The following is a 57671-nucleotide window of genomic DNA, read 5'->3' on the forward strand; positions in this document are numbered from 1 at the left end:
TAGTGGTGCGGCTGGGCAAAAAGCGTTCGCCCGTGCGCATCAATGGCGCCCCGGCTGAGGTGGATGGACTGATCCGTTGGGCCGAGGGATTGTGAGGTAGAGGTCCGCAGTATGTTTTACGCATAGTTTTGTGACTCCCCCTGGGACTCGAACACGTAACCCCTTCATCAAGAACCATCTTGTAGTAATAATGTCTTAACAACAAACCTTTTACCTTTTTTGATGTTTTACTACTTTTGACGCGCATTTAACTGCAAAAATCAGGTATGAAATTAGACATTCTCGCCATTGGCGTGCACCCGGACGATGTTGAACTGGGTTGTTCCGGAACGCTCCTCAATGAGATCAGGGTTGGAAAAAAAGTTGGTATTCTTGACCTTACACAGGGGGAGCTAGGCACCCGCGGAACCATCGAAACACGTTACGCCGAAGCTGCTGTCGCTGCCCAGATTTTAGGCGTACAGGTGCGGGAGAACCTCAAAATGCGCGATGGCTTTTTCCGCAATGACGAAGAACATCAGTTGCAATTGATACGAGCTATTCGTAAGTACCAGCCCGAGATCGTGATCGCCAACATCCTCGACGATCGCCATCCCGACCATGGCCGCGCAGGGCATCTCATCGCAGACGCCTGCTTTCTATCCGGATTGGTCAAGATAGAGACGAAAGATGAGCAGGGAAATCCACAGGCGCGCTGGAGACCCAAATACGTACTGCACTACATGCAGGACTGGTTTCATGAACCCGATATTCTCATAGACATCAGTGATGTGTTTGAGCAACGCATGAAATCAATCGAAGCTTATTCAACACAATTCTTCAATGGAGGTCCTGATAACAAAGAGCCTCAGACCTATATCTCCTCTCCCGATTTTCTGGACAGCGTTATCGCGCGTGCGCGTATGTTGGGCAAAAGGATCGGCGTAAAGTATGCAGAAGGATTTATCAGCGAGAAAAAGATCGGAATCAGGAATTTAGATGCGCTGGTACAGGTAGAAACCTAGGCATTTGTCGCCCGATTGTCACATACGTTAGCGTCTCGCCAAATTTTCAAATCCGGCATAGGTATTGCACAAATTGAGCGTTTATTAGGTCGAATAAGCGTACCTTTGCAACCATTTATAACAAATTGAATTTCATGTCAACGCCTAAGTTTGCAAACGTTCCACACTCTTTCCACGCTGAATTGAAAAAGCGTATTGGTAACTACTTCGAAGAGGTGGGCAAATCTCAAACGGGAGACTTTCCGATTTTCTTTAAGGCGGTGATCCTGATGATTGCCTTTATGGCCATTTACGTTCACCTCGTATTTTTTACGCCGAATGTATTTTTCCAGATACTGGAAAGTGTGTTGCTGGGTGGTGTGGTAGCGGCCATCGGGTTTAATGTGATGCACGATGGTGCACACGGAAGTTTCAGCAAATACAAATGGATCAATTCCTTTGCTGCATTTTCACTGAACATCCTTGGTGGCAACAGCTTTATGTGGAACATGAAGCACAATGTTATCCACCACGCTTATACGAACGTGGATGGTATCGATGATGATATCGACATCCAACCCTGGATGCGCATGAGCTCTACCCAGAAGAAATATCGTTTGCACAAATATCAGCATATCTATTTCTGGTTCCTGTACTCGTTGCTCTATGTGTTCTGGATCTTCGTACTGGACTATCAGAAATATTTCAAGAGCAAGATCGGTAACATGCCGCTGAAGAAAATGAAGCTGAGCGATCACCTCGTGTTCTGGGGCTTCAAAATATTCCATCTTTTCCTTTTTGTTGGATTGCCGATCTACATGGTAGGGTTTACTTCCTGGCTCGTTAGTTTCTTAACGATGACACTGGTAGCCGGCCTGGTATTGAGCCTGGTGTTTCAATTGGCGCATACTGTTGAGCATACTGCTTTCCCCGTGCCCAACGTAGAGACCAACAGGCTCGATGACGAGTGGGCTGTTCACCAGATCAAGACCACTGCCAATTTTGCTACCAACAACAAACTGGTAAGCTGGCTGGTAGGTGGATTGAATTTTCAGATCGAGCATCACCTGTTCCCTAAGATCTCTCACATCCATTATCCTGCGATCAGCAAGATCATCCGTCAGGCTTGTCAGGAATACGGCATCAACTACATCGAGTACCCACGTGTACGCTATGCAGTAGCTTCGCACGTAGCCTTCCTGAAGCAGATGGGAAGTGCCGCTTAAGAACGTAAGAGCGCAAATACACAACATACAAAGCCCGGAATGGTCAAGTGCCCTTCCGGGCTTTTGGTTTCCCCGATTCACCACCTTTGCCAGCCCCTCCACCGGCAGCACGCAACTATTAACCCTCATTTTACGTCTTGTTCCCGGCTAAAAAACTATTTTTGCACTTCAATTTTTAAAGGAGCTAAAATGTCAACAGTAAAAGTAGGTTTGGTGCAAATGAGCTGCACTGCCAACAAAGAAGAGAACCTCCAAAAGGCGATCGAAAAAGTGAAAGAGGCAGCAGCCAAAGGCGCGCAGATCGTTTGTCTGCAGGAATTGTTCACATCACTCTATTTCTGCGATGTGGAAGATTACGAGAACTTCAAACTGGCCGAGCCCATTCCCGGGCCTTCTACCGACGCCCTCAGCAAAGTGGCGAAGGAAGCCGGCGTAGTGGTCATCGCTTCTTTGTTCGAAAAGAGAGCACAAGGTCTTTACCACAATACCACCGCTATACTCGATGCCGACGGCTCGTACCTCGGCAAGTACCGCAAAATGCATATTCCCGACGATCCGGCTTACTACGAGAAGTTTTACTTCACGCCCGGCGACCTAGGTTACAAAGTATTTAAAACAAAGTTTGCCACCTTCGGTGTGCTCATCTGCTGGGATCAATGGTATCCCGAAGCGGCGCGCATCACTTCGCTCATGGGTGCTGAGATCCTGTTCTATCCCACCGCCATCGGTTGGGCTACGGCGCAGGATGAAGCCACCAACACCGAGCAATACAATGCCTGGCAAACCATTCAACGCAGTCACTCCGTGGCCAACGGTGTACACGTAGTGAGTGTAAACCGCGTAGGTCTGGAACAGGATGGCGCCATGAAGTTCTGGGGCGGTTCTTTCGTTTCCAATCCCTTTGGTTCGCTGATCTATAAAGCATCACACGACCAGGAAGAAGTAGAAGTGGTTGAGATCGACCTTAAGAAAACCGATCGCTACCGTACGCACTGGCCGTTCATGCGCGACCGTCGTATCGACTCGTACCAGCCAATCACCAGGCGTTATATCGACGAAGAGATCTAACCATATTCATGCTCAATGTTCGCGAGCGGAGCACTGCCATCAGCGCCACCACATCCGGACATTGGGCATTTTACTTTTCTAAAACTATCCGCTTTCATGGAAGCTGTTACGCCCAAAAGTTTAGGTTACTATTTCCCTGCCGAATTTGCGCCGCACGAAGCTACCTGGCTCAGCTGGCCGCACAAGGAAGCCTCCTGGCCCGGCAAGATCGACGCTATCTATCCCTATTATAGTCAGTTCATCAGCGAACTTTCGCTGAGCGAAAAAGTGCGCATCAACGTGGCCAATGAGGCCATGAAGAACTTCGCCCTGAAATATATCCGCGAAGCCGGCGCCGACCTCAGCCAGGTGGAATTCTTTATCCATCCCACCAATGATGCGTGGTGCAGGGATCATGGTCCGGCCTTCCTGATCAACCCTAAAGCTGATATCAAAAAAGTGATCGTCGACTGGGGGTACAATGCCTGGGGCGGTAAATATCCTCCCTTCGACCTCGACGATGTGATCCCTACATTGATCGGTAAGGAATTCAATATTCCCGTATACAATCCCGGTATCGTGATGGAAGGCGGTTCGGTAGAATTCAATGGCAAAGGCACTTTGCTGACATCTACTGCCTGCCTGCTCAACCCTAACCGCAACCCGCACCTGAACCAACAGCAAATAGAGGATTACCTGTACAACTACTACGGAGTAGAGCAGGTACTCTGGGTCGATGAGGGCATTGTGGGTGATGATACCGACGGTCATATCGACGATACCGTTCGCTTCGTGAACGAGGATACAGTGCTTACGGTGATCGAAGAGAACAAACAGGATGAGAACTACGAACTGCTGCAAACCAACCTGCAGCAATTGAAAGCGATGCGCCTGCTGAACGGCAAACAGCTCAACATCATAGAGCTGCCCATGCCCGATGCAGTGGTATATGACGACCAGCGCCTGCCGGCTTCTTATGCTAATTTCTGCATTGCCAATAAATCGGTGATCGTTCCTACCTTCCGTTGCGATAAGGACGACAAGGCCTTACAGATCATTCAGCAATCATTCCCCGACCGCAAAGTGGTGGGTATCGATTCTACAGAGATCATCTGGGGACTCGGCAGCTTCCACTGCCTCAGCCAGCAGGAACCGGCTGTATAGGTAGGCACGCGCCAAGGCACTACGTTGCTGCAGTGTTCGGATAAAAGTGCAGCTGGTGGCAAGTATTATCCGCTGGGAGTTCAGGCAAAAGCCGTGTGTAGTTCACGTGGTATTCTCTTGAATAGCACTGGATACTTACCGGATACCCTACAGAAACATATGTCTATAGAGAGTATGTCCAGAGGGTCTGTGGTATATCTCCAGTATGGTTTCAGGCGGGTACCTATGGATTCCGTACGGAGTAAGTACGGATGATGACGCCAGGAAGGGTTCTATAGGTGCTCTGTAAGTGCTCTGTAGTTGCTCTGTAGGTGCTCTATAGTTTTCGCCATATTATAGTAAATTGTAATGCTTTATGGCCGGATTTTACCGGTCTGGTGGTATAAAAGAAAACGGGCTGACCAATGGGTCAGCCCGTTTTCGTATGAAGTGTTAAGGTGCTTATCCTTTAACAAGCGATTTCGCGGTGAGCTTAGCGATCAGCTTCTTATTCAGCGCTACATAATCATCGTTCTTGGCCTCTGTAGCCAGTTCGATCGATTTGTTGGCAGTAGCGATGGCATCGGCTTTTTTGCCCAGCCTGGCCTCGCAATTGGCCTTCTGATGCAATACCCAGTATGCTTTGGGGTTCAGCTCAGCTGCCTTGTTGAACCACTCGAGTGACTTATTAAGGTCTTTGTTGTTATCGAGGTAATACAGCGCCGCTACGAAGTAAGGCTTTTTGGCTTCTTCTCCGCTGCCATTGATGGTTTGATCGATCTGGGCCATGATCTTGCTGTCGATATCGGTTTGGATGGGCAGCTTAACCACGGTTTTGTCCCACTGGATCTGCAGTTCGCAGCTGCTGGGCTTTACATTCACGAATTGCATGGTGAATGATTCGGCTGCAGCGGGCACCAGTGCAGACTTTACTTTTACACGCACCACATCGCTCTCTTGTTTGTAAGCAGCGGGGGCGGTTACGTCGAGCTGTTTGGTAATGATGAGGGTCCAGGTGGTGGCTTCGGGAATGCTCAGCAGTCCGTATTTACCGGCAGGCACTTTGGTGCCGCCGATGATCACATCATCACCGAAGGTGAGGACGGTAGCCTGGTTGGCACCTGTGCGCCATACTTTGCCATAGGGAACCAGGTCGCCCATGATCTTACGGCCTTTCATGACGGGACGCGAATAGGATAATTCGATATTCGCCAGTCCGAAATCCTGCTTAATGGTTTGTGTGGGTGATGGCGCCGGTGTCTTCAGTGGCTGTGCGTATCCGGCATACGCGGTCAGAAGCGTGAAAGCAACTACGTTGATGGTTTTGCGCATGGCAATTAAATTTTCGCGAAGGTAATCGATAATTGCTGTGCGTAAAGAAGAGTTATACAGGTGGTTAGAAAGTAACGACTACCGAAGTTTTTGCTTTACGTCCCTTGAGGAGTTTCCAGGCCGGGCCTGCTTTGATGAGGCGGATAGCTTCATCGTCATAGGCTGTGCCCAATGATTCTTCTATTTTGAAGTTGGAGAGGGTTCCTTTCTTGCTTACTTCGAACGATACGACCACCTTACCCGCGCCGGGAGCGCCATTAGCGGGGATGCGAACGTTTTGCGCGAGGTATTGCTGGTATTTGATCCAGCCGTATTCGGGCTGGGCATCGCCGGCGAGTTGTGTAGCATTCGCTTCCCGGAGGGCTTTTTGTTTAGCCTCGAAGTTATAGGCGACGTTGTTGTCGGCTTCTGTGCTTACGTTGGCCGCGCGGGTATTGAGCAAGGGATTGGGCGCTTTATTGCCCAATTGGTTCAGGGCAATATTGTTGTCGAAGCTGTTGTTGGAAAGCTGCACATTTTGGGTATAGTAACCCGAAAGGCCCACCGCTACGTTCACTACGGAGTCGTTGGCCGGAATCTTGAAATATCCTTTGTGGTCGGTGAAATAATCCTGCCGGCCATCTACCCGCACCAGGGCATTGGAAATAGGATTTTGTGATTGGTCGGTTACGCGGCCGCTGATATAACCGCTCAGCAGCGCATCCGGATTCTTTTTGGCCTGGCGTGCGCTGAGTTCTTTGCGGGATTGGTTCATCGTGAGCTCACGTGGCTTGGTAAGATAGCCGGCGGCGCTGGTATCGCGCGTTGTTTTACCAATAACGATCTGCTCGTAATCGACCGGTTTATTGGCTGCGAGGGGATTCTTCTTCGATCTTTGTTCATATACCCTGCTAAAATTAGTGGTGCTGTCAAAGGTATCGGTGATGCGCAGGTTGTTGGCGACTTCCTGCTTTTTCAGTTCTGTCGTGGCGACGGCGTCTTTCTTCAGGGTTGTAACGGGTGGTTCTATGACTTTTAAGTCGCCCTCTGCGCCATTTGCCAAAACCAGGCCCTCTTCCTGTTTGGCTGCTGCATCAGAACTTGGCTTAGGAAGTGGCCTATAGTACCTATCGCCTGAATATGATGATTGACTTAAATTCGCTGAATAACCATAACTATCCTGTTTGCCGGCAATAAATGCCGATTTGGTAGAATCCCCGCGCGTTAATGCATTGGCATCAAACTTCAATGGGGTAGAATCCGCAGGTGCTGCTGATGCATCCGCTGATGGGGCCGGCTGGGGCGTCACGACAGCATTCGCCTCCGGCATCTTTTTTTGTGTGGTGATGGCCAGTTGATCCTTTGACTCCGCGCTGTTAAGCTGGTTCAAAGAAAGATAAGCGACGACGGCCCCAATGATGACAACCGCAGCGGCGGCAGCGGCCTGCCACCAACGGAAGGCGATAACCGGCGCGGCATTGCGCCTGTCTTTGGGGGTAACCCGATCGTACAGTTGCTGGCGCAGATCGGCCAGGTTGGCTTCGACTGCCTTTTTATCGGCAGCCTGAGGTTGTTGCATGCCCTCGATGGCGTCGGCCAGAAAAGGATCATCCAGGGCAGCCATCTCCAGGGCGTGCATCTCGGCAGGCAGCATTTTGCCCTCGAGATATCGCTGGATATCTGCTGCTGAATAATGCTTTATATGGTCGGTATCAGGCATGTATCTCTTTAACTTTTAATATTGATCAATTTTTCTGCTTCTTCCTCTTTTCCCATACAAACCCGGAGGTTTCGACGGCCGTTCTGGATATAACTGCGCACCCTGTTCCACTCGAGGCCCGTGATCTCTGCAATATCCTTATAACACTTGTTTTCAAGATAAAACAACTTCACGGCATCCCGTTGTTCTGTTGGAAGGGCCTCCAGGCATTTTTCCATTTTCCGGAGGTTTTCCTCCTTGGGACTTATACCCTCTGGATGCAATTCTTCCCCCGATTGCATATCGTCGGGATTAAATTCTGTGGTTTTTACGTTTTTTTGCTTGCGAAGTACCTGCAGGCAATAGTTTTTGGCCAATGAGTACAACCAGCTCCTGAAATTCTCCACCTGGTGTTTGGGCAACTTCTGTACCAGCTCTTCAAATACCTGCATTACAGCATCTTTGGCAGATTCGCTGTCGGGCATATACTTGAGGCATACCCCATACGTGAGGTCCATATAGCGTTGATAAAGCATGCCCAGCACTTCCAGATCGCCGGAAGACTGAAATTGCTTTACCAGGTCGATATCTGGCAAACCATTGTCTGTTATGTTCTTAAGAAATCCCACGTGCCCTTAAAATTAGCAAAAGATACCATAATGGGATATGTAAATATCTGGTTCCCCAATATTTCGGTGCAGGGGCGGCTGAGCACCGCTTAATATATAAGTGATGGAATGCTATCGCATTGTAAACTATAGTTGACTGACGGCCGATTGCAGCGTTAAAGAACATTAACAATTTTTATTGAACAATCTTTTATGTAATTCCGCCGGTAGGTACATCCTACTGGTGTCAGCGGGCAGCGTATCGCGCTTCGATCTAACTGCCCCGCCATTTTCCTTCACCTAAATTTTGTGGCCATGACACAACGTTCCAAACCAATTGCCGCTTTATTCTTTTGCGGCGTCTCTGCTATTGTAATATTAGCAGCTTTTGTGCCCCGTGCTGACAGCCCGGCTCCTAAAAAAGCGATTGAATGCGCCCAACCCGAAAAAGCCTGTGTGTTCCTGACCCTCACGGGGCTGGCGCCATTCGATACCAGTACCGTAACGGTGAACAATAAGCTGGTCGAAGCAGCCCTGCGTAATGGGCTGAACTGGGTTTTGCAGGCACAGCAGCCCAATGGTGGCTGGGGAGCGGGTTCGCACCAACACCAGGATGTACGAGATCCGCAGGCCGTGCAAGCCGATCCGGCTACGACTGCGCTGGTGGGGATGGCGCTGCTCCGTACCTCTGATAAACCCTTCGTAGGTAACAACGCAGAAAAACTGCGGAAAGCGGTTGCTTATTTACTGAAAGCGGTGGAGAATACGCCCGAGCAGTCGGTCAATATTACGACCCTCACCAATACACAACCGCAAACCAAGCTGGGTAAAAATATCGATGTGATCCTTACTGCTCAATTCTTCAGCAATGCACTGCGTTATCTCAACAACAGCACCGATATGAAGGCCGAGGTGGAAAAGGCCCTGCAGAAATGCGTAGCCAACATTCAAAAGGCGCAGGATAAAGATGGCGGCTGGAAAGATGGCGGCTGGGCGCCGGTGTTGCAATCTGCGCTGGCCAATAACGCACTCGAAGGCGCAAAAGATGCGGGTGCAAAAGTGGATGATAAAGTAATAGAGCGTTCGCGGGATTATCAGAAACAGAATTATGATGTGAAGACCAATTCGGCTGTTACCGGCAAAGCGGCGGGTGTGCTGTTGTATTCGGTAAGCAGTTCGGCCCGGGCCAGCGCGAAAGAGGCGGGCGAGGCAAAGCAGGCAATCGATCAGGCAAAAAAAGCAGGAAAGCTTGATAAAAATGCTGCAGTAGATGAAGCCAACCTGGAAGTGATCGGATACAGCAAAACAGAAGCGCAGAAATATGCCACCGCTTATAAGATCAAGAATGCTGCTGCGCAACGGGCGCAGGACAAAGATGTGGAAACAGGCTTTGGTAATAATGGCGGAGAGGAGTTTTTGAGTTACCTCATGACCGGCGAGTCACTGATCATTGGCGGCAATGAGTGGAAGAGCTGGTACGAGAAGATGAGTGGCCGCCTGGTACAGATCCAGAATGGCGATGGCAGCTGGAATGGGCATCATTGCATTACGAGCCCGGTGTTTTGTACGGCTACCTGTCTGCTGATCCTTTCGGTGGATAAGGATATTGATTTTCTGATCAAGACGAAATAGGGAGTGCGGGCGGCGGGTGAAGGATCTGCCGTGTTCGTGGTCGTGAGGCCGGTGCAGCTCATGACCGAAAAAAAATGTCTGTTTTGCTTATGTAATCGGGCCGGTGCCCGCATCTAATTAATAAATAGCCTGTTTATGGCCGAACGATTGCACCTCAACATCCCCGAGCCCTGCCACGAGAACTGGCAACAGATGACTCCCAACGAGCAAGGCAGGCATTGCCTCAGCTGCCAGAAAACAGTGGTTGATTTTACGCTGATGAGTGACCAGGAAGTCTTGCGATATATTTCCACCGCTTCTACTTCGGTGTGCGGACGGTTTCACGATGATCAATTGAACAAAACCTATACAGAACAACGCATTAAACCATCTTTTACCTGGCGGTATATCTGGCAGGTGGTGGTGAGTGGGTTCTTGTTGCTCGGTCATTCTGTATCGGCCCAAACGCGTAATGTAAAGGGGAAGGTTGCTACTGTAAAGCAGGAGAAGCCGGATACCAACCTCGCAACGAAGGGTGAAATAGTAGATGCGGTCTCCAGGGATACAATATCCTACCGCCTTACTGGCACAGTAGGTATGGTCGCGGTCTACCGGCCACACAAAAGGGTAGTATCGAAAATAGCTGGTGTGGTATTGGATGAAAATACAGGCCGTCAGATTAGTGATGCCACCATCCAAATCAAGGGAACCAATACGGGGGTGCTTACTGATGAGTACGGCGTGTTTATTGTTGATGTCAAAAGTGGAGAGCGGAAAGTTGTCATGGTTGTTAGCGCTATTGGATATACTACAAAGGAAGTAACGGTATCTTTAAAAAGGGTGGAAAGCCTGAAGGTAGTTTTGGAGCAATCAACTACTATACTTACTGGCGAAGTAGTATGTGTGCGTAAGCCATCGAAGCGCGAACAAGTGAAGCAGGTCATCAGCGATTGGGCGTCGGTCTTTACCCGGGAGGTTAAAGTATATCCCAACCCGGTGGTGCCTGGCAGTAATGTCAATATCAGTGTCAGTTTCAAGAAGACGGGCGATTACAAGCTGGAGTTGATGGATGCCGGTGGCCGTATCGTACATGTGCAGGGCCTGCAGGTGGTAGACAAAGAACAGGTAGTGGCCATGCCCACCCAATCGACCTGGACGAGTGGAGTTTATTGGCTGCGTATTGCAGGCGCCAATAATAAAAAGGTTTATCAAACCAAGGTAGTGCTACAATAACCCGATTGGACCAGTGGGCTTCTCCCAATAATTTAAACCAACTGTATATGTCTACACCTTTACGCCTTACCATTCCCGAGCCTTGTCACGAGAACTGGCAACAGATGACGCCCAACGAGCAGGGCAGGCATTGCCTCAGCTGCCAGAAAACGGTGGTTGATTTTACCTTGATGAGCGACCAGGAAGTGTTGCAGTACATATCGACAGCTTCATCATCTGTTTGTGGTCGATTCAACAATGACCAACTGAACAAAACCTACCAGGAAAGAAAGATCAAGCCATCGTTTACCGTAAGGTATGCCTGGCATATCCTGGTGAGTGCTTTCCTATGGGTGGGGCAATCGGTGGCCGCGCAGACCAATTCGGTAACGCAGGGTGATGTAGACTATATGAAGATAGAGAAGCCGAAAACAGAGAAGCCTAAAAAGAAACGAACCCGGAAGATCAACACGGAAATTAAATTGGCTGATTTTGCAAAGCTCTTTGGTGGAAGTACGACCATGGAAAAGGTCGAGGGATTCCAAACGCTTGGGTATACTGTAATCCATGATGACGGAATTCCATGGAGGCAGCCTGTTAGTTTTTCACCGTTAAAAACCTTTGGCCTGGTGCTGAACGAAAAAACGGGAAAGCCGCTCGATAGTGTATCGGTACGGATCCTGGGCAGTAAGGTAGACCTGCCGGTAGATAAGGAGGGGAATTTTGAATTTGTTTTCACCGGTGAGGGTGCTACTGTAACCCTGGAAATCGATGCCAAGGGGTTTGAAAAACGTGTAATGGATATCCCAGCTTACAGTGTACGAAGAGTGGAGATATTGATAAAACCTGCTGAAACCCATGAGCGCGGTGCGGAGAGTAAGGAGCTTGCAGCAAATGGTCCTGTTACCGAGGAATTGGGTATGGTAGGCATGGTGGTACCTGTGATCGTAAAAGGAGAACCTATACTCCGTAAAGAAGTAACCGAACCAACACTAGGGACACCTGTAATATGGAAAGAAGACGAAAAAGAAAAATCCGTAGCGGTTGCCACTCCCGCCACAGAAATCCGTGGTTTGATAAAGGACGATCAGACGCAATTTCCTGTAGGTTTTGCTACCGTGCGGGTAAAAGGAAGTGAATTATCGGTGGCTGCGGATGAGCAGGGGCAATTTGAATGGCCATCAGTGAAGAATGGCCAGGAGCTCGTGTTAGTGATCAGTGCAGTTGGTTATGAGACCCGGGAGGTGACGATTACGAAAGAAAGCAAGGGCTTGCAGGAGATAACATTGACGCCCGAAGCTGATGAGTTGAAAGCGGTAGAGGTAAGGGGATATTCAGGCCGAAAGGTTTGTACTGATATGGTGGGTTCTGTAGTGATGGTAACGAAGGTCCCACTTAAAGAACAGGTATTACGTACCGTAAAAGACACCCTGCAATCCTGGCTGCCCATGAAGCGCGAGATCACGGCTTACCCCAACCCGGCCGTGAAGGGTAATCAGGTGAACCTGCGGCTGGATCTGCCCAAGACCGGCGCATACAGGCTCGAGCTCCTGGATGCAAGCGGGCGTATAGTTCATGCCCAGCAAATACAGGTAGCGCAGCCCTCGCAAGTGGCCAGCATACCGACGCAAAGCATATGGAGTGCCGGTATTTATTGGTTAAGGTTATCGAATGCTGCCGACAAAAAGATTTACCAAACCAAAGTGATGTTGCGGTAGGATAGGGGTTTGGTAAAGGATACACTCAATAGTAGTTGCACCAACTGTTTTGTACGGTTGGTGTTTTTTTGTTGGGTGCCTGAACTGCGATGGGTATCTATTATTTTCTTTTTTCGAGTTTATCGACCCGGTCCTCGAGGCGCTGCAAGCGGCCGTAGTACTGGTCGTGAATGTTGGGCATTTAGCGGAGAGGTACCACTCTGCATACCAGATCGTATTGATCTCTTCGCTGGTAAGATTAAAGTTGCCGTAGGATGCTTTATCGGGGTTGTCGGACATCAGGACCAAAAAACCCTGCTTAAGTCTGTTCTTAATTCGCTTAAGATAAGTTTTACCTTCTGTTGAACTAACTACGTAAATGCGTTCGTCTTGCATGTCGACCCACTCGCTTTTTTCCAGCAGGCGAATAATCATCAGTCCGCCATCCTGTAGGGTCGGACTCATACTTTCTCCTTTAATATTTACACATAAGTAGGTGGCTTTCTTTCTAAGCAGATTGGAGGGCAGGTGCACAGCCGCGGCATTGGATATAAAGTCGTTGTTGTAGTATCCGCCACCGGCTGCCACCTGGATATCGGTAACCGGGATGGATATGTCTTCGTACCGAAGGGAACTGTTGGCGGCTTTGCCGGTTTTGGCTGCAGGAGATCTTTGTGTAGCCATGGAGGCAGGTTTGATCATTTCACCGCGGCCGGTTATTAACCAGTCGATATTGAGGTCTGCAAACTTGTTTGCAATGTCTGCCACTATATCAAATGACGGCTTTGCATTTTCAATCCTGAACAGCCGGGATATTTTTTCCGGACTATTATAGCCCAGCGTTTCTGCCAGCTGACTATAGTTGAGATCTTTCAAATCCAGTAATTGTTTTATGCGCGTAACGATGGCTTCCAAGTGTATTACTTTTCAGTAAAAATAATGCAAAATGGTTTGTGGTGTGCAAACTTGTTTGTATTATTGTATTGCGATTCACAAATACTACACAGGTTCCCAAAGACACAATTCCCTCCACGCCATCAGGCTCTATTGAATGCTTTTTATCAGGCAGGTTTTAATCAAATGGTTTTATAATTAAATCTTATCCAGAATGAGTAACACGTACACGGGAGTTATCGATCCCGCAGTGATTCCTGCTGCCCAGGCGGCACAAATGTTTCCCAACGACAGGCAGGGTACGTTGGTTGAGTTGGCATCTTTGCCTGCCGGCGCTTCGGTAGATGGTATATTTTATCTTAACGGAACAGCAGGCACCTATCTTAAGCGGGTCATGGATGGTCCTGTAAGGGCTGTACACTGCGGTATCTACGGCGACGGTACCGACCAGACCCTCAAGATTAACACCGCCTTTACACACGCGGGCATTACGGAGATCGTATTCGACTATGCGGCAGGTGCAGACATTGTAGTGAATGGCACAGTTACCATTCCGGCGGGTAAGCGAATTGTCTTTCGCAGTGGTAACAAACTGACTGGTTCGGGTACGATCAATGGTGGCATTATCGATGCGGGTTATGATCAGCAGATCTTTGCTACCAGCTTAACGGTAAATCCTTCGGGTATCACTACCGATAAGGTGAGTGCTAAATGGTTTGGTGCCAAAGGCGATAACTCGACAGATGACACAGTAGCCTTGCAAAAAGCTATTGACTGTGTGGTCAGAAATTCCGGATGTGGCGGTCATCTTTTTATTCCTGCAGGCCGGTATAAAACAACCAAAGGGTTGCTGGCTTTTAAGGATATGGATGCCAATGGAGTTCCTGAGAGCGTGAACATCAGGATCTCAGGTACCATCAGTGCCTATATCAGCGATAGTTTCGAGTCGGTGATCGTTTGTTATCATACAGACAATTTTGGTTTGGCGATCCAGCGTGGTAAGGGTTGCATCGTGGAATACCTGACGATTCAGGGGCCCAATGTGCTGAACTATCCATTGGCAACAGCGTGGAATGCATCCACAAGCTACAAGATCAACAGCAGCATCCGGGACAATGCTTATTCTCCCTTTGCCGGTATCGTGTTGGATCCATTTCATTCAAATGTTAACGGTACAGACCGCTATCCGGGGTTTGAAAGTTATTATGCTGCGGTTACGGGCAACGGAGGTTCTACGGACTGTAAGTTCCTCAATTGTTCTGTGAATGGGTTTTATGTAGGGATTATTCTTACGCCAAATTACGGTACCCAAAACAATGAGTCGCACTTGTTCGATGGTATCTGGTTATCGAATTGCCGGGATGGTGTCGTGACCACGAATTCGCAGGAACGCCAAACAAAGTGTACCAATTTCAAGATATGGAATTCCGTGAGAACTTGCTTCAGAACAAACGGATATGGCGCTAATCGTGGCGATGTGCCAGCTATCGACAACCTGAATGTAGCGGGAAATATCTATGAGTTGTTCTATTTCAGCGGCACCGGCGGTTATTTTTCTCACCTCCGGGCAAAAAACATTCATGCCGAATCTTTTCGGAGAATAGGCGTGTTGTTTACTCTTACGGCTGAAATTGCCGATTCGCATTTCAACCTGCTGCCAAGTGCTTATGATCAAACTACACCTGATTGGTTCGTTACCGGATTTCGTATCAAGTTTACCAATTCCGTGATCGTATCTTACGACGGAGGTATACGAATTCCGCTGAATATAGCAGCAGCTGTCTCCAATACGATGGTTGAGTTCGATAATTGTTTGTTGTCGAACCAGGTTGCATCTGTGAGCAACCCTAACTGGACGCTGGATGACCACAATATCACTTACAGGAAATGTTCTACTTATGTTGAAGGTGGAAAAATGAACGATGACAAATTCATCAGTTCACAATTCAGTAACTACCGCTACTTTGGTTATGGCAGTCAGCTGGAATTTGCCGGCTTCGGCAAGGAGATTGTGAGCAGCGCCTATGGAACTTATCCACGTAAATACTGGCATCAGAAAAGAAGGGTATTATCTCCGCTGGTAAGGAGGATCTACATTGGACAGGTAGCCGTTACAGTGGCCGGCAACAAACTTAGTGCTACCGCAACCATTGCCGGATTGCCTAAGCTTTATGAAGGCTTGCTGGTTCATGCAACCGGACTTAATATACCGGTTCCTGAAGCGGCCATTACCATGGATTCGGGTCAGATCATGCGCGTCAAGGATATCAATACTACCACTGGGGTTGTGACCTTCGACCGCCTGATCGATTCTCTTACAACTGGCAGCTACTTTATTTCGGTAGAAGTGATTGCTCCTGTGAGTGTGGTAACCGTTGGTAGCATTTCGGGAAACACTGCAACGAATGTGATTACAGAAGGATCTACTACGACGAATAGCTTAACTGGTCCGGTGTGGGTGGTGGCCGATGGGTTTGCCAATAGCGTTGCTTCCGGTACCAGTTCTACAATCACGTTCAACTATAACGTTCCTTATCCTCAGGATCGTGCAATTATTGCCAGTTATGAGTATGAAGAGAGTGGGCAAAGTTACATGCATCCCCTGGATAGTAGTTTTGTGCCTCTCGGAACAGTATTTACCAAAGGCGCGCTCTATACGAACAGCGATTCGGCTACTGCCAATGTGGCCGGTTGGTTGTGTACCAGAACGGGCGTAAAAGGTTCTTCTATTCCGCCAGAGTTCAAGGTCATCTATGCTACTGATAACAACAATACCTCGGTAACGCTCAATGCGAATGGTTCTGTTGCTATCCCGGCTGGTGAGTTGGTGAGTTATATTGTTGTGAAAACAGCCAATGCTGCAACCAGCTTCAAGATCGGCACTACCGCCGGCGGAGGAGAGATTGAGCCTGGGGTGAACCTTCCGGCAGGGAACGCAAAGACCTGGAATCCCGGTTTGTACTTCTCTGTTGCAGGAACATTGTATTTCACCAACGTGCCTGTTGGTACCGAAATATTGATTAAGAAGGCATAAGGTTATAGCTGGGTCATGTTTTAAAAGCAGGGTGGAAGCGCTGCAGCGTATCGCGCAAAAAATCGCGGTCGAGGTGTGTGTAGATCTCCGTAGTGGTGATGCTTTCATGGCCCAGCATTTCCTGTACCGCCCGCAGGTCGGCCCCGCCCTCCACGAGGTGGGTGGCAAAAGAGTGACGGAAGGTGTGCGGACTGATGTTCTTGGTGATGCCGGCCTTTTTTACCAGGTCTTTCAGCATCAGAAAGATCATGACCCGGGAGAGTTTACTGCCCCGCCGGTTCAGGAACAAAAAATCTTCCTGCCCTTTTTTGATGGGCATGTGTACCCGGATATCGTTGCAGTAAATATGGATGTATTTAATGGCGGCTGTGCCGATGGGTACCAGTCTTTCTTTGTCGCCCTTGCCCACTACACGGATAAAGCCCGCATCGAAATATAGTTGGGAGAGTTTAAGGTTGATCACTTCACTTACGCGTAAGCCGCAACTATACATCGTTTCCAGGATCGCTTTGTTGCGGCCGCCTTCAGGTTTGCTGAGGTCGATCTGGTTGATGATGGTCTCGATCTCCGAAAAGCTCAATACATCGGGCAGTGCCCTTTTCAGTTTGGGAGCTTCGAGCAGTACAGTAGGATCGTTGTTTACAATCTGCTCGATGGAGCAGTACTTATAGAATGCGCGAATGCCGGAGATGATGCGCGCTTGTGAGGTGGGTGTCATGCCCAGTTCGGCCACCCAGTGAACAAACTGTTGCAGATCGGCCAGTTCGAGGGCTGCCGGGTTTTTCTCCAAACCGTTTTGTAGCAGGAATTGAGTGAGCTTCTCGAGGTCGCGGCCATAGGCTTCCACGGAATTATCGGACAATGATTTTTCCAGTTGCAGAAAGGCCTTGAATCCTTTTTTATAAGGTTCCCACATAGGTTATTTGGCATTCACCTTCTCGATCATCTTCTCCACCAGTTTGTAAGTGGCGGGACAGTATTCCACGTTTTGTTTGAATACGTGCATATAATCGACCATGCGGCGTTTGGTGTGGTGCGGAAAGCCACTGCAATCTTTGGGACGCACTTCGTAGATGGAGCATTTATTGTCCTCCAGGTTGAGAAACTGGCAGGGCTGTGATTTGTTGATCCAGTCGCCATTGCGGTCCTTGTACAGCCATTTTTTCTTGAATTCTTCGGCGCCCATGTTGAGGTGCGTAGCGATCCGCTTGATGTCGACCTGGGTAAAGGTGGGGCTCATGGTCTTGCAGCAATTCGCGCAGGCCAGGCAATCCATTTCCTTCCAAACTTCCACATCAGTTTCTACGGCCATTTGATCGAGCTTCCTGGGGGGATTCTTTTCCAGTTTGGTAAGGAATCGCCTGAAGGCAGAGCGATTGAGCAACATGGTCTTTTTATATGTCCGAAGATTGAATGGCATCTGTTGTGTACTGGGTTAGATGTATAAATTAATGCAATATTATCCAATTCTCCACAAAAATGGCGCTGAAAGCCCATTCTGGCGGGGTGGTTTTTAAACATAGTTTCCACGGGGATGATGAATAGGCTTTCAACGGCTCATAAATATACGTCCTCTATGAAGTAATAAGCGGGTGGCTGGGGAGGGTTGAGGACTATAGACAGTACATTGTATTGCACTCTTTTCCAACCTGGATGTTCAAATTGAAAGGCAACGCCGGCCTTTACGATGTTGCGGATCTTTTTGCGTGTAACGCCTTCTTCGGGCAGGCCAAAATCGAGGGATATCCTTGTTTTAACTTCAATAAAATGGAGCACCGCATCGCGGGTGGCAATGAGGTCTATTTCATAGTGCCGGTGCCGCCAGTTGCTATGCAGGATCGTATAGCCCTGTTGTTGCAGGTAATCGGCTGCCAGTGCTTCACCTTTTTTGCCGGTTTCTATGTGTTGGGCCATGACAAGCTTTTTGTATTATTGTGCCCTCAAACAGGAATATGAGCAATAGTACGAATATAAGTAAGCTTCAGGGAAAGGTTCAACCCTATGCATGGGGTGGATCGCAATTTATTCCCGCATTATTACAACAATCGAATCCCGACAACAAACCTTTCGCAGAATACTGGATGGGTGGCCACGATAATGCTCCTTCTACTGTTATAGGCGCTGATGGTCAATCGCAGGCACTGAATGCCCTGGTAGCCGCCAATCCGGCCATCCTGGGCAAAAAAGTGCAGGATGAGTTTGGCCGCCTGCCTTACCTGTTCAAGGTACTCGATGTAAAAGACATGTTGTCTATCCAGGTGCATCCTGAGAAGAAAGCAGCCGTAGCCGCTTTTGCCGAAGAGAACAAGCAAGGGGTGGCGTTAAATGCGCCCAACAGGAATTATAAGGACGATAACCACAAGCCCGAGCTCATGTATGCCCTGAGCGATTTCTGGCTGCTGCATGGCTTCAAACCGGCCGACAAGCTGAAACAGGTTTTGCAGGCTACGCCCGAATTACAATTCCTGCTCCCAATCTTTGGCAACGGCGACTATGCTTCGCTGTATAAAGCCGTGATGGAAATGGATCAGCAAACCGTGAACAATCACCTGCAACCGCTGCTCGACCGCATACTGCCCTTGTATGAAAAGGGTACTTTGAAAAAAGTGCAGGAAGATTTCTGGGCAGCCCGTGCTTTCAATACCTTCTGCGAACCCGGTCGTATCGACCGCGGTATCTTCTCGATCTATCTCTTCAACGTGGTAAACCTGCATCCCGGCGAAGCCATCTTCCAGGATGCCGGCATTTTGCATGCGTACCTTGAAGGGCAGAATATGGAGATCATGGCCAACTCAGACAACGTACTGCGGGGTGGCCTCACCAATAAGCATATCGACGTACAGGAGCTGATGAAGCATGTTCGTTTTGAACCGATCGTACCGCAGGTGATCACCGGCCAACCGGGCACTGCGGTAAACGAAGAGATCTTCCCTACTCCTGTGAACGATTTCGAACTGCACCGTATATCCTTGAAGGCGGGAGGCGCTACCACGGTAACGGCTACCACGGCCGATATCTTCTTTGTATATGAAGGTGCTGCTGAAGCCACTGCGGGAGGCGATAAGGTATCCCTCAACCAGGGAGAAGCCATGCTGGCCACTGCGGGCACCGCTGTGCAAATTTCGAGTAGCCAAGGAGCAGTGATCTTCACGGCAACAGTACCTGCCTAAATCAGGACGGACCCATTGTATGGCGCAAATGCACTCCAGCCGCCTTCAATCGCGCCGGTAGGGGAAGCAGGATAGGGCCAGTAGGGAGCAGGCAGGTGAAGGCGAACGCAGGCGTGCGAAAGGGGGAGCCATATGATTGGCTGAAGTGGTTGGCAGGTGCAAGGTAAAACCCTGTAAACCATAGCCATTTTTGCCCGGCGATCCCAATTACTGGAATTAAGCTATTTTTGCAGCATCAAATTGAACTATGAAACTGAACAGATCAACGATTATTTACCTGGTGGTCATGATTGCGGCAGCTTCGCTGTACCGCGCATTCGACAACCGCATGTGGGGTTTTGCGCCCCAGATCGCGATGGCACTCTTTGGTGGTATGGCCATCCGTAATAACAAGGCCCTGGCCTTTGGAGTACCGTTGTTTTCCCTCTTTATCTCTGATGTATTGTATGAGGTGCTTTATACCAAAGGACTCACCAGCATCCGTGGTTTCTACGACGGACAGATCGTCAACTACCTGGTGATGGCTTCTGTAGTGTTGGTTGGTTTTATCTTCAATAAGGTAAATATCAGGAACGTGTTTATGGGCTCGGTAATCGCTCCTGTTTATTTTTTCCTGGTCTCCAATTTCATGGTATGGCTGGGCGTAGGCGTGGTGCTGTATCCGAAAACATGGGCTGGCCTGGTGCAGTGTTATGAGCAGGCGCTTCCGTTCTTTAAAGGATCGCTGTATGCTACGCTGTTCTTCAGTGCTATCTTCTTTGGTGTTTATTATTTCGTCAACAAGGCATCGAAGCGTCCTGCGCAAATGCCTGTAGCAGCATAACTGGTATTGCATCAACATATCGGACCCGGCCAGCGCTTAGCGGCCGGGTTTTTTGTTGGCGGCCGGGCAGGTGAGCTCTGTTGTTAGGAGATCATCGTAAGGATGTAAGAAAATGCTTGCCGCTTGAGAGGCAGGCCGGCCATCCCGATTTATCCCTCACTTGACTCGTAGCCCTGATCCACCTGAAGGTTTTTGCCATCGGCCGCGGAGGTGGCCAATTCATCGCAGCGGTTATTGTAAGGGTTATCGGCGTGGCCCTTTACCCAAACAAATTTGATATTGTGCTTCTGGGAAAGCTGATGATAACGCTTCCAGAGATCGGGGTTCTTTTTGCCGCCGGCAAAATTGGTGGCCATCCATTTCTTCAACCAACCTTCTTTTACTGCTTTTACCACATACTGACTGTCGCTGTACACTGTGATGGAAAGCCCTTCACGGTTCAAGGCCTCGAGTGCGGCAATCACTGCCAGCAGTTCCATGCGGTTATTGGTGGTGCGGCGAAATCCGCCCGACAGTTCTTTGGTTTTTCCTCCATACATCAGGATGGCGCCATACCCCCCGGGGCCGGGATTGCCGCGGGATGAGCCATCTGTATAAACCACCAATTCTTTGTTACTTGTCAAAACGGTAATGGATTAATTCTTTGAATGGGCGCCCGCTCCGTAATATTCACTTGAAATCAGCTGCTGATGGGCGCCTGTATTACATGGCGGCAATGATCGGCAAAAATGAACAATAAAAAAAATCGTTCCGGTCTTGCGTTCCGGAACGATTGTATCAATGAGGCGGTATAACTTCGGATGCCTTGCTGAATGATGTTCACTGCAGTCCGCCTATGTGTTCAACTTAAACCTGTATCACGCCCGGGTTGAAGGGCGCCATGTAGGGTTGATTGTTGGCTGCTGTCAACCCTTCGGAGATCACCTTTCTCGTTTGCAGGGGATCGATAATACCGTCTACCCACAACCGGGCAGCCGCATAATAGGGGCTGGTTTGCAGATCGTACCGGCCTTTTATTTCCTGCAGCAATTGCTGTTCATCTTCGGGTGATACGGTTTTGCCTTTTGCCTTCATGCCTGCCACTTGAATCTGCAGCAGGGTTTTGGCTGCCTGTTCGCCGCCCATCACGGCAATGCGGGCGCCGGGCCAGGCGTAAATAAAGCGGGGATCGTAGGCTTTGCCGCACATGGCATAATTGCCGGCGCCATAAGAGTTGCCTATTACGATGGTGATCTTGGGTACTACCGAGTTGGCTACGGCATTGACCAGTTTGGCCCCATCCTTAATGATACCGGCCTGTTCGCTGCGTGATCCTACCATAAAACCGGTTACATCCTGCAGGAATACCAGCGGTATCTTTTTCTGGTTGCAGTTCATGATGAAGCGGGCCGCTTTGTCGGCGCTGTCGTTGTAAATAACGCCGCCCATTTGCATCTCGCCTTTCTTACTCTTCACCATTTTACGTTGGTTGGCGACAATGCCCACAGCCCAGCCATCGATGCGGGCATATCCGCATAGGATGGTTTTGCCATACTCCTGTTTAAACTGATCGAACTCCGAATTGTCGACCAGTCTTTCGATGATATCGAGCATATCGTATGCCTTGGTAGGGTCAGACGGCAGGATGCCATAGATCTCGGCAGCTGCTTTCTTAGGCTCAGCTGGTTGAGCACGATCGAACCCGGCTACCTGCCGGTTGCCGCCGAGGCGGGATACGATCCTTTTCACCTGGTCGAGGCATTCCTGTTCGGTGGCGAACTTATAATCTGCAATGCCGCTGATGGCATTGTGTGTTTCGGCGCCACCGAGCGTTTCGCTGTCGACATCTTCACCAATGGCTGCTTTTACGAGGTAGGGGCCGGCAAGAAAGATAGAGCCATTGCCTTCCACCATCAGGGTTTCATCGCTCATGATGGGCAGGTAGGCGCCACCCGCTACGCAGGAGCCCATCACGGCCGCAATTTGGGTGATGCCCATGGCGCTCATGCGCGCATTGTTGCGGAAGATGCGGCCGAAATGTTCCTTATCCGGAAATATCTCGTCCTGCATGGGCAGGAACACGCCGGCACTGTCTACGAGGTAGATGACGGGCAAATGATTTTCCATGGCAATCTCCTGCATGCGCAGGTTCTTCTTGCCCGTTATAGGAAACCAGGCGCCGGCTTTCACGGTTTGGTCATTGGCAACGATCATACATTGCTTGCCGCTTACGTAGCCGATGCCGGCTACCGTACCGCCCGATGGGCAGCCACCCTGCTCGGCATACATTTCCCAGCCGGCGAGGGCGCCGATCTCAGTAAAAGCAGTGTGTTCATCACAGAGATAGTCGATCCGTTCACGGGCAGTCAGTTTGTTCTTTTCCCGTTGCTTTTCGACGGCTTTTTTACCGCCACCCATGGATACCTGCTCCAGCCGTTGTCGCAGCTGGCTCAGGGATAATTTCATGGCATCTTCGTTCTTGTTAAATTCCAGGTTCATGTTACAAGCGTTTTTGTTTTACAGGGCAGGGGAGCAGTTGGTACACTGAGCGCCAAGCGGGCGCTTCCTGGCCAGTATAGTATTGCAAAATAACACATTCACGGTAACCGGCTAAGCGGTTCCCGCCCGTTCTTACCAAAGCTTAACGACCTTGCTGCAGGCGGCGAGGAAGATTTTCCTATTTTTAGAGGGTATGTGGCAAAAAAACAAGACCCTGGTATTGCTCCTGAGCGCGGCTATCCTATTGAAGGTATTCTCTCTTTTTCCCGAAGCGGTAGACCGGTATTATGCGCATGGATTGTATCCGTTTATGGCAGGTGCGCAGCGTATACTATTGGGGTGGATACCCTTTAGCATCGGCGACCTGCTGTATGGCGGGGCGATCGTTTTCCTGCTTTACAAGTTGGTTCAGCTGGTGCGGCGGTTGTATCGCCGGCAGGCCAACCGGCAATACTGGCTCAGCGGGGGCAGGCTGGCCCTCGCGATCATTTTGTGGATCTATGTTTCCTTCAACTTGTTTTGGGGACTTAATTATAACCGGCCCGGCATTGCGGCCGACCTTGGTCTCAAAGCCGATAAATACACGAAGGAAGACCTGTTGGCCGTGATGCATGCGATCGTAGGCCGGTTGCATGATCTCGATTCTACCGGTCGTATTCATCGTGCTGCACTGCACCGGAAGCGGGTATTGTTTGGTACAGCGGTGGATGCCTATGATAGTGTGACGTTGCATCATGCTGCCATCGGCTATCGGTTCCGGTCGGTAAAGCCCTCGCTGTACAGCTACCTGGGCAATTACCTGGGCTATACAGGCTATTACAACCCCTTTACTGGCGAGGCGCAGGTGAATACGACGGTGCCTGTGTTTGTGCAGCCGTTTACGACCTGCCACGAAATAGGCCATCAGTTGGGCTATGCCAAGGAGAGTGAAGCTAATTTTGCGGGCTACCTGGCGGCCAAAACATCACCGGAGGCGTCTTTCCGGTATTCCGTGTACCTCGACCTGTATTCTTATTCCTGGTATTACCTGTACCGGCAGGATTCGGTGCTGGCCAGGCAGCTTTCGAAGACATTGCCGCCGGGCGCCAAAAAGGATTATGCCGAACTGAAGGAGTTTTTACTGAAGCACCGCAATCCGGTGGAAGCGGTGATCGATAAGTTGTATGGGCAGTACCTGAAGGCCAATCAACAGCCTTCAGGCAAATTGAGTTATAATGAGGTGATCGCGTGGTTGATCGCTTACTACAAGCAGTATGGGAAGGAAGCTATTTAGAACTTATTCTTCCACATCATGCTTTCCACGGGCCGGTTGGGCTGGCCGCTGTATTTCGCATTTAGTTTCTGGTTGTATTTTACTTCGATCTCGCCTTCTACCGGGAAATAGATCAGCTGTCCCACAGGCATGCCTGCATATACTTTTACCGGCTGTTTAACCGATATTTCGAGGGTCCAGTTACCGCAGAAGCCCACATCGCCTTTACCGGCTGTTGCGTGGATATCGATACCCAGGCGACCTGTGGAGGATTTACCTTCCAGGAAAGGCACATGAGCGTGGGTTTCAGTGTATTCCATCGTTACGCCCAGGTAAAAAACGTGTGGGTATAACACGAATCCTTCTTCGGGGATCTCGAACGATTCGATGGTATTGTGTTTTTTGGCATCGAGGATATGCTCCCGGTAGGTAGCCAGCACTTTTCCCAGATGTACGTCGTATGAATTACTGCCAAGGCATTCTCGCTGGTAAGGCTCGATCTTGATGGTTCCTTTCTCTATTTCTTCCAATATGCGCTTGTCCGACAGGATCATGTGGTATGCTTATTTTATATTTGAGGCGAAATTAGCTCAGGGAACGAAAGTAATTGCTAAAATTATACAGTGGCGCTCTTTTATCAACATAATATCAACGAGCATACCAGGCTAGGTATCTGGCGTATTGAGGAAACCGAGTCTTTTTTCCTCGAAAAAGTTCCTCTTAAAAAGGATGTTTCGCACCCTTATAAGCGTCTGCAGCACCTGGCGGGGCGGTACCTGTTGCCCACCCTGTACAAGGACTTCCCCCTCGAGGAGATCCTGGTGGCCGATACCCGCAAACCTTTCCTGGAAAATGAGCAATACCATTTTTCCATTTCCCATTGCGGCAATTTTGCAGCGGCTATCGTGAGCGATCGTTACCGGGTAGGGGTGGATATCGAATTTGTGACGCCCCGGCTACGCCGGATCGCGGAAAAATTCCTTCATCCCGAAGAGGCCCTTTTCCTGAAAGATTGGGAAGCTCTTTCCCATATTCACCTGGAGCTGACAACACTTTTATGGAGTGCGAAGGAAGCCATTTACAAATGGCATGGTGAAGGCATGATGGACTTCAAGGAGCATATGCGCCTGTCGGGGACTATTGTTTCGGCCGTGAACGATTGGGTAACCATGCCGTTCGAGTTCCGTAAAAGAAGCGTTGTGCCGATGACCGTGAAAGGCCGCCTCTTCGATCAATTGGGATTGGCGTGGGTAGTGACGGAGGTGTGATCTCCTCTACTCTCCCGCAATAAAGGCCTTGATCTGCCATTTGCCTTTTTGCTTTTCGAGGAGGAGGCGGTAATCGCAGATATCCCACGTGAGGTCGTTGCGCACCCAGCCGCTGATCTTACCGTCGAAGGATTGTATGTATACCCAGTTGTCTTCATTGCCACCCTTTGTTTTTGAAGCAGGATCGGTGGCGATCTTCACCACATCGTAGCTCAGCTGACCCACCGATGCCGCAGTACGATCGGCTTTTTTGCGCACGTGTACATCTGGACCGATGATCGTTACACAACGGCCGCAACCATCGCATACCTTGTTCTTAACGTCTCTAAAAGCTGCATAGGGGTAAATGAACTCCTGGTTGGGCTTGCCAGTAAATACACCACCCAGTGTCATCACTTCCTGCAGGTTCTTCCACAGCTGCGAGGCGGGAAACTGAGGAGCATAGATCTCTTTAAAGCCCTTAACGCCATTGGCGGCGCCATTAGAAGCTACCTTCACGGCAGGACTCAGCAGCTTTACCAGGGCGCCGGCATCTTTGCGCGCTACAACGGCCTTGAGCGTATCGGTAAATACGCGGAGGGAGCTATCCTTTTTAACTTCATTGCGGGGTGGATTGCGGTAATCCTGTGCAATAGAACATAGAGTATTGAGCAGCAGGGCGAGGGCCAGGGTATATTTCATATCAGTATCCTTAAAACGGCGGCAATTTTACAGTTATTCTTCCAATAAATCGGGTTCGTCGAGTAAATTCAATTGAATATTATCGCTGCCGGCAATCCCTTCAATAGAGCCTTTGATGTGGGCCGCATTCAGGAGTACCTTCTCGAGTTGCTTTTCACGTGCTTTCCACAGCTTTTCCATTGCATCCCGTTCCCGCTGGATCGACATCTTCATCGACTGAAAACCTTCGCGGATCGCTTTCCACTGCTCCCCAAATTCATTGCTGGTAAGGTAATCGTACAACAAGTGCATCTTATCGCCCCGGTTCTCCTGCGATTTGGAAGCATTGTAGATCTTGATGATGCCGTCGCGCAGCACGTGCGACAGTGCAATAACCTCGCCAAACGTACAAACCCAAATACCTTCCACCTGTCCGAATTTATTCAGCTGCTCGGGCATGGCCTGGGTTACGATCACCGCCACATCGGCCGTGGTACTCCGCATGTCGGCCTTCAGCTTTTCGATCCAGGCTTTATCAAAGTGTTTGGTGCGCTTGCTTTCATAGATGATCCGGCCGCATTCCTGGCCAAACTGGTTGCGGATGGTCTGGATACAATCTGCCCCGCGGATGCCTTTGCCAACTTCATTGATCATATCGAAGGGGAAGGCGGCGGTCAGCATTTCTTCAAGGGCCAACTCCTGTACTTCGCCCTGTAACTGCATAGAGCCCTGCTCGGCCTTGCGCTTCATTTCTTCAATCAGGCGTTTCTGGTCTTCCAGCTGTTTTTCCAGTTCCTTTTGTTTGAGCTGGTGCTCAAACTCGCGGTTGGCATTCTTTTCTTCTTCCATTTTGCGGATCTCGTCCGACAGCCGGGCACGTTCTTCCTGCAGCTTACGTTGCAGCGACAGCTCCAGCTCGGCCTCCTTGTTTTTGAGATCCTGCTCTTTTTTCAGGAATTCCAGTTCCTTCTGGCGGGCCAGCTTCAGCTTCTCTTCATTGTCTTTATTGTTCTGGGTGAGCAGGCTCAGCTGGTTCTCATAATCGGCGCCAATGGTTTTGCGCAGGTTCACTTCCAGCGTTTGCTGCAGCTTTACTTTCTCCTCCTGTAACTTTTTATTGTATTCACTGGCAGCGGTTTGGGCTTGCTGTTGCAGGTCTTTTTCGCGGCGGGCAAACAGATCGGCCTGTTCGCGTTTTTCCTTCGCCGATTCCTCCATCAACTGCTTTTTGTAGGCCACCATCTGTTCGCGGAGTTCCTTCTTATATTCTTCTGATACAGCATCCTCAATATCAAACTGATGCCCACATTTCGGGCACTTAATATCTGTCGCCATTCCCTGGGTTTTGGCGCAAGTTAATTAAAAAGGGAGTGATGCCATCTGTTGTGGTCTGTTACGGGTATTCACCTGGGTGAAGCGTAGTATTACCTAATCTTGGTAATGAAGACCACTTCAATGTGCAACCGGTTGCAGTATAATCAAATTTACCTATTTTTATAACCAGCTTATTATTCGTGTTATCAACTCCCCTAATCCTTACCTCAGTATCACTGGCTTCAACTTAAGTAACTTCTACTAACCCTTGCTGTTGGCTATACAGCGTTGTACCCATATAGCCTTGTCCGATCCTATCCTTATTTGGTTAATGTCTCTGCTTACGTTTTGCAATGGCTGTTAAAAAAGCTTTCCTTTTTTGGCATTACACCTTATTGTCAACACATAAAACCAAAACATCTTCTATGCAAGGAACTCTCGCAGTAGTAACCTGTTTTGCGGCCAATTTTGCGCCGCGCGGATGGGCATATTGTAATGGGCAGATACTGGCCATTAGCACCAATCAGGCCTTGTTCTCACTATTAGGCACAACGTTTGGCGGCAATGGTCAAACGACGTTTGCGCTCCCCGATCTACGTAACCGCGTGCCTATCGGAACAGGAACAGGACCCGGGTTGGGCAATTATACGCTTGGGCAGGCAGCCGGAAGCAGCACCGTAACGCTCACCATCAACAACCTGCCGGCGCACAACCACACAGGTAATGTCAATGTATCCATTCAATGCGATGCCGCTGCCGGTACAGAGGCCAATCCCGATGGCATGTACCCTGCGGGCACAGCACAGGCTTATGGCACCACGGCTACGCCGGCGATTGCTATGGCGGCTCCTGCTTATACGGTAGCGATCCAGCCCGCAGGAGGCAGTCAGCCCATGCCTACTATGCCTCCTTACCTGGGCATGAACTACATCATTTGTCTTCAGGGGGTATTCCCGTCCAGGAACTAATTCAACATTCCATCATTACAGGATCGCATCCTGCCAAAACCTAAATGACATTATCATGTTTACAGAACCATATATGTCGAATGTAACCATCTTTGCAGGCAATTTTGCGCCGAGAAGTTATATGTTCTGCCAGGGACAGCTTCTTTCCATTGCCGAGTACACTGCTTTGTTCGCCCTGATCGGAACTACTTATGGAGGCGACGGTGTAACTACTTTCGCCCTGCCCAACCTGGCCAGCCGTATCGCTGTACACCCGGGCAATACGATTCAATTGGGCGAAATGGCCGGCACGGAATCTATAACTGTTATCTCCAACCAGATGCCATCCCATAACCACACTGTTACTGTAACAGGAGGAACCATACCAGGTTCGTCAGCTGCAGGCGGTGATTCACCCGCTGGTGCATTGCCTGCCACACCCGCCAACAGTTTGTACGGCACGTCGGCCGATGGATTTGGTATGGCGCCTACGGATGTTACCACGCCTACGCCTCCTGCCGGCGGCAACCAGCCCATTGGTATCCTGCCTCCTTATCTGGCGATGAATTACATCATTGCCATTGAAGGCATCTTTCCATCGCGCAATTAATTAACCACCATTCAATCATTCTACAACTTAGTTATATGGAAGGTACACTCGCATATGTAACGCTATTTGCCGGCAATTTCGCTCCGCGCGGTTGGGCACTTTGCGCGGGCCAGATATTGCCCATCGCCCCAAATACAGCCTTGTTCTCCTTACTTGGTACTACTTATGGGGGCAACGGTCAAACTACCTTTGCGCTGCCCGATCTGCGTGGACGCCAGGTTGTTGGAGCAGGGCAGGGAGCAGGATTGTCGCCCTATGTTATTGGCCAGCTGGCCGGCACAGAGACTGCCACCATGCTGATCACGCAAATGCCTGCACACAGCCACAACGCTCAGGTAAATATTACGCCGGCATCTTCCACCACAGCTGCTTCTAATAATCCCAATACGGGTATTTATGCGCCAGAGGGAGGCAGCAACTCAGCTTACGCTTCCAGCGCCGGAAGTATGATGAAACCCTATCCCCTGGGATTAAACACAGGGAATACCGGCAATAATCAACCGTTCAGTATCAGGAATCCTTATCTGGCACTCAATTACATCATCTGTATGTCGGGGATATTCCCAGCCAGGAACTAGCCACTTCTTCATTCAACCATTCATTATGCCTGTCAAGATCGGATTGCTTTTGCCGCGTTCAACTGACTATCCAGCTATGGGTTTCGACATGCTCGATGGTATACGGGCTGGTTTTGTACACCTTGGTATACAGGATGTGCAGGTCGTTACCGATAATATCGGTTTTGGGGAAGATATCGACGTCAATTATGCCAAAGCAGAAAAGATGCTGTTGCAGGATGATGTGCAGCTGTTGATCGCTTATAGCAATGTAAATAATGCAGAACCGTTGTATCAACTGGCTGCTTCCGTGCAGCGGCCATTTATCTTCCTCGATGCCGGTATGCAGCTTCCGGTGAACGCCATCAACGATTATTGTTATCACATCTCATTTCAAGGGGCACATGCCTGCTATTTATCGGGATTACAATTGGCAGCACAATCGAAAAATGTGTTGCTGGCCACCTCCTTTTATGATGGTGGGTATAGGGGCCCCTGGAGCTATCATGTAAGTATCGCGGCATCGGGATCGGCCGTTTGCGGTAACTATATCAGCAGTCACAAAGTGGCGGAATTTACCATCCACCAATATCTTTCGCTGTTGCAGCAGGGACAGGCCGACAGCGTGGCCGCCTGCTTTAGTACTTACCTGGCCGAACTGTTCTTTCAAGCATTGAAACAAGCCGGCACCAATGCCGTTCCGCTGCCTTTTTATTGTTCTCCATACATGGCCGAAGAGCAGATGCTGGCCAAATGCGCCTTCCCGGGCGGCATTTTCCATGCATATGTGCCCTGGGCATCGTCGCTCAGCAATGAACAACAGGAGGCCTTTACACATGGTATGCGCCAACGCAACAAAACAGCCAACCTGTTTCAGCTGTTTGGCTGGGAAGCTGCCATCCTTAGCGATCAACTCCTGGTGCACGGAAATACTTCGTTAAAAGGGTGGACCTTCCAAAGTCCGCGCGGAGCAGTAACGATACATCCTCAAACGCATCATACCTATGCACCGCTTTATTATGGAAACATCATTGAAGGACAAAATGGCCACTGCAGTTTCCGGGTGATCGACAAACATGCTGTACAGGAAGCCGACCACACCTACTACCGGGCCCACGAAGCGGAACTGATGGTGGCGGGTTGGAAAAACAACTATTTCTGCATATGACACGGATTGCCATATTGTGCAACGACCGGCTTGCCCTGCCTGCCCTTGCAGCCTTGCTCCAGGCGGGCAGGGTAGCGGCTGTTGGCATGGCCGATGGACAACAGGATATACGACCGCTGGTAGAACGCATGAGTAAAGAAGCGGCCGTATCCTGCACGTTCTTTTCCCGCACCGGGTTTCAACAACAATTATTCACCTGGCTGCACCAGCATCATCCGGATGTGGTGCTGGTAAAGACCTTTCCCTGGAAAATACCTGCTGCTGCACTTGGGTTACCACGCTTTGGTTTTATCAATTTTCATTACGCGCCGCTCCCTGCCTGGCGCGGCGCCAACCCCTTGTTCTGGATGATCAGGAACCGGGTGGCCATGGGAGGTATTACCGTGCACCAAATGGATGCAGCATTCGATAACGGACCTGTCATTTTACAGGTGCCGGTTCCTATACAACCACAGGTTACTTACGGTATTCTCAATACGCAATTGGCCTATGCCGGCCTGCAGGTGGCTCAACACCTGTTGCAACTGCTGGATGCCGGTAGCATCCATGCTACGCCGCAGGATGAATCGCAGGCTTGCTGGCATCGAAAGCCTGAACCTGCCGACCTGGTGATCGATTGGAATACCATGAAGGCGGTGGAGGTGATGGCGCTGGTGAAGGCATGCAATCCGTGGAATAAGGGCGCGGCTACCAGCTGGAATGGCTGGACGTTTGGCATCACCGAAGCGTCGGTACATACGGGATCGCCGGGCCCGGCTCCCGGCACCGTTACAGCACTGGATGCTGCCCATGGTTTGCTGATCGCCTGCGCCGATGGGCAACTTATCAGGGCCGAGGTGGTGTATTGCGAAGAAGGATTTTTTACTGGGGCACAATTGGCCCTGTTCGGACTAAAAAAACATGAAAGATTGGGCTCTATACCTGCGGCACCTGTACAGGCTGCGGCGGTGCAGGAAACATCGGGCGTATAGCTTGCAAAACCTGCTATTATTCATAACAACAAACTTTTCTATGAGAAAGTACTTATTGCCTGCATTGACTACGACCTGTATAGCCAGTCGTTTTGCAATGCTTCTGCTATGTTTCATGCTATCCACCAGGGCGTTTACACAAACCTGGAATTATGCCTATGGATTTGGGTCAACACCCGGCGAAACGGCGCGTGGTGTTTGTACAGACAATAGTGGTAACACGTACTATACAGGTACTTTTGGGGGTACGATCAATTTTGATCCGGCCTTGTCCCCGGCAGGAAACCTTATTTCTTATGGTTCTGCAGATATTGTGATCGCCAGTTATACGTCTACAGGCGCTTTTCGGTGGGCTACCCATGCGGGTGGTACAGGCGTTGATGCCGGCTTTGCCATTGCTACCGACGGTACCAATGTTTACGTGACGGGCACATTCACAGGGACGGCCACCTTTGGGGCGCTGACTCCCATTGCCACAACCGGAGGTACGGATGTGTTTGTAACGAAACTTAGTGCTTCCACAGGAACTTTTACATGGGTTACCAAAGTGGGCTCTGCCACTGGTGATGGTGTCAATGCCATATGTCTCGATGGGAGCAACAATCCCGCTATAACAGGTAATTACAGCGGTAGTATGACCTTGGGCGCTACAACGATCAGCCCAACGGGAGGATCGAGCACCGATCTCTATGTAGCCAAATTCAACACCGCCACCGGCGCGCCTATTTGGCTCAGTGGTGGTGGCGCCACCGCGAGTGGCGATAATGGAAACGGTATTAGCTATGCTCCTGCTCCACTCGATGAAATCATCGTAACTGGTAGTTATAATACTACTACTGCTACCTATGGTGCGTTACCTTCAGTAAGCAACCTGGGTACGAACGATATCATCGTACTGGAATTGAATGCGGGTACCGGGGCTTTCTTAAGCGCTGTGCCCGTAAGTACGGCCGGCGATGAAGCGGGCCTGGCCATCACGTACGATGCCTATACCCAGGACGTTATTTTTACGGGTTACTTCGATAATCCAACGATCACCTTCGGCTCCATCAACCTTACCGGCGATACCGACGATGATATTTATATGGCCCGGTACGACCCTGCCACCAACGGCTTTATCTGGGCTGTTAAGCCCAGCGGTGGTTCCGCATTCGACCGGGGTAATGGCATCTGCAGTAATGGTCTTGGCTTGATCGGCGTAACGGGGCAGTTTGAAAATACGCTTACGTTCGGATCGACTACCCTGACCAGTGTTTCCGCCACTTTTGGCGACATCTTTGTGGCTGGTTTAGCAGCCACAGACGGCACCTTCTTATGGGCTGGCCAATCAGGCGGTACCAGTGGTACCGTTGATGACGTAGGCAGAAGTATTTCGGTAGGTGGACCCTTGCAAAAGATGGCGATAGCAGGACAGTTCGCCGGTACAGCCACTTTTGGCCCCTTTACGTTAACTGCATCCGGAACTTCCTCCGACTTATTATTCGCGCAGTTTACAACACCGCTGGCGGCGATAACGACCGTCGTAAATGCCACCTGCGTAAATGGCTGTAATGGTTCTGCGACCGTGCAGGCCTTTGGTGGCACGGCGCCTTATACCTATGCCTGGTCTCCATCGGGTGGAACGGGTACCACCGCTACCGGCCTTTGTGTAGGAACGTACAATGTTACTGTAACAGATGCCGCAAGTGCCAATGTCGTGAAACCTGCAGTGATCGGCCTGCCCACCACGCAACTGGCAACAGCTAATACCAGCAATACTACGGTGGTGGTTTCGGCCAACAATACCAACATCTACGATGCGGCTTGTAACCTGATCGCTAAGGTGGTGCCGTCTGGTGGTTCTGCGGTAGGTGGAGTTGTTTCTACCAAGGTATGGTTTGAACCTACTGTGCAAACAGACGAGTTTGGTGCACCATATGTACAAAGGCACTATGAGATACAACCCGCTACCGCAGCAGCCAGCGCTACTGCGACTATAACGCTTTACTTTACACAAGCCGAATTTAATACGTTCAATGCGTATCCGGGTGTTACCTTACTGCTTCCGACCGGTTCGGGCGATGCAGCCGGAAAGGCCAGGATTCGGTTGAGCCAACTGAAAGGTGTCAGCAGCAACGGAACCGGCTTGCCGGGCACCTATAGCGGAAGTGGTGTGTTGATCGATCCGGTGGATGCCAATATTGTATTTAATGGAACGGCCAACCGGTGGGAAATTACGTTCAGTGTGGTTGGGTTCAGCGGCTTCTTCCTGCAAACCACGCAGTCAGTGTTGCCAGTGGTTTGGCAATCAGTAAATGGTTCGCTCGATGCCCAGGGCAAGGTTAACCTTAACTGGGCAGTACAGGAACAACAAGTGGCTTCCTATAGAATTGAGAAATCGGTCGATGGGCAGGCCTATACCACCATCGGTACTGTCAATTCACAAGGCGATGGTGAGCACGCCTATAGCTACCAGGAAGCTGCTGCGCTCAATGGAAAAGCATCTTATCGCATCAGGCAAATCGATATCGATGGCCGCAGCACCTACAGTAAAGTGATCCTGCTGAGAAGCGATCGCCAGGGACTGGTTACCCTCTATCCGAACCCGGTGAAGGGGGCTACAACATTGAATGTAACGGATAAGGAGTTGATCAATACGACGGCGATCCTGTACGATGGTACGGGCCGCGAAAGGCAGCGGATACTGATCACGCAATCAGTTACTACCATTAAAATGCATCAATACAATAGTGGTGTGTATACACTTCGATTGAAGAACGGACAATCGATCAGAATTTTGAAAGAGTAAAAGGCGAACTATAGGCTACCCGGGATCCGGAAGCAGTCCTCGCACAAAGCCTCCGCTGCACGCAGCGGAGGCCTCTGCAGGGCCACTTCCGGATCCCTTTTTTATTCGCCCTTCTTCATGCTCATGTATTCCGTGGGGGTAATGCCAAATTGCTTGAGGAAGTTGCGTCCGAAATTATTCTGCGAATTATACCCCACCATATCCGATACTTCATATACTTTATGCTGCCCCGTGGCCAATAGTTCGGCGGCCTTTTTAAGGCGGGTAATATTGATGAGCTCGTTGGGCGTAAGGTTGGAGATGGCCTTGATCTTCCGGTATAAGGTGGGCCTGCTCATATTCATGAACCTGGCCAGCTTTTCCACATCCAGCTCGGTATCTTCCAGGTTTTGACGGATAGTTTCGTTGAGCGATTCGAGGAACTGTTCATCGGCCGTAGAGTACGCCATGCTTTTTATGTGAACAAGCGGTGAGTTGGCAAAGTACTCACGTATTTTGACGCGGTTGCTCAGCAGGTTCGCGATCTGCACTTGTAAGTGCTCCGGCGAAAAAGGCTTTTCAATGTATGCGTCCGCACCCAGCTTTAAACCCTCGATCTTCGATTGGAGACTGCTCTTGGCCGTTAACAGGATAACCGGGATATGACTGTAATCGATATTGCCTTTTACAAGGCTGCACAAAGCAAAGCCATCCATCTCGGGCATCATGACGTCGCTCACGATCAATTGTACCGGCTCCTGGCCAATGATGGTGAGCGCTTCCTTACCATTGAAGGCTTTCAGCACATTGTATTGACCACTTAATTCCCCGGCAAGGAACTCGATGATCTCTTCGTTGTCGTCGACCAATAGTATGGTGGGTGTTGTCATAAGCAGCATTATTCGTTTACCGATTGGTTAATAAGGTCATTGGATGATTGCGATCCCGAATTGTCGTCGGGCGGTAGTAAAGGTAATTTCAGTACAAAGGTATTTAACCCATTGGTTGACGGTTGCAGGTAAAGGTCGCCCTTGTGCAGCTGTGCCAGTGAACGGGCCAGTGCCAGTCCAATGCCGGTGCCCTTGGTCTTTTCAGTTCGTTTGAGACGGAAGAAGGGTTCGAATATCTTCTCGCTCATATCCCCTGGTATCAGGTCGCCATCGTTGGTTACTTCAATAAAGAAATAATCCTGCCCCGGCTCAAGCGGCAACAGGCGAACATGTACTTGCTTGCCGGCATATTTGACTGCATTACTAAATAGGTTGCTGAATATTTTGTTCAGCGCATCCGCATCGGCCATATTCAACAGGTTGCCTTCCGGCATATCGAGCGAGAAATGAAGGTTACGCTGTTCGGCCAGCGGCTTGAAGTTGGCATAGGTCTCTTCCAGCAAGCCGGTAATATCGACTGGTGTAAAGCTTAGGCTGAAGCCGCGTGTTTCTGTTTGCCTGAAGTCGAGCAATTGATTGGTGAGGTCTACCAGTCTGTTGGTGTTGCGGTCCATGATCTGCAGACTGTTTTTCAGATCGGGTGTTTCCCCAGCCTTTTTGATCACCTTCTCCAATGGACCTTTTATCAACGTGAGCGGGGTTCTGATCTCATGCGCCACATTGGTAAAGAATTCTATCTTGGACTGGTACAATTCTTTTTCCTTCTCATGCTCCATCAGCTCCAGCTTTCTCTTATTCTTTTCTTCCGTGCGGTGATGATAATTGCGTACGATATAAAGTATCAGCAGAAAGGCAATCAGCGAATAGGCAACATAGGCCCACTGACTGGCCCACCAGGGGGGGAGTACCCTTATGTTGATCCTCGTTACCTGACTGCTCCACGCACCACTGCTATTGGCCGCTTTAACGAGAAAATGATAAGTGCCGGCAGACAGGCCCGTGAAATATACTTTGCGGTTGGAGGTTAGATAGGTCCAGTCCCTGTCGAGCCCCTCCATTTTGTACGCGTACTGCGTCATCTCGGGGGCGGTATAGCTAAGGGCGGCAAAGTCGATGCTGAAGGTAGAAGCGTCGTGCGTTAAGGTGATCCCTGCTGTTTGAATGATGGATTGACGCAGCAGATCGCCTTTGGGGTCGATGGGGAGTTCTTTATTATTCACCTGGAACCCGGTAATGTAAACCGGTGGCACATAATTATTGGACGTGAACTCGTCGGGGTTAAAGCTGATCATCCCTTTTACGCTGCCAAAATACATGCGCCCGCTCTTGTCTTTGAAGCCGGCATTGTAATTGAACTGATCACTGAGCAGCCCATTGGCTTTCGTGTATACTTTCATTTTGCCGCTTACCGGATCAAAGCAGGTGAGGCCGCGGGAGGTACTTACCCACAATTGCTGTTTTCCATCTTCGAGTATTTTAAAAACAAAATCGCTGGGCAAACCGTCGCGTGTAGTGTACTGTTTGATGGTGCGTTTGGCGTGATCGTATTTGCAGAGACCACCCCCTTCTGTAGCAAACCACAACTGCCTGCGACTGTCTTCAAAGACATTGTTGACAAGATCGCTGGGCAGGCTGTTCTTGCTGGCAGGGTCGTGCAGCAGTCGACCTCTATCGCCGGTAGCAGGGTTATAATACAAAACGCCGCTGCCAATGGTGCCCAGCCAGATCGTACCCTGGTGATCTTCGAGAATACAATAAATGAAGTGATTACCCGGTGCTTCATCGACTGCCGTGAAGTGGTCGCCGTCTTTTACATAGCGGAACAGGCCAAGGGGAGTGCCGGCGAGCAGCTCACCCGACCTCGTTTGATAGAGTGTCAATATAAAGTTTCCCCGGAAGCTGCTGGCGCCACCGCCTCCCGAGTAATGCCGGATCACTTTGCCGGTACGGATGTCCATCACGTCGAGCCCGTGTTCGAAGGTGCCGATCCACAATTCATTGCCGGTGGGGAGTATACCGTGGATATTGCTGTAGGAGATGCCGGAAGGGGTGCCATCCGGCAGGTAGTGCGTGATCTTGCCGGTGGTGCGGTTGAGTTTATTCAGGCCCCTGTCTTCTGTGCCGATCCAAAGCTGACCGTACTGGTCCTCGCAGATCTCGCGTACGGCATTACCGCTGATGGTATTGGGGGTATTGTCCGGATAGTATTTCTGAAAAGAAGTGTATTGACGGGGATAATAATTTACACCGCCGAAGTAGGTGCCTGCCCAGATACCGCCTTCTTTGTCGCGGCAGAGGGAGTATACGGCATTGTCTGAAATAGAGTAGGGGTCGTTGAATCGTTTGCGGAGATTGCTGTAGGTGCCGTCTTTTAGGTTATATACATAGATACCCGATTCGGTGGCGATCCAGTATTCGTCGCCGCCGTAATGGACGAAGTCTCTTCCGTACACATCTGTGCGATCGGCGTTGAAAGTAAGGATGTCTTTATAGGTGCGTCCTGTGATGTCGAAGCTTTTGATACCCTGGTTGGAGGTGGCGATGAAAATAAATCCTTTACCGGTATCGAACAGGTCTTCGATCCAGCGTGATTGGGTGGGTGCTGATTGATCGAATACATCATAGGATGTTTCGGGCCGGTATTCTGCATTGAACGAGTGCAGCTTTCCATCTATGGTAGATGCCCAGAGCTGGTCATTGGCGGTAACCACTACGGAAGTGATGAGGCTGCTGTCTTTATTAATGAGCTCTGGTACGCTGTCCTTTTGTTCATTGTAGCGGAAGAGCTTTAATCCAACGACAAACCACACGTTCCCTTTTTTATCGGAAGTGAGGTCGCGCACATCGGAAAAGCGGGTATGTTCGATATAGCTGAAGCTTTCGCTAGGGGCATCATATCGGTACAAGCCTTCGCGGGTGCCCACCCAGAGAATACCCCTGGCATCTTCATGCAGGCTGTACACAAAATTATTACCAAGGCTTTTGGGATCGTTTGGATCGGGGCGGAATACTTTAAAGGTGATGCCATCAAAGCGGTTTACGCCGTCTTTGGTGCCAAACCACATAAAGCCCTTGCTATCCTGCACGCTGCAGAAGACGGTATTGTTCGATAACCCTTGTTCAACCTGGTAGTGACGGAAGTAATAACCCTGCCCATATGAAGTGGTACAGGCGGCAAGGAGGGCAATCGTTATGCAAATGACAGCGAATTTCAAAGCAATAAGTTCCGTTTGCACAAATATAACAAAGTATCCTGCGCCTTTTTGCAGCATTGGAATATAGATTCAATGCCCCCGCAACTCCTTTACCCTGTGATGTTTGCATCCTTGCTAATTCGTATTAGTACTGCTATTTAGCCAATTGCGTTTGCACAATTGAGACATTTTGGTGAAACAATGAGACGATAAAAGACCGAAAGAAAAGAGATTAATGCAAATTTTACAATGAATGGTGGACACGGATAATCGTCCAGCGATTGCGCCATTCTATGCAAACGTTTCCATTGATTCACTAACAATTAACTGCCGTATGAAGTGTACGAACTGGTATTCCCTGCCGGGAATGACATGCTACCGCATTCCCTGGCCGCAGAAAGGAAAGCTTCTTTTCCTTTTTATTCTCCTCGCTACAATTTGCAATGTTTCAATGGCCCAGGATGGGGCCAGGATCCCTGTAACGGGTATTGTTAAAGACAGTGCCGGCGCTGTGGTGCCGAATGTCACCGTGTCTGAGAAAGGCACGCAAAATTCCGTGGTTACAGGGACCAATGGAGCTTTCTCTATTAGTGTTGCCAGCAACAAGGCGGTGCTGGTATTTACCTCTATCGGCTTCGCAGCACGCGAAGTTCGGATAGGATCTCAAACCAATATTATTGTATCGCTCGAAAGCGCCAATAAAGACCTTGGTGAAGTAGTCGTTATCGGTTATGGCTCCCGGAAAAAGGAATCCCTTACCGGGGCCATTTCTACGGTTACCTCCAAAGACATCGAAAAGGTGCATGGTGGAGCTACCGTGAGCTCGGGACTGGCCGGTAAGATACCGGGCGTCAGTTTCCGGATGGCCGACGGTCGCCCGGGCGCCAGTGCGAATATCCAGATCCGCAACATGGGCAGCCCCCTGTTCGTGATCGATGGTATTCAGCAGGATGCCGGACAGTTCAACAACCTTGCACCCAACGACATTGAAAGTATCACAGTGCTGAAAGATGCATCTGCCGCTATTTACGGTGTGCGTGCTGCCAACGGCGTAGTGGTGGTTACTACCAAACGCGGCCGTACCGGTACCCGCAACACCGTAAGCGTAGATGCTTACACCGGTTGGCAAACCTGGACGCGTTTCCCCCGCGCCGAGAACAATTCCTACGATTGGATGCTCGGTAAGGCGGAAGCTGAAATGAACCAGTATGGAAATACAGCCATTACCCAGGCGCAGCTTGACAAATACAAGGCCGGCACTGAGTATGGTTACAAAAGCTTCGACTGGTACGATTACATCGTGCAAAAGAATGCGCCGATGAGTTCGATCAATGCCAGCGCTACCGGTGGTTCAGATCGCATCAACTATTACTTCTCGGTAACCCGCTTCGACCAAACTTCTGTATTGGGACGCGAATTCACCTTTGGCAGAACCAATATCCAAAGTAATGTGGAAGCCAAGATCGCCGACGGTCTTAAAGTAGGTGTACAGATCAACGGCCGCATCGAGACCCGCGATCAGCCGGGTGTGCCTGGTCCGGATGACTACTGGGCTCCCCGTTTCGCCCTGTTGCGCAACACCCCCATGGATCGTCCTTTTGCTAACGACAACCCGCTTTATCTCCAGGATATCCGCCACAATGAAACCAACTGGGGTCTCTTGACCAAAACGAAGTCGGGCTATTGGCGCGAAGATTGGCGCGTATTGCAGACCAACTTCAATGCCGAGTACCAGATACCGTTTGTTAAAGGGTTGGCTGCCCGCGCGCAGTTCTCGTATTACCTGGCCGATCGCGTCATGAACGGTCACGAGTATACATATGATGCATATAGTTATGATCCGGGGACAGATATTTATAAAGTCACCGCTTCTGTTACCAACCCCTGGCGTGAGCGCGGCAACCGAAAGGTTATGCGCAATATCTGGCAGTGGCAGCTCAACTATAACCGCACATTTGGAGAGCATACCATTGGTGCAACGGCTGTAGCCGAAAAGCAGGATTTCCGCAACCTGGAACAATATGTACACTCAGTACCCAAGGTAAATGCCTTGCCGCTGATCTACTTTACTACTATGGACAGGTACGATGACCGCGACGACCGTGAGGCACGGATCGGTTATATCGGCCGTGTAAACTATAGCTATGCCAACAAATACATCTTCGAAGCTTCCGTACGCCGCGATGCGTCCTGGAAGTTTGCGCCAGATCGCCGCGTGGGTTATTTCCCCTACGTATCGGGTGCCTGGAGACTTTCTGAAGAAGGGTTTTTCGGCAAACTGGTTGGACGTAATTCAGTATTGTCCGACCTTAAATTCCGTGCATCATGGGGTATCACGGGTGATGACGACATCGCCAATCTTGGACCTTTTGCCTACCTGACCGGGTATGAGTACAATAAAGGTATAGTAGTATTCGGTGGATCACCGCTTATCTATTCTACCAATAAAGGTGAGCCTGTGAAGGAAATTTCCTGGTATAGGAGCAAGATCACCGATATCGGTGCAGATTTCTCGCTCTTCAATAACCGGCTTCGTGGTACAGTGGATTATTTTTATCGCCTCCGTTCTGGTTTGCGTGGGCCGAAGTATGATATCCTGTTGCCGGAAGAACTGGGATATGGTTTGCCTGATGAGAACGTACGTGACGAAGCTCAGTTTGGGGTAGAAGGTTCACTGGCTTACAGTGGAAAGATCGGTCAGGTTAACTATACAGTAAGTGGCAATGGAATGATTGCTCGTGGTAAATATGTAAAGACCTACAAACCACGCTGGAACAATTCCTGGGATCACTACCGCAACTCGGGCGACCAAAGTATCGACCGCTACCGCGACATCCAATGGGGCCTGATAGCTATCGGACAATTCCAAACCCAGGAGGAGATCAACAATTATCCTGTTGATATCGATGGAAAGGGCAACAGGGATTTGTTGCCCGGCGATATTATTTATGAGGATATCAACAAAGATGGTCGTATCGACGGATTTGACCAACGCCCCATTGGCTATACAACTGGCGGACAACCCAACGTAACCTTTGGATTTAGCATTGGATTGCAATACAAAGGATTTGACTTCACTGCCGATTTCTCAGGTGGTGGCATGTATGCCTGGAACCAGAACTGGGAGCAAAGATGGCCCTTCCAGAACGAAGGCGCATTGAACAAGCAGCTTACCGATCGCTGGCGTCACGAGAATCCATTTGACCTTAGCAGTAAATGGATTCCCGGTAAATACCCCGCCTATCGTTTCAACAATGGTGGTCACAGCAGTTATCGGAACTCCACGTTCTGGATGCACAACGTTACCTACCTCCGCGCAAGGACTATTGAGTTGGGATATTCTATCCCCAAATCGATCCTGGCCAAGGCGAAGTTCCAGCGTGCCAGGTTTTATGTTAACGTGTATAACCTGTTCTCTCTCGATAACCTGAATAAATACGGTATTGATCCTGAAGTAATCGACGATAATGGCCTGCAATATCCGCAGAGCCGCTTCGTGAACGTGGGTGTCAATCTTTCCTTATAACCTTTCAATTCCGTGTAATGAAAAAGTTAATAACAATAACATCTATAGCAATAGCCACCTCGCTCACCGGCTGTTTGAAGGACGATTCCTTCCTGCAGAAGTCTCCGACCGATGTGTTCAGCGAAGAGCAAATGTGGAGCGATCCCACCGTAACCATCACCTGGTTGGGTAATGCGTACAGCCGGTACTACGATATCGAGACTGTTGAAGACTGGCAAACGATGGTTAATTTTAATGATGCTTTCCCCTCAGACAATGGCGTTTACTGGCGGGTACAAAATTCAGAATGGGGATATGGGGAATGGGGTAGCTGGGATTATGGCTACATCCGCGACCTCAACCTGTTCATCAAAAAATGTACAGCCGCAGAAAAGTTAAAGGAAAGCGACAGAAATCGATTTGTTGCAGAGGCCCGTTTTCTCCGTGCATCCTATTATTTCGAATTGGTAAAACGTATGGGTGGTGTGCCGCTCCTGCTGGAGCCCGAGCAGTATGATTTCGGTGGAGATCCCACTTACCTGCAACATCCGCGTGCGAAGGAATCGGCCATCTATGATTTTGTGATCAGCGAAGCAGAAGCTATCAAAGATATATTGCCCACCAGTACGGCCGAAAAAGGCCGTGCTACCAAGGGCGCTGCTTTAGCCATGCAAGCGAGAGCAGCCCTGTATGCCGGTTCGATTGCAAAATACGGGGTGAATACGCCTTCCGTTACCCTGCCTGGCGGTGAGGTTGGAATTCCTGCTGAAAAAGCCAGTGCTTACTACCAGAAAGCGTTGCAGGTTGCTAAAGATATCATCGAAGGCAAGGCTGGCGAGTACACGCTTTATAAAGAGAAGCAAGGTGATCTGGTTGAGAACTTTGCTGCACTTTTTACTTCCAAGTCCAATAACAAGGAAGCGATCTTTGTAGAGGATTATAAATTACAAAGCGGTAAGGTACATCCCTACACCATACAAAACCAGCCACGTTATACGGCCGAGGAGCAGGAAGGTGGTCGTATTAACCCATCGCTCAACCTGGCATTGCAGTTCGAAAAACTGGATAATACCTTCGCGCCCTTTGTAACAAAAAATGGAAGTGACTATGCCTACTATAATACGCCTTCCGAGATCTTTGCAGGCCGCGATGCGCGTTTGGGCGGTACTATACTGTTGCCCGGCACCTTGTTCAAAGGGAAACCTGTCGATATCTGGGCCGGTTTGCAGTTGCCGGATGGTTCTGTAGTTACTTCGAGTAATCCCGGAGGCACGCAAAAAATAAATAATGTCGACTACCAGGCAGTAGGTTTCGATGGTCCCATCAATGGTTATGCCTTCAGTGCACAAACAGGTTTCTATGTGCGGAAGTACCTTGATCCTACTACCGGATCTGGACAGCGGGGTGTACAAAGCGATGTTTGGTTTATCCGTTACCGCCTGGGTGAGATCTACCTGATCGCTGCAGAGGCTGCCTTTGAACTGACAGAAAAAGCGACCGCAGCAACCTATCTGAATACGCTGCGGGCAAGGGCAGGGCTTACTACTCCTCTTACCGCTGCCGACGTTACTTTCGACAGGATCGTGCACGAAAGAAGGGTAGAGCTGGCCTTCGAAGGTCATACCCTGTTTGATATGAAACGCTGGAGACTGGCACATATCGTTTGGGATGGTAATCCTATTACAGCCGCTGAGCTCAATACGAATCTCGGAGTTGCCTCCAAGCGAAACACGCAGCCCTGGGGATTGTGGCCTTATAAGATCCATGATCCGGGCAATCCCAACCACGGCAAATGGATCTTCAAAGAAGTGTTGCCCAACCGTGTAAATGCCTCCGACAGGTTCCGTTTTGGCAACTATTATTCCTTTATTGGCGACAACGTGATCAGCCGTAATCCACAGATCATCAGGAACCCCAATCAGTAATCAGCAAAAAGTAACGACATGAAACGCTCAATCAATTTCATATTTATACTCACCTTGCTGGTGGTGTTTGCTTCCTGCAAGAAAGATAACCGCGATGCGCCCGATTCAACCTTCAAAGGTCGTATCACCTACCAGGGGCAACCCATCATGGTAGACCAGGGGCAGGTTCGTTTTCAACTCTGGGAACCAGGCTGGGGTACCCTTGCACCTATTGACGTTGCCGTCAGCCAGGAAGGTACCTTTTCGGCAATCCTGTTTAATGGCAATTACAAGTTGGTATTGCCAAAGAATGATGGGCCTTATCTGGCAAAAGTAGATGGCGGCGCTGCAAAAGACACCATCATGGTCAACATCAGTGGCAATAAGGAAATGGACATCGAGGTATTGCCCTACTACATGGTGCGCAGCGCACAGTTTGCCCAGGCAAGTGGCCGCGTCAACGCAACAGCCAAAATTGAAAAGATCATCACCGATGCCAACGCGAAGAACATCGAAAAGGTTTCCCTGTTCATTAACAGAACTCCTTTTGTTGGCGCCAATGGCAACCTGCAGATTCAACGCAAGGATTCAGCCGTTGTAGCCGGTACCGATCTCAATAACCTGCAGCTGAGTGTACCTATTCCCACGATCACGCCAGCACAGAATTTTGTGTATGCAAGAGTTGGTGTGAAGATCCTCAACGTGGATGACTGGGTTTATTCACCTATACAGAAAATAACATACTAGTCAAACTCCGGCAGCCAGCGCATTTCGTTGGCTGCCGGTTGTTAAAACCAGTTAGCAAATCCCGATAATTCTATAGTTTTAAAGCCAAATAATATCTCCCATCATGCAAAGAGTACCCGTCTACTTACTATCGTTATTGCTGGCCGGTTCCGTGAAGGCCCAACAAAACTGGCAGATCGTGCCAGGAAAGATCACTACCCAGTGGTCGGCCAATGTAAACCCGGCTGCGCCGCTGCCCGAGTATCCGCGCCCGCAACTGGTGCGTGCGAACTGGCAAAACCTCAATGGCCTCTGGCAATATGCCATTGTTCCCAAGGCACAGGAAAGTACCATGCCCGCATCGTTTGCCGGCAGCATACTGGTGCCTTATGCGGTAGAGTCGGCACTTTCGGGTGTAGGCAAAACGGTAGGAAAAGACAGTGTACTCTGGTATAAGAGATCGATAGCCCTGGCGCCCGCCAAAAAAGACCAGCAGGTAATGCTGCACTTTGGTGCGGTCGACTGGCGCTGTACCGTATATGTGAATGGCCAGCAGGCCGCTTCCCACCAGGGCGGTTTTGATCCGTTCTCTATCGATATTACCCCCTTCCTCAAAAAAGGAAAAGAGCAGGAGATCGCTGTATCTGTATATGACCCTTCCGATGATGGCCCCCAGCCTCGCGGCAAGCAGGTGAAAAAGCCCAATGGTATCTGGTACACGCCTGTGACCGGTATCTGGCAAACCGTATGGCTCGAAACGGTCAATAAAACGTATATCGTTTCTACAAAGCATACATCCAACATTGACAACAAAACCATTACGGTACAAACGAATGTAGCCAATGCACAGCCCGGCGACCTCGTGAAGGTGACCGTGCTGAATGGCGCTAACAAACTCAGTGAATTCAGCGTGGCTGCCGGCAATGAAGTAAAGGCAGTGCTCGACAATCCCACACTATGGACACCCGAAAAGCCTTTTCTCTATAACCTGAAGATCGCCGTGGTGCGCAACGGTAAAAATGTAGATGAGGCCGATAGCTATTTTGCGATGCGCAAGATCTCTATGGGTAAAGATGGCAACGGTGTACAACGCATGCTGCTGAACGACAAATTTGTATTCCAGTACGGCCCCCTCGATCAGGGTTGGTGGCCCGATGGTCTCTATACAGCGCCCACCGATGAAGCGCTCAAATTCGATATCGTTCAAACCAAGGAAATGGGCTTCAATATGATCCGCAAACACGTGAAAGTGGAGCCCGCCCGTTGGTATGCGCATTGCGATCAACTCGGTATCCTGGTTTGGCAGGATATGCCCAGTGGTGACCTTGGCGCCCGTTGGGAACCACGCCCGGCCATTGAAGGTATCGGGTACGATATGGAGCGTAGCGCAGAGTCAGAAAAAATATACCGTACCGAGTGGACCGCCATCATGGACGCACTCTACAACTTCCCGAGCATCATTGTTTGGGTGCCCTTCAACGAAGCCTGGGGTCAGTTCAAGACCAAAGAGATCGTGAACTGGACCATGCAAAAAGACCCTTCCCGTTTAGTCAATACCGCGAGTGGGGGTAACTTCCATGCCGCGGGACATATCATCGACCTCCACAACTACCCGCAGCCCGCCATGCCGAGTGTAGATATATACGGTTCTAACTATGTGATCGTGCTGGGAGAGTTTGGTGGCCTGGGATTGCCCCTCGAAGGACATACCTGGCAGGACAAGAACAACTGGGGATACCGTAGTTACAAAAACAGCGAAGAGCTGTTCAACAACTATTCCCAGCTCATCGACAAGTTCCCGGCCCTGATCAGGAGAGGGTTGTCGGCTGCCGTATATACACAGACCACCGATGTGGAAGTGGAAGTGAATGGTATCATGACCTACGATCGTAAGGTCTTTAAGATGCCGGTGCAGGGACTTAAACAAGTGCACAACAAACTGTACGATATTAACCTGGTTACGATGAAATAACCATTGATACCTTCATCCTTCGCAGCGCCTTCTCCGGAAGGCGCTGCAGGAACAGGTTACACTGCGTTCGATAGCAACTGTGCTGCAGCGCTCAATCAGAAAACGACCGAACGAACTTTCTATGTGGAACAGGAACTATAGAACCATTGCCTTGTCGGCTTGTATCAGCCTGGCGCTCGCCGGCCCGCTGCAAGCGCAAAACAGTCTCCAGGTAAGTATTGTCAACAAACCCGATAATACAGCCCTCAACCAGTTTTATCCCAGTAACAAAGCGCCCCTCCAACAACAATATTTTGTAAAACTGCCGGTGACTGCCGTGAAGCCAGGCGGCTGGCTGCGAAAAGCGATGGAATTGCAAAGGGATGGTCTTACAGGCCATTTGGGGGAGATCAGTATCTGGCTTTCCCGCGAAGACAATGCCTGGCTGCACAAAGACGGTAAAGGCAAATATGGCTGGGAAGAATTGCCTTACTGGTTGAAGGGATATGGCAATATCGGTTATATGCTGCGCGATGAGAAGATGATCAGGGAAGCGAAGTTCTGGATCGATGCAGCACTCGATAACCAGCGCGCAGATGGCGACTTTGGCCCCCTCGTTACCCGCCGTGGTAAAAGAGACCTCTGGACCAATATGCCTATGCTCTGGTGCCTCCAATCTTATTATGAATATGCAGGCGATCAGCGCGTGCTGAACCTGATGACGAAATATTTCAAATGGCAACTCTCCCTGAATGACGATCAATTGCTCGAAGATTACTGGGAGAACAGCCGCGGTGGTGATAATATCTATAGCGTGTACTGGCTCTACAACCGTACCGGTGATGCCTGGTTACTGGACCTCGCTACCAAGCTGCATAAGAACACTGCCAACTGGACCCAAAAGAACAACCTGCCCAACTGGCACAACGTGAATGTGGCGCAGTGCTTCCGCGAGCCTGCACAATATGCCATGCTGAGCCGCAATGCCGGCGACCTGCAGGCTACGTATGATAACTTCGAACTTATCCGCAATATATACGGGCAGGTGCCTGGCGGCCTATTTGGCGCCGACGAGAATGCCCGCAAAGGGTACGACGATCCCCGCCAGTTGGTAGAGACCTGCGGTATGGTAGAGCAAATGACCTCCGACCAGATCCTGCTGTGGTATACTGGTGATACCAAGTGGGCCGAGAACTGTGAGGATGTTGCCTTCAATACATTCCCCGCAGCCTTTATGCCCGACTACCGTTCGTTGCGCTACCTCACAGCGCCCAATATGGTGGTGAGCGATAGCAAGAACCATGCGCCCGGTATCGACAACAACGGACCTTTTCTGATGATGAACCCCTTCAGCAGCCGCTGCTGCCAGCATAACCACGCCGCAGGCTGGGTATATTATGCCGAGAACAGCTGGATGGCAACGCCCGATAATGGATTGGCGGCCCAATTGTATGTAGAAGGAGAGGTGACGGCCAAAGTAGGCGATGGTAATACCGTTACCATAGTTGAGAATACGCATTATCCTTTCGAAGAATCAGTAAGTTTTACCGTTAAGACATCTAAGCCCACCAGCTTTCCTTTGTACCTGCGATTGCCCGAATGGAGTCAACGACCTGTGGTGAAGGTAAACGGAAAGGCAGTGCCTTTCGAAGCGACGCCTGGTGGCTATGTGAAGCTCAGTAACCAATGGAAGAACAATGATAAGGTGACGCTTCAATTGCCCATGCAATTAAAACTGCGCACCTGGGATAAGAACAAGCAAAGTGTGAGCATCAATCATGGTCCTATCACTTATTCCCTGCAGATCAAAGAACGCTTTGAACAAAGAGACAGTAAAGAAACGGCGATCGGCGATTCTAAATGGCAGGCGAATGCCGACCCCGCCAAATGGCCTTCTTTCGAGATATTTCCGGCAACCGACTGGAACTATGGGCTGGTACTGAACAATCAGCCACTCGATAAATTATTCACGGTGGTAAGAAAGAGCTGGCCCAAAGACAACAATCCATTTACACAGGCCAATGTGCCGGTGGTGTTGAAGGCGAAGGGTAAGCAAATACCCAACTGGACCATCGACCAGTATGGTCTTTGCGGACTGCTGCCGCAAAGTCCGGTAGCTACCAGTGCACCTGTAAAAGAATTGACGCTTGTACCCATGGGGGCGGCCCGCTTGCGGATCGCTTCTTTTCCCGTGGTTCAATAAGATAAACGTAACCGTATGAACCGTTTTGGTATTTTGATCCTTTTTTTGATTTGCGTCGCAGGTAAAAGTGCGCTGGCCCAAACCTCCGGCGCTTCTTTTACCAATCCATTGCTTGCCTCGGGGGCAGACCCTTTTTCTTTTTATAAAGACGGTTATTACTACTATACGCACACGACAGGTAACCGCATCGATCTCTGGAAAACAAAGAACCTCGCCGATCTGAAAACGGCGCAGCGCAAAACGATCTATAAGCCACCGGTCAATACCGGCTACTCCAAAAACCTTTGGGCACCCGAGGTCCATTACCTGATGGGGAATTGGTATCTCTATTTCGCCGCCGATGATGGGCGCAACGAGCATCACCGGATGTATGTGCTGGAGAATGCAGCGAAAGACCCGATGGAAGGGGAATGGACCTTTAAAGGAAAAGTGGCCGATCCTTCCGACAAGTGGGCCATCGATGGCGATGTGTTTACCTGGAAAGGTCAGTTGTACATGATCTGGTCGGGCTGGGAAGGGGATACCAATGGACAGCAGGATATCTTCCTGGCGAAGATGAAGAATCCCTGGACGATCGAAGGCAACCGGGTAAAGATCGGCGCCCCGCAGTTCGACTGGGAGAAACATGGCGATCTGAATGACAAAGACAATCCGCCCCACGTGAATGTAAATGAAGGTCCACAGGCATTGACGCACGGCAATCGATTATTCGTCATCTTTTCGGCCAGCGGTTGCTGGACGGATTTCTATGCACTGGGCGTCATCAGCTTTAACGGAAAGGACAACCTGCTCGATGCCGCCGCCTGGGAAAAACACCCGCAACCCTTTTTTAAACAATCGAAAGAGAACGGCGTATATGCGCCCGGACATAACTCATTTTTCAAGTCACCCGATGGTAAACAGGATTGGATCCTTTACCATGCCAATAGTGCACCGGGCCAGGGATGTGGCGGCCACCGATCACCGCGTGCTCAGCCATTTACCTGGGATATAGCGGGTATGCCGCAGTTTGGAGAGCCTGTTAAAGAAGGCATAGCGCTCCCGGTGCCAACTGGAAAATAAACCTTATCACATAAAGTAACTACTCAAAAAAGAAAAGCAAATCATGAAGAAAGCACTGGCGTTAGGAATGATGGCGCTGCAGATCGGCAGCGTGATGGCACAGGAAATGCGTGCACCTGCCTACCCGTTGATCACCCACGATCCCTATTTCAGCGTGTGGTCGGCTACCAATCAATTGAATGCATCCCCCACCAAACATTGGACGGGCTCCGAACAATCTATGCTCGGTCTCATCAATGTGGATGGTACAGTATATCGTTTTATGGGCGCGCCCGGAAAGGTCTATAAGTCAATCTTGCCGGCCTCCGACGAGAAAGCATATGAGATGGCTTTTACCGAAGCAGAGCCTGCCACAGGCTGGTCGGAAAAGGAATTCGACGACCAATCCTGGAAGAAAGGAGCAGCGCCGTTTACCGACAATCGTTCTGGCGGAGGCACCCTGTGGAGAAGCAAGAACATCTGGGTGCGCCGCACTTTCACGCTCGAAGACATCAACTCCAATAAACTCTTCCTCAAGCTCAACCATGACGACAATGCCGAGGTTTATCTGAATGGAGAGAAGATATATAGTCACGTAGGATGGCTGAACAAGTTTCAATACTTCGCCATACCAGAATCGGCGCGCCGCAAACTGGTAAAAGGAAAAAATGTATTGGCTATTCACGTTGCTAATACTGCTGGCGGAGCGATGGTAGATGCAGGTATCGTCGATGAACCCAAGTTGCAGCCTGGCGGCAACATCAAGCTGGCGACCCAGGAAGATGTAACCGTCAATGCTACCCAAACTATTTATCGTTTCACAGCTGGCAAAACCAAGCTCACACTTTCCTTTACTTCTCCCTTGCTGCCCGATAACATCGACCTGGTATCGCGTCCGGTAACATACGTGCATACTTCAGTTAGTTCAACAGACGGAGCAAGCCATAAGGTGCAGGTTTATTTCGGCGCCTCTTCGGCCCTGGCTACCAACACGCCCGCGCAGCCCGTGGCAGCTGAGCAATATAATGCACAAGGACTCTCGATCCTGAAGATGGGAACTACCGAGCAGCCTATCCTGAAGAAGAAGGGTGATGACCTGCGCATCGACTGGGGTTATCTCTATGTGGCTGTGCCCGAGAAAGACCTGGCAACACAATATGTATCTACCGTTGCAGAAGCGGTGAATGCATTCAGTGCAGCTAAGATCAAAAGAGCTACTAAACTGGAAGGCACCCAGCTGATGGTCAACACCATCCTGAGTGGGACTGCTGCAAAGAATGCGCCGATGGCGCGTACCATCCTCGTAGGTTACGATGACCTGTATTCCATCCAGTATTTCGGACAAAACCTGAAAGCCTGGTGGACACAGAAAGGTAATACCATCGAACAGGAAATAGCACTGGCTGCGAAAGAGGAAAAAAGCATCCTGGCACAGTGCGACCAGTTCAACCGTAAGCTCTACAACGAAACATTGAAAGCCGGTGGCGAGCAGTACGCCCAATTGTGCGAGCTGGCTTACCGTCAAAGTGTATCGGCCCATAAAGTGCTGAAGGATTCGCGCGGCGAGATACTCTTCCTTTCCAAAGAGAACTACAGCAATGGCTGTATCAATACGGTAGACGTTACTTATCCTTCGGCTCCGTTGTACCTGGCGTACAATCCGGAACTGTTGAAGGGTATGCTCAATGGCATCTTCTATTACAGCGAAAGCGGTAAATGGAGCAAGCCTTTCCCGGCTCACGATCTGGGCACCTATCCGCTAGCCAATGGTCAGCTTTATGGTGAAGACATGCCGGTAGAAGAGGCTGGTAATATGATCATCCTTACGGCAGCTATCGCCAAAGCAGAAGGTAATGCCAATTATGCCAGGAAACATTGGAACACCCTCAGCACCTGGGTAGAATACCTGGTAAAGGATGGCTTTGATCCTGCGAACCAATTGTGCACGGATGACTTTGCCGGCCATATGGCACGCAACGCCAATCTCTCTGTAAAAGCAATTGTAGGTATTGCGGGTTACGCCATGCTGGCTGGCCAACTGGGAGATGCTGCTACTGAAAAGAAATACCACGATACAGCAGTTGCTATGGCTAAAAGGTGGATGCAGTTGTCGGGCGATGGCGATCACTATACATTGGCTTTCGATCGCAAGGGCACCTGGAGCCAGAAATACAACCTGGTGTGGGACAAAGTTCTTCACCTGAATGTATTCCCGAAAGAAGTATACGACAAAGAAGTAAAGTATTACCTCACGAAACAGCAGGCCTACGGATTGCCGCTCGATAGCAGAAGGACCTATACAAAGTCCGACTGGATCATGTGGACCGCAGCCCTTACCAATAATCAGCAGGATTGGAATGCGTTGGTACAACCCCTGTACAAGTATGCCGCAGAAACATCCAGCCGCGTACCGCTGAGCGACTGGCATGAAACGACTGATGGCAAGCAGGTAGGTTTCCAGGCACGCAGTGTGGTGGGTGGATATTTTATCAAACTGTTGGATAAATAACCTTATTGAGTACCGGTGCTGTTTGCCAGCGCCGGTACTCACTTTTAACGATTGCCAAAACTAACTTGTCTATGAAAAAAGCTATCTGCTTCCTTTTTCTCCTGGCGGCTGCCCGCACACAAGCCCAATCTGCCAACCAGGTGTTGGGATCATCTCTCTCTCATTACGTCTTTGAACAATTCCTTTCCGGCAAAGTATACCTGCGTTCCGGTGAAGTATCGGAAAGAAAACTGAACTACAATGCGCTCACGCGCGAAATGATCTTTGAAGAGAATGGCCAGCCCATGGCGATTGCCAATCCCGAAAATGTAGATTCAGTCGTTATCGTTGGGCATAGATTCATTCCTGCCGATAAGAAGTTTTACGAGTGGATTGCCGGTAACAGTTACCCCGTTTTTGCAGAATACGTATGTGCCGTGCAGGAGGAAGGCGTTTCATCCGGATACGGATCATCTTCCAATACCTCCGCCTCCAATACCATGAAATCCTTGCATGGCAATGGCACTGTGTATGCCATGAAACTACCCGATGACTTTAAGGTGAATACGAAAGTGGCTTATTACCTCTATAAGGACAATAAATACCATCCCATCAAGAATCTGCAACAGCTCAGTAAACTCGTTCCGGCAAAAAAGGATGTCATTCAGGCATGGGTAAAGGAACATAATACAGATTTCTCGAAGCGGGAGCAACTTCAACTGCTGATCGCTCAGATACAATAAAGCCGGCACTTATGGCGGCTGCAGCAAGCTGCGCCAGGCATAACATCCAATAACCAGATAAGCATGAGTGAACCTATTGTGAGAACTACTATACTGGATATCGCGCGGGAACTCAATGTGGCTGCTGCCACCGTTTCCCGGGCACTGAACGATCATCCTGCCATCAGTATCGCTACGCGCGAAGCCGTGAAGCAGGCTGCCCGGCGCATGAATTATCAGCCCAATAAGATCGCTTCTTCCCTTCGTTTGGGCCGGTCGAAGATCATTGGCGTTATCATACCCAGTGCCGAGATCAATTTCTTTGGATCTGTTATCCATGGCATAGAGAAAGTTGCCAGCAGAAATGGTTACAATGTATTGTTGTACCAAAGCAATGAACAATATGAGCTGGAGAAAAAGGCGGTGCAAACATTTTTGCATTCCCGGGTAGATGGCGTGCTGGCATCTATATCCAAAGAAACGATCAACCTGAAGCACTATGCCGACCTGAAAAGCAAAGGTGTTCCTTTGGTGCTGTTCGATCGGGCGCACGAATCGCTGCAGGTGCCTTCGGTAGTGGTCAATGATTACCAGGGCGCCTTCGATGCCACGAGCCACCTCATTCAACAGGGCTGCCGGCGAATTGCTCATATCGGCGGTCAGCAGCACGTTACCAATTTCAACCAGCGCCTGCGCGGATACATCGATGCACTCAACGTGCACAACATAGCCGTAGATGACGACCTCATTGCGTATGGAAAAGTAAGCATTGAATCGGGCAGGGAGTGCATGAAAAACCTGCTGTCCCGGAACCCCGATGCCCTGTTTGCGGTAGAAGACTTTACAGCACTGGGCGCCATCCAGACGATCAAAGAGGCAGGCTTACGTATACCGGAAGATGTTGCGATCATCGGTTTCGCCAATGAGAAGTTCAGCGAATACTTAACGCCTTCATTGTCTACTGTGAACCAACATACAGTTCGTATGGGGGAGGAGGCAGCCACCCTGTTTTTCGAGTTGTTGCAGAAAAAGGGTTCATCTAAATTACCGCCACGCAAACTGGTGCTGCAACCAGAGATCATCGTGCGTGCGTCATCAGCTGTCAAGCCAGGATAGTAAGTGAGGTCTTCATTTCCTGAAGCCATGTTGCGATGATAGTTGATCGTTCCCTTCCCCCATTGTCTCCCTCGCATTTTCGCAGTATATTACGCGGCTCATGCAATATACTAAGCCCTTCGCCCTTGTTTCCCTGTTGATGTTCAGTAGCCCGGTTTGGACGGCTGCTCAAAAGGTAGCGCCTGTTATGAGTTCGCTGGAGCATGGATTTCGTCAGCCGCCCGATTCGGTGAAGCCTGGTGTGTATTGGTATTGGCTGAATGATCAGGTGTCGCCGCAGGGAGTGGTCAGGGACCTTGAAGCCATGCACCGTATTGGCATTGGCAGGGCATTCATTGGCAATATCGGCCTGTCGAAAGAAGAGATACCGTATGGAAACAGTCCATTGTTTTCCGACAACTGGTGGCAGGCCACAGAAGCTGCACTACGCACTGCTTCGCAAAATGGCATGGAGATAGGGTTGTTCAACAGTCCGGGCTGGAGTCAATCAGGTGGCCCCTGGGTAAAGCCTGCCGAGAGCATGCGGTACCTTACTTCGGTTGAATGGCGTGTAAAGGGACCCAAAAAAATATCGATACCCTTGCCGGTTGAAAAGGAAAATTTTCAATCGGTGGCCATCATGGCGTTCCCCATGCCGGCACAGGAGGAAGAAGAAATAGCGAACTATCAACCAGTTGTCACTGCCTCCATTCCACTCAGCGATCTGCAGAAACTTGTCGATAAGAGCAGTCAAACAGCAGTAATATTTCCCGATAAAACTAAGGAGGTGCAGATCGACCTTGCACTCACCAAGTCATTCACGGCGCGCAGCATCGTGTTGTATCCTGCTGCCACCCCATTTCATGCAAGAGTGATATTGCAGGCGGGCGATGGGAACAACTTTACCACCATCAGCGAGTTTGACCTTAACCGGAGTAACCCACAGCTCAATGTGGGCTTTATTCCCTTTGCGCCGGTATCTGTTGCACTGCGTTCATCGACTGCAAAAGTATTCCGGTTATTGCTGACCAATATTCGCGGCAAAGCGGGATTGGCGGAAATAAAGATTGGTGCTGCACCGGTAGTGGATCTCTATATGGAAAAGCAGCTGGCGAAGATGTTCCAGACGCCATTGCCCATGTGGAATGAATACCAGTGGCCCGGACAACCGGAACCCGACGGGAAAGAGGGGGTGGTAGATGCCGGCAAAGTGATGGACCTCACGCGCCAGCTTTCTCCCAATGGAGTGCTGCACTGGAATGTGCCGAAAGGTGATTGGATCATTGTGCGGTATGGCATGGTGCCAACGGGCGTAACGAACAGTCCGGCCACCAAAGAAGGCCAGGGGCTCGAAGTCGATAAAATGAACAAGGCCATGCTGCCCCATCATTTTGAGGCATTTGCCGGAGCGATACAACAGAAGATTGCACCGGAACACCGGTCTGCCCTGAAATGGCTGGTGGCCGATAGTTATGAAACTGGGTCGCAGAACTGGACCGATGATATGATCGCTGATTTCAAAACGGCGATGGGGTATGATCCTTTGCGTTGGCTGCCGGTACTGTCGGGCAGGATCGTGGGGAGCGCGGAAATGTCTGACCGCTTTTTATGGGACCTGCGCCGGCTCATTGCCGACAGGGTGGCCTATCATTATGTGGGCGGACTGCGTACACAGGCAAACCAGCATGGTATGAAGCTGTGGCTGGAGAACTATGGCCATTGGGGCTTTCCCGGTGAATTCCTCCAGTATGGCGGGCAGGCCGATGAAGTGGCTGGCGAATTCTGGAATGAGGGGGACCTCGGTAGTATCGAAAACAGGGCGGCTTCATCTTCGGCCCATACCTATGGTAAAACTAAAGTGTCTGCCGAATCCTTTACGTCGGCCGGCCACACCTTTGCACGATATCCTGCCTTATTGAAAAAGCGTGGCGACTGGTCGTTTACTGAAGGCGTGAACAATACCTTGCTACACGTCTACATTCATCAGCCCGACGATGAAAAGTTACCAGGTATCAATGCCTGGTTTGGCACCGAGTTCAACCGGCATAATACCTGGTTCGATCAAAGTAAAGCATTCATCGATTATATACGCCGCTGTAATTTTCTGCTGCAACAAGGAAAACCGGTGAGTGATATCGCTTATTTCATTGGGGAAGATGCGCCCAAGATGACGGGCGTGCGTGATCCTGAGATACCCCCAGGTTACCAGTTCGACTATATCAACGGCGAAGCCATTGCCAGGCTAACTGTGAAGGATGGTCGTTTGGTATTGCCCGATGGCGTATCCTATCGCTTACTGGTATTGCCGCCATTGGCGACGATGCGGCCGGGTGTACTCAATAAGATCAGAGAATTAGTGCAGGCGGGAGCTGTAGTCATTGGTGCGCCTCCCCAAAGAGCGCCGGGATTGCAAAACTACCCGGCTGCCGATATGCAGGTACAGCGCACCGCTGCTGAATTGTGGAATGGAATTGACGGAGACCAGGTAAAGCACGGTACATTCGGAAAAGGCATGGTGCTGCGGGGTGTCTCGATGAAGGAGGCGCTTGCCCTGGTGCAAACAGGGCCCGACTTCATCAGCAATACCGCAACGAACGTGTTGTACGCGCACAGGTCGGCCCCGGGAGCAGAGATATACTTTATTACCAATCAAACCGAACAAGCGGTGGCGTTTGAACCCGCTTTCCGCGTTACAGGTCTGCAACCGGAGTGGTGGGATGCTGTTACCGGCAGCATGCGGTCGTTGCCGGAGTATACAATCGAGGGAAGGCATACCTTGGTGCCGTTAAAGCTGGAACCATTGCAAAGCGCCTTTATTGTGTTCAGAAGACCGGCTATTGGCAAGATACCGGGGGTTAACTTCCCCAAGCTAAAACCCCTGCAAATGCATGCAAGACCCTGGACGGTGCAGTTCGATACTGCCATGAAGGGGCCAGCAAAACCTGTCACGTTTACCAAGCTCGAAGATTGGAGCACGCACTCGCAGGACGCGATCAAGCACTACTCCGGGAACGCGATTTATAAGACTACATTTTCTATTAATAGTTTGCCCAAGGGAGAGCATGTATTGTTGAATCTGGGCGTGGTATATAACATGGCCTCGTTAAAGGTAAACGGACAAGAATTGGGTACTGTTTGGACGGCGCCATGGCAGGTAGACATTACTCCTGCCTTGAAGCAGGGGGAGAATAAACTGGAAATAACGGTCGTTAATACCTGGGTCAACCGGCTTATTGGCGACAGCCGTTTACCCGAGGCACAACGCAAAACCTGGTCGCCGGTAAATTCTTATAAACCCGGGGATGCTTTGCAACCTTCTGGCCTGGTGGGGCCCGTGACTTTGTGGGGAGTGAAGTATTGAGAAAGTCACTTACCTTCACGCCATGCCTTTCTCCCGCCGCCAATTTCTGCTCACTAGTGTAGGTGGTTGCGTTCTTGCAACAACCAAAGGAGTTCAAGCCGCCTTGGCGCAGCTTGATGGAGTGAAATCGCCCGCTACGCT

At 50.0% G+C, this 57671-nt stretch carries 43 protein-coding genes (1 of these 43 only partly in view); 29 read left to right on the top strand and 14 right to left on the bottom strand.

Features of this window, described 5'->3' with window-relative positions; translation table 11 throughout:
* From P2H89_RS25375 to P2H89_RS25395, 5 genes are all read left to right on the top strand, one after another.
* Nucleotides 1–95 carry the 3' end of a serine hydrolase gene (locus P2H89_RS25375; protein WP_275832315.1) on the top strand. 1042 nt of this gene lie to the left of the window's left edge, so 95 of the gene's 1137 nt are visible here — the last part of the coding sequence; its start codon lies beyond the left edge, outside the window; its stop codon occupies nucleotides 93–95.
* Between the two features lie 171 nt (nucleotides 96–266).
* Nucleotides 267–1004 (top strand): bacillithiol biosynthesis deacetylase BshB1, encoded by a 738-nt coding sequence (gene bshB1 / locus P2H89_RS25380; protein ID WP_275832317.1) that lies wholly within the window; start codon nucleotides 267–269, stop codon nucleotides 1002–1004.
* 134 nt (nucleotides 1005–1138) lie between these two features.
* Complete coding sequence (locus P2H89_RS25385; protein ID WP_275832320.1) at nucleotides 1139–2209, top strand: acyl-CoA desaturase; 1071 nt, start codon at nucleotides 1139–1141, stop codon at nucleotides 2207–2209.
* A gap of 189 nt (nucleotides 2210–2398) precedes the next feature.
* The gene (locus P2H89_RS25390) at nucleotides 2399–3277 is read left to right on the top strand and encodes a carbon-nitrogen hydrolase (RefSeq protein WP_275832322.1); all 879 of its coding nucleotides are present in this window, start codon (nucleotides 2399–2401) and stop codon (nucleotides 3275–3277) included.
* 96 nt (nucleotides 3278–3373) lie between these two features.
* Nucleotides 3374–4420 carry an agmatine deiminase family protein gene (locus P2H89_RS25395; RefSeq protein ID WP_275832323.1) on the top strand — a complete coding sequence of 349 codons (1047 nt, stop codon included), beginning with the start codon at nucleotides 3374–3376 and terminating at the stop codon, nucleotides 4418–4420.
* A gap of 441 nt (nucleotides 4421–4861) precedes the next feature.
* Here P2H89_RS25395 and P2H89_RS25400 read toward each other — a convergent pair whose 3' ends face one another.
* From P2H89_RS25400 to P2H89_RS25410, 3 genes are all read right to left on the bottom strand, one after another.
* Nucleotides 4862–5731: a DUF2911 domain-containing protein gene (locus P2H89_RS25400; RefSeq protein WP_275832325.1), complete on the bottom strand. Its 870-nt coding sequence runs from the start codon at nucleotides 5729–5731 to the stop codon at nucleotides 4862–4864.
* Nucleotides 5732–5795: 64 nt separating this feature from the next.
* Complete coding sequence (locus tag P2H89_RS25405) at nucleotides 5796–7430, bottom strand: hypothetical protein (RefSeq protein ID WP_275832327.1); 1635 nt, start codon at nucleotides 7428–7430, stop codon at nucleotides 5796–5798.
* A gap of 8 nt (nucleotides 7431–7438) precedes the next feature.
* Nucleotides 7439–8038, bottom strand: a complete 600-nt coding sequence (locus P2H89_RS25410; RefSeq protein WP_275832329.1) for a sigma-70 family RNA polymerase sigma factor — start codon at nucleotides 8036–8038, stop codon at nucleotides 7439–7441.
* A 294-nt stretch (nucleotides 8039–8332) separates the two neighbouring features.
* Between P2H89_RS25410 and P2H89_RS25415 the strand changes: the two genes are divergently transcribed.
* The 3 genes from P2H89_RS25415 to P2H89_RS25425 all read left to right on the top strand — a co-directional run bounded on the left by P2H89_RS25415 (nucleotide 8333) and on the right by P2H89_RS25425 (nucleotide 12558).
* Nucleotides 8333–9649, top strand: coding sequence for a prenyltransferase/squalene oxidase repeat-containing protein (locus tag P2H89_RS25415; RefSeq protein ID WP_275832331.1), 1317 nt, complete (start codon nucleotides 8333–8335; stop codon nucleotides 9647–9649).
* A 135-nt stretch (nucleotides 9650–9784) separates the two neighbouring features.
* Nucleotides 9785–10861 carry a carboxypeptidase-like regulatory domain-containing protein gene (locus tag P2H89_RS25420; RefSeq protein ID WP_275832333.1) on the top strand — a complete coding sequence of 359 codons (1077 nt, stop codon included), beginning with the start codon at nucleotides 9785–9787 and terminating at the stop codon, nucleotides 10859–10861.
* 47 nt (nucleotides 10862–10908) lie between these two features.
* Complete coding sequence (locus P2H89_RS25425; protein ID WP_275832335.1) at nucleotides 10909–12558, top strand: carboxypeptidase-like regulatory domain-containing protein; 1650 nt, start codon at nucleotides 10909–10911, stop codon at nucleotides 12556–12558.
* Here the strand turns inward: P2H89_RS25425 and P2H89_RS25430 are convergent.
* Nucleotides 12505–13452 (bottom strand): S24 family peptidase, encoded by a 948-nt coding sequence (locus tag P2H89_RS25430; RefSeq protein WP_275832337.1) that lies wholly within the window; start codon nucleotides 13450–13452, stop codon nucleotides 12505–12507. The two genes, P2H89_RS25425 and P2H89_RS25430, sit on opposite strands and share 54 nt — an antisense overlap.
* 193 nt (nucleotides 13453–13645) lie before the next feature.
* Here P2H89_RS25430 and P2H89_RS25435 point away from each other — a divergent pair, with 193 nt between their 5' ends.
* On the top strand, nucleotides 13646–16465 hold the full coding sequence (locus P2H89_RS25435) for a glycosyl hydrolase family 28-related protein (RefSeq protein WP_275832339.1): 2820 nt from the start codon (nucleotides 13646–13648) through the stop codon (nucleotides 16463–16465).
* Between the two features lie 13 nt (nucleotides 16466–16478).
* On the opposite strand, the gene xerD is transcribed toward P2H89_RS25435, so the two are convergent.
* From xerD to P2H89_RS25450, 3 genes are all read right to left on the bottom strand, one after another.
* Nucleotides 16479–17381, bottom strand: coding sequence for a site-specific tyrosine recombinase XerD (gene xerD / locus P2H89_RS25440; protein ID WP_275832342.1), 903 nt, complete (start codon nucleotides 17379–17381; stop codon nucleotides 16479–16481).
* A gap of 3 nt (nucleotides 17382–17384) precedes the next feature.
* Entirely contained in the window at nucleotides 17385–17885 is a 501-nt protein-coding gene (locus P2H89_RS25445) for a YkgJ family cysteine cluster protein (protein WP_275832344.1), read from the bottom strand.
* Nucleotides 17886–18022: 137 nt separating this feature from the next.
* The gene (locus P2H89_RS25450; RefSeq protein ID WP_275832346.1) at nucleotides 18023–18379 is read right to left on the bottom strand and encodes a YraN family protein; all 357 of its coding nucleotides are present in this window, start codon (nucleotides 18377–18379) and stop codon (nucleotides 18023–18025) included.
* A 38-nt stretch (nucleotides 18380–18417) separates the two neighbouring features.
* Between P2H89_RS25450 and manA the strand changes: the two genes are divergently transcribed.
* A complete protein-coding gene (gene manA / locus P2H89_RS25455) occupies nucleotides 18418–19635 on the top strand; it encodes a mannose-6-phosphate isomerase, class I (protein ID WP_275832348.1) in 1218 nt (405 codons plus the stop codon).
* Nucleotides 19636–19882: 247 nt separating this feature from the next.
* Nucleotides 19883–20458, top strand: a complete 576-nt coding sequence (locus tag P2H89_RS25460) for a DUF6580 family putative transport protein (protein ID WP_275832350.1) — start codon at nucleotides 19883–19885, stop codon at nucleotides 20456–20458.
* Nucleotides 20459–20607: 149 nt separating this feature from the next.
* Here P2H89_RS25460 and rnhA read toward each other — a convergent pair whose 3' ends face one another.
* Both rnhA and P2H89_RS25470 read right to left on the bottom strand, forming a co-directional pair.
* Nucleotides 20608–21081 (bottom strand): ribonuclease HI, encoded by a 474-nt coding sequence (gene rnhA, locus P2H89_RS25465; protein ID WP_275832352.1) that lies wholly within the window; start codon nucleotides 21079–21081, stop codon nucleotides 20608–20610.
* 223 nt (nucleotides 21082–21304) lie between these two features.
* Nucleotides 21305–22936, bottom strand: a complete 1632-nt coding sequence (locus P2H89_RS25470) for a carboxyl transferase domain-containing protein (RefSeq protein WP_275832354.1) — start codon at nucleotides 22934–22936, stop codon at nucleotides 21305–21307.
* Between the two features lie 193 nt (nucleotides 22937–23129).
* Between P2H89_RS25470 and P2H89_RS25475 the strand changes: the two genes are divergently transcribed.
* Nucleotides 23130–24209, top strand: coding sequence for a DUF3810 domain-containing protein (locus P2H89_RS25475; RefSeq protein WP_275832355.1), 1080 nt, complete (start codon nucleotides 23130–23132; stop codon nucleotides 24207–24209).
* Here P2H89_RS25475 and dcd read toward each other — a convergent pair.
* On the bottom strand, nucleotides 24206–24742 hold the full coding sequence (gene dcd / locus P2H89_RS25480) for a dCTP deaminase (protein ID WP_275832357.1): 537 nt from the start codon (nucleotides 24740–24742) through the stop codon (nucleotides 24206–24208). The two genes, P2H89_RS25475 and dcd, sit on opposite strands and share 4 nt — an antisense overlap.
* A 69-nt stretch (nucleotides 24743–24811) precedes the next feature.
* On the opposite strand from dcd, the gene P2H89_RS25485 reads away from it, so the two are divergent.
* Complete coding sequence (locus tag P2H89_RS25485; protein ID WP_275832359.1) at nucleotides 24812–25456, top strand: 4'-phosphopantetheinyl transferase superfamily protein; 645 nt, start codon at nucleotides 24812–24814, stop codon at nucleotides 25454–25456.
* A 6-nt stretch (nucleotides 25457–25462) separates the two neighbouring features.
* Here the strand turns inward: P2H89_RS25485 and P2H89_RS25490 are convergent, their stop codons facing one another.
* Together P2H89_RS25490 and P2H89_RS25495 are read right to left on the bottom strand one after the other, a co-directional pair.
* On the bottom strand, nucleotides 25463–26137 hold the full coding sequence (locus P2H89_RS25490; RefSeq protein WP_275832361.1) for an SH3 domain-containing protein: 675 nt from the start codon (nucleotides 26135–26137) through the stop codon (nucleotides 25463–25465).
* A gap of 33 nt (nucleotides 26138–26170) precedes the next feature.
* Complete coding sequence (locus P2H89_RS25495; protein ID WP_275832363.1) at nucleotides 26171–27451, bottom strand: DUF2130 domain-containing protein; 1281 nt, start codon at nucleotides 27449–27451, stop codon at nucleotides 26171–26173.
* Between the two features lie 404 nt (nucleotides 27452–27855).
* Here P2H89_RS25495 and P2H89_RS25500 point away from each other — a divergent pair, with 404 nt between their 5' ends.
* Genes P2H89_RS25500 through P2H89_RS25525 form a run of 6 tightly spaced genes read left to right on the top strand, consistent with a single transcriptional unit; the run spans nucleotide 27856 to nucleotide 34471 of the window.
* Nucleotides 27856–28398 (top strand): tail fiber protein, encoded by a 543-nt coding sequence (locus tag P2H89_RS25500; RefSeq protein WP_275832366.1) that lies wholly within the window; start codon nucleotides 27856–27858, stop codon nucleotides 28396–28398.
* A 55-nt stretch (nucleotides 28399–28453) separates the two neighbouring features.
* On the top strand, nucleotides 28454–28987 hold the full coding sequence (locus P2H89_RS25505) for a tail fiber protein (RefSeq protein ID WP_275832368.1): 534 nt from the start codon (nucleotides 28454–28456) through the stop codon (nucleotides 28985–28987).
* Nucleotides 28988–29022: 35 nt separating this feature from the next.
* Nucleotides 29023–29565 carry a tail fiber protein gene (locus P2H89_RS25510; RefSeq protein WP_275832370.1) on the top strand — a complete coding sequence of 181 codons (543 nt, stop codon included), beginning with the start codon at nucleotides 29023–29025 and terminating at the stop codon, nucleotides 29563–29565.
* A gap of 25 nt (nucleotides 29566–29590) precedes the next feature.
* Complete coding sequence (locus P2H89_RS25515) at nucleotides 29591–30712, top strand: ABC transporter substrate-binding protein (protein WP_275832372.1); 1122 nt, start codon at nucleotides 29591–29593, stop codon at nucleotides 30710–30712.
* On the top strand, nucleotides 30709–31683 hold the full coding sequence (locus P2H89_RS25520) for a formyltransferase family protein (RefSeq protein WP_275832374.1): 975 nt from the start codon (nucleotides 30709–30711) through the stop codon (nucleotides 31681–31683). Before P2H89_RS25515 ends, P2H89_RS25520 begins: the two co-directional genes overlap by 4 nt.
* Nucleotides 31684–31723: 40 nt before the next feature.
* Nucleotides 31724–34471 (top strand): T9SS type A sorting domain-containing protein, encoded by a 2748-nt coding sequence (locus P2H89_RS25525; RefSeq protein WP_275832376.1) that lies wholly within the window; start codon nucleotides 31724–31726, stop codon nucleotides 34469–34471.
* Nucleotides 34472–34572: 101 nt separating this feature from the next.
* On the opposite strand, the gene P2H89_RS25530 is transcribed toward P2H89_RS25525, so the two are convergent.
* A complete protein-coding gene (locus P2H89_RS25530; protein ID WP_275832378.1) occupies nucleotides 34573–35340 on the bottom strand; it encodes a response regulator in 768 nt (255 codons plus the stop codon).
* A gap of 8 nt (nucleotides 35341–35348) precedes the next feature.
* Nucleotides 35349–38555 (bottom strand): sensor histidine kinase, encoded by a 3207-nt coding sequence (locus tag P2H89_RS25535; RefSeq protein ID WP_275832380.1) that lies wholly within the window; start codon nucleotides 38553–38555, stop codon nucleotides 35349–35351.
* A 313-nt stretch (nucleotides 38556–38868) separates the two neighbouring features.
* Here P2H89_RS25535 and P2H89_RS25540 point away from each other — a divergent pair, with 313 nt between their 5' ends.
* From P2H89_RS25540 to P2H89_RS25585, 10 genes are all read left to right on the top strand, one after another.
* Entirely contained in the window at nucleotides 38869–42060 is a 3192-nt protein-coding gene (locus tag P2H89_RS25540; protein ID WP_275832383.1) for a TonB-dependent receptor, read from the top strand.
* Nucleotides 42061–42077: 17 nt separating this feature from the next.
* A complete protein-coding gene (locus P2H89_RS25545; protein WP_275832384.1) occupies nucleotides 42078–43964 on the top strand; it encodes a RagB/SusD family nutrient uptake outer membrane protein in 1887 nt (628 codons plus the stop codon).
* A gap of 18 nt (nucleotides 43965–43982) precedes the next feature.
* Complete coding sequence (locus tag P2H89_RS25550) at nucleotides 43983–44690, top strand: DUF3823 domain-containing protein (protein WP_275832386.1); 708 nt, start codon at nucleotides 43983–43985, stop codon at nucleotides 44688–44690.
* A 103-nt stretch (nucleotides 44691–44793) separates the two neighbouring features.
* Nucleotides 44794–46641, top strand: a complete 1848-nt coding sequence (locus P2H89_RS25555) for a sugar-binding domain-containing protein (RefSeq protein WP_275832388.1) — start codon at nucleotides 44794–44796, stop codon at nucleotides 46639–46641.
* Nucleotides 46642–46762: 121 nt separating this feature from the next.
* Nucleotides 46763–48823: a beta-L-arabinofuranosidase domain-containing protein gene (locus P2H89_RS25560; protein ID WP_275832389.1), complete on the top strand. Its 2061-nt coding sequence runs from the start codon at nucleotides 46763–46765 to the stop codon at nucleotides 48821–48823.
* Between the two features lie 15 nt (nucleotides 48824–48838).
* Nucleotides 48839–49885: a glycoside hydrolase family 43 protein gene (locus tag P2H89_RS25565; RefSeq protein WP_275832391.1), complete on the top strand. Its 1047-nt coding sequence runs from the start codon at nucleotides 48839–48841 to the stop codon at nucleotides 49883–49885.
* Nucleotides 49886–49928: 43 nt separating this feature from the next.
* Nucleotides 49929–52373 (top strand): glutaminase family protein, encoded by a 2445-nt coding sequence (locus P2H89_RS25570; RefSeq protein WP_275832392.1) that lies wholly within the window; start codon nucleotides 49929–49931, stop codon nucleotides 52371–52373.
* A 71-nt stretch (nucleotides 52374–52444) separates the two neighbouring features.
* The gene (locus P2H89_RS25575) at nucleotides 52445–53095 is read left to right on the top strand and encodes a hypothetical protein (protein WP_275832394.1); all 651 of its coding nucleotides are present in this window, start codon (nucleotides 52445–52447) and stop codon (nucleotides 53093–53095) included.
* Between the two features lie 63 nt (nucleotides 53096–53158).
* Complete coding sequence (locus P2H89_RS25580) at nucleotides 53159–54190, top strand: LacI family DNA-binding transcriptional regulator (RefSeq protein WP_275832396.1); 1032 nt, start codon at nucleotides 53159–53161, stop codon at nucleotides 54188–54190.
* Between the two features lie 100 nt (nucleotides 54191–54290).
* Nucleotides 54291–57530 (top strand): glycosyl hydrolase, encoded by a 3240-nt coding sequence (locus P2H89_RS25585; RefSeq protein ID WP_275832398.1) that lies wholly within the window; start codon nucleotides 54291–54293, stop codon nucleotides 57528–57530.
* Nucleotides 57531–57671 lie beyond the last annotated feature (141 nt).

The sequence above is a fragment of the Paraflavitalea sp. CAU 1676 genome, assembly GCF_029223285.1.
Taxonomy (GTDB): domain Bacteria; phylum Bacteroidota; class Bacteroidia; order Chitinophagales; family Chitinophagaceae; genus Paraflavitalea.

Excerpts from the sequence above, each read along its gene's own strand:
- P2H89_RS25525 (WP_275832376.1), top strand. The coding sequence starts at position 31,724 with ATGAGAAAGTACTTATTGCCTGCATTGACTACGACCTGTATAGCCAGT.
- P2H89_RS25510 (WP_275832370.1), top strand. The coding sequence starts at position 29,023 with ATGGAAGGTACACTCGCATATGTAACGCTATTTGCCGGCAATTTCGCT.
- P2H89_RS25460 (WP_275832350.1), top strand. The coding sequence starts at position 19,883 with ATGAAACTGAACAGATCAACGATTATTTACCTGGTGGTCATGATTGCG.
- P2H89_RS25420 (WP_275832333.1), top strand. The coding sequence starts at position 9,785 with ATGGCCGAACGATTGCACCTCAACATCCCCGAGCCCTGCCACGAGAAC.
- P2H89_RS25530 (WP_275832378.1), bottom strand. The coding sequence starts at position 35,340 with ATGACAACACCCACCATACTATTGGTCGACGACAACGAAGAGATCATC.
- P2H89_RS25405 (WP_275832327.1), bottom strand. The coding sequence starts at position 7,430 with ATGCCTGATACCGACCATATAAAGCATTATTCAGCAGCAGATATCCAG.
- P2H89_RS25450 (WP_275832346.1), bottom strand. The coding sequence starts at position 18,379 with ATGGCCCAACACATAGAAACCGGCAAAAAAGGTGAAGCACTGGCAGCC.
- P2H89_RS25435 (WP_275832339.1), top strand. The coding sequence starts at position 13,646 with ATGAGTAACACGTACACGGGAGTTATCGATCCCGCAGTGATTCCTGCT.
- P2H89_RS25425 (WP_275832335.1), top strand. The coding sequence starts at position 10,909 with ATGTCTACACCTTTACGCCTTACCATTCCCGAGCCTTGTCACGAGAAC.
- P2H89_RS25415 (WP_275832331.1), top strand. The coding sequence starts at position 8,333 with ATGACACAACGTTCCAAACCAATTGCCGCTTTATTCTTTTGCGGCGTC.
- P2H89_RS25560 (WP_275832389.1), top strand. The coding sequence starts at position 46,763 with ATGTGGAACAGGAACTATAGAACCATTGCCTTGTCGGCTTGTATCAGC.
- xerD (WP_275832342.1), bottom strand. The coding sequence starts at position 17,381 with ATGTGGGAACCTTATAAAAAAGGATTCAAGGCCTTTCTGCAACTGGAA.
- P2H89_RS25540 (WP_275832383.1), top strand. The coding sequence starts at position 38,869 with ATGAAGTGTACGAACTGGTATTCCCTGCCGGGAATGACATGCTACCGC.
- P2H89_RS25445 (WP_275832344.1), bottom strand. The coding sequence starts at position 17,885 with ATGCCATTCAATCTTCGGACATATAAAAAGACCATGTTGCTCAATCGC.
- P2H89_RS25575 (WP_275832394.1), top strand. The coding sequence starts at position 52,445 with ATGAAAAAAGCTATCTGCTTCCTTTTTCTCCTGGCGGCTGCCCGCACA.
- P2H89_RS25495 (WP_275832363.1), bottom strand. The coding sequence starts at position 27,451 with ATGGCGACAGATATTAAGTGCCCGAAATGTGGGCATCAGTTTGATATT.
- P2H89_RS25400 (WP_275832325.1), bottom strand. The coding sequence starts at position 5,731 with ATGCGCAAAACCATCAACGTAGTTGCTTTCACGCTTCTGACCGCGTAT.
- P2H89_RS25475 (WP_275832355.1), top strand. The coding sequence starts at position 23,130 with ATGTGGCAAAAAAACAAGACCCTGGTATTGCTCCTGAGCGCGGCTATC.
- P2H89_RS25470 (WP_275832354.1), bottom strand. The coding sequence starts at position 22,936 with ATGAACCTGGAATTTAACAAGAACGAAGATGCCATGAAATTATCCCTG.
- P2H89_RS25490 (WP_275832361.1), bottom strand. The coding sequence starts at position 26,137 with ATGAAATATACCCTGGCCCTCGCCCTGCTGCTCAATACTCTATGTTCT.
- P2H89_RS25500 (WP_275832366.1), top strand. The coding sequence starts at position 27,856 with ATGCAAGGAACTCTCGCAGTAGTAACCTGTTTTGCGGCCAATTTTGCG.
- P2H89_RS25390 (WP_275832322.1), top strand. The coding sequence starts at position 2,399 with ATGTCAACAGTAAAAGTAGGTTTGGTGCAAATGAGCTGCACTGCCAAC.
- P2H89_RS25580 (WP_275832396.1), top strand. The coding sequence starts at position 53,159 with ATGAGTGAACCTATTGTGAGAACTACTATACTGGATATCGCGCGGGAA.
- P2H89_RS25515 (WP_275832372.1), top strand. The coding sequence starts at position 29,591 with ATGCCTGTCAAGATCGGATTGCTTTTGCCGCGTTCAACTGACTATCCA.
- P2H89_RS25550 (WP_275832386.1), top strand. The coding sequence starts at position 43,983 with ATGAAACGCTCAATCAATTTCATATTTATACTCACCTTGCTGGTGGTG.
- P2H89_RS25555 (WP_275832388.1), top strand. The coding sequence starts at position 44,794 with ATGCAAAGAGTACCCGTCTACTTACTATCGTTATTGCTGGCCGGTTCC.
- P2H89_RS25565 (WP_275832391.1), top strand. The coding sequence starts at position 48,839 with ATGAACCGTTTTGGTATTTTGATCCTTTTTTTGATTTGCGTCGCAGGT.
- P2H89_RS25545 (WP_275832384.1), top strand. The coding sequence starts at position 42,078 with ATGAAAAAGTTAATAACAATAACATCTATAGCAATAGCCACCTCGCTC.
- dcd (WP_275832357.1), bottom strand. The coding sequence starts at position 24,742 with ATGATCCTGTCGGACAAGCGCATATTGGAAGAAATAGAGAAAGGAACC.
- P2H89_RS25570 (WP_275832392.1), top strand. The coding sequence starts at position 49,929 with ATGAAGAAAGCACTGGCGTTAGGAATGATGGCGCTGCAGATCGGCAGC.
- P2H89_RS25395 (WP_275832323.1), top strand. The coding sequence starts at position 3,374 with ATGGAAGCTGTTACGCCCAAAAGTTTAGGTTACTATTTCCCTGCCGAA.
- P2H89_RS25505 (WP_275832368.1), top strand. The coding sequence starts at position 28,454 with ATGTTTACAGAACCATATATGTCGAATGTAACCATCTTTGCAGGCAAT.
- P2H89_RS25585 (WP_275832398.1), top strand. The coding sequence starts at position 54,291 with ATGCAATATACTAAGCCCTTCGCCCTTGTTTCCCTGTTGATGTTCAGT.
- manA (WP_275832348.1), top strand. The coding sequence starts at position 18,418 with ATGAGCAATAGTACGAATATAAGTAAGCTTCAGGGAAAGGTTCAACCC.
- P2H89_RS25385 (WP_275832320.1), top strand. The coding sequence starts at position 1,139 with ATGTCAACGCCTAAGTTTGCAAACGTTCCACACTCTTTCCACGCTGAA.
- P2H89_RS25520 (WP_275832374.1), top strand. The coding sequence starts at position 30,709 with ATGACACGGATTGCCATATTGTGCAACGACCGGCTTGCCCTGCCTGCC.
- bshB1 (WP_275832317.1), top strand. The coding sequence starts at position 267 with ATGAAATTAGACATTCTCGCCATTGGCGTGCACCCGGACGATGTTGAA.